Annotated in this window: 50 protein-coding genes and 1 pseudogene; 19 read left to right on the forward strand and 32 right to left on the reverse strand. The window is 66.9% G+C overall.

The window, feature by feature from the left end; genetic code table 11:
- Positions 1-82 precede the first annotated feature (82 nt).
- A complete protein-coding gene (locus G370_RS0111980; protein ID WP_019660812.1) occupies positions 83-919 on the forward strand; it encodes an arylamine N-acetyltransferase family protein in 837 nt (278 codons plus the stop codon).
- A gap of 65 nt (positions 920-984) precedes the next feature.
- Here the strand turns inward: G370_RS0111980 and G370_RS0111985 are convergent, their stop codons facing one another.
- Positions 985-1356 carry a VOC family protein gene (locus G370_RS0111985; RefSeq protein WP_026347107.1) on the reverse strand — a complete coding sequence of 124 codons (372 nt, stop codon included), beginning with the start codon at positions 1354-1356 and terminating at the stop codon, positions 985-987.
- Positions 1357-1438: 82 nt separating this feature from the next.
- Between G370_RS0111985 and G370_RS0111990 the strand changes: the two genes are divergently transcribed.
- Positions 1439-2155: a transporter substrate-binding domain-containing protein gene (locus tag G370_RS0111990; RefSeq protein WP_019660814.1), complete on the forward strand. Its 717-nt coding sequence runs from the start codon at positions 1439-1441 to the stop codon at positions 2153-2155.
- A gap of 34 nt (positions 2156-2189) precedes the next feature.
- Here the strand turns inward: G370_RS0111990 and G370_RS0111995 are convergent, their stop codons facing one another.
- Complete coding sequence (locus G370_RS0111995; protein ID WP_019660815.1) at positions 2190-3089, reverse strand: LysR substrate-binding domain-containing protein; 900 nt, start codon at positions 3087-3089, stop codon at positions 2190-2192.
- A 98-nt stretch (positions 3090-3187) separates the two neighbouring features.
- Here G370_RS0111995 and G370_RS1000000121760 point away from each other — a divergent pair, with 98 nt between their 5' ends.
- The gene (locus tag G370_RS1000000121760; RefSeq protein WP_019660816.1) at positions 3188-3331 is read left to right on the forward strand and encodes a hypothetical protein; all 144 of its coding nucleotides are present in this window, start codon (positions 3188-3190) and stop codon (positions 3329-3331) included.
- A gap of 7 nt (positions 3332-3338) precedes the next feature.
- Here G370_RS1000000121760 and G370_RS0112005 read toward each other — a convergent pair whose 3' ends face one another.
- Positions 3339-3905 (reverse strand): GIY-YIG nuclease family protein, encoded by a 567-nt coding sequence (locus G370_RS0112005; RefSeq protein ID WP_019660817.1) that lies wholly within the window; start codon positions 3903-3905, stop codon positions 3339-3341.
- Positions 3906-4034: 129 nt separating this feature from the next.
- Between G370_RS0112005 and G370_RS0112010 the strand changes: the two genes are divergently transcribed.
- Positions 4035-4817 carry a D-alanyl-D-alanine carboxypeptidase family protein gene (locus tag G370_RS0112010; RefSeq protein ID WP_019660818.1) on the forward strand — a complete coding sequence of 261 codons (783 nt, stop codon included), beginning with the start codon at positions 4035-4037 and terminating at the stop codon, positions 4815-4817.
- A gap of 13 nt (positions 4818-4830) precedes the next feature.
- Here the strand turns inward: G370_RS0112010 and G370_RS0112015 are convergent, their stop codons facing one another.
- Positions 4831-5424, reverse strand: a complete 594-nt coding sequence (locus tag G370_RS0112015; protein WP_019660819.1) for a TetR/AcrR family transcriptional regulator — start codon at positions 5422-5424, stop codon at positions 4831-4833.
- Positions 5425-5440: 16 nt separating this feature from the next.
- A complete protein-coding gene (locus G370_RS0112020) occupies positions 5441-6037 on the reverse strand; it encodes an NAD(P)H-dependent oxidoreductase (protein WP_019660820.1) in 597 nt (198 codons plus the stop codon).
- A 125-nt stretch (positions 6038-6162) separates the two neighbouring features.
- Between G370_RS0112020 and G370_RS01000000120815 the strand changes: the two are divergent.
- Positions 6163-6695 (forward strand): annotated as a pseudogene (locus tag G370_RS01000000120815) (hypothetical protein).
- A gap of 57 nt (positions 6696-6752) precedes the next feature.
- On the opposite strand, the gene G370_RS0112030 reads toward G370_RS01000000120815, so the two are convergent.
- Complete coding sequence (locus G370_RS0112030; RefSeq protein WP_019660821.1) at positions 6753-7580, reverse strand: isocitrate lyase/PEP mutase family protein; 828 nt, start codon at positions 7578-7580, stop codon at positions 6753-6755.
- A gap of 164 nt (positions 7581-7744) precedes the next feature.
- On the opposite strand from G370_RS0112030, the gene G370_RS0112035 reads away from it, so the two are divergent.
- The 4 genes from G370_RS0112035 to accC all read left to right on the forward strand — a co-directional run bounded on the left by G370_RS0112035 (position 7745) and on the right by accC (position 11192).
- The gene (locus G370_RS0112035) at positions 7745-8473 is read left to right on the forward strand and encodes a DOPA 4,5-dioxygenase family protein (protein WP_019660822.1); all 729 of its coding nucleotides are present in this window, start codon (positions 7745-7747) and stop codon (positions 8471-8473) included.
- 359 nt (positions 8474-8832) lie between these two features.
- Positions 8833-9276, forward strand: coding sequence for a type II 3-dehydroquinate dehydratase (aroQ, locus tag G370_RS0112040; protein ID WP_019660823.1), 444 nt, complete (start codon positions 8833-8835; stop codon positions 9274-9276).
- A 58-nt stretch (positions 9277-9334) separates the two neighbouring features.
- A complete protein-coding gene (accB, locus tag G370_RS0112045) occupies positions 9335-9814 on the forward strand; it encodes an acetyl-CoA carboxylase biotin carboxyl carrier protein (RefSeq protein ID WP_019660824.1) in 480 nt (159 codons plus the stop codon).
- Between the two features lie 10 nt (positions 9815-9824).
- Positions 9825-11192 (forward strand): acetyl-CoA carboxylase biotin carboxylase subunit, encoded by a 1368-nt coding sequence (gene accC, locus G370_RS0112050; protein WP_019660825.1) that lies wholly within the window; start codon positions 9825-9827, stop codon positions 11190-11192.
- Positions 11193-11288: 96 nt separating this feature from the next.
- Here the strand turns inward: accC and G370_RS0112055 are convergent, their stop codons facing one another.
- Together G370_RS0112055 and G370_RS0112060 are read right to left on the reverse strand one after the other, a co-directional pair.
- Complete coding sequence (locus G370_RS0112055; protein WP_010481078.1) at positions 11289-11663, reverse strand: hypothetical protein; 375 nt, start codon at positions 11661-11663, stop codon at positions 11289-11291.
- Complete coding sequence (locus tag G370_RS0112060; RefSeq protein WP_026347108.1) at positions 11660-12625, reverse strand: hypothetical protein; 966 nt, start codon at positions 12623-12625, stop codon at positions 11660-11662. Before G370_RS0112060 ends, G370_RS0112055 begins: the two co-directional genes overlap by 4 nt.
- A gap of 163 nt (positions 12626-12788) precedes the next feature.
- On the opposite strand from G370_RS0112060, the gene prmA reads away from it, so the two are divergent.
- From prmA to fis, 3 genes are all read left to right on the forward strand, one after another.
- Positions 12789-13709 carry a 50S ribosomal protein L11 methyltransferase gene (prmA, locus tag G370_RS0112065; RefSeq protein WP_026347109.1) on the forward strand — a complete coding sequence of 307 codons (921 nt, stop codon included), beginning with the start codon at positions 12789-12791 and terminating at the stop codon, positions 13707-13709.
- A gap of 42 nt (positions 13710-13751) precedes the next feature.
- Complete coding sequence (locus tag G370_RS0112070) at positions 13752-14522, forward strand: DUF3426 domain-containing protein (RefSeq protein WP_019660828.1); 771 nt, start codon at positions 13752-13754, stop codon at positions 14520-14522.
- A 114-nt stretch (positions 14523-14636) separates the two neighbouring features.
- Complete coding sequence (gene fis, locus G370_RS0112075; RefSeq protein WP_005419706.1) at positions 14637-14912, forward strand: DNA-binding transcriptional regulator Fis; 276 nt, start codon at positions 14637-14639, stop codon at positions 14910-14912.
- 130 nt (positions 14913-15042) lie between these two features.
- Here fis and G370_RS0112080 read toward each other — a convergent pair whose 3' ends face one another.
- Genes G370_RS0112080 through G370_RS0112105 form a run of 6 tightly spaced genes read right to left on the reverse strand, consistent with a single transcriptional unit; the run spans position 15043 to position 20843 of the window.
- Positions 15043-16038, reverse strand: a complete 996-nt coding sequence (locus tag G370_RS0112080) for a phosphatidate cytidylyltransferase (protein ID WP_019660829.1) — start codon at positions 16036-16038, stop codon at positions 15043-15045.
- Positions 16035-16664 carry a lysophospholipid acyltransferase family protein gene (locus tag G370_RS0112085; protein WP_010481067.1) on the reverse strand — a complete coding sequence of 210 codons (630 nt, stop codon included), beginning with the start codon at positions 16662-16664 and terminating at the stop codon, positions 16035-16037. The genes G370_RS0112080 and G370_RS0112085 overlap by 4 nt, the downstream gene beginning before the upstream one ends.
- 13 nt (positions 16665-16677) lie before the next feature.
- A complete protein-coding gene (locus G370_RS0112090) occupies positions 16678-17115 on the reverse strand; it encodes a hypothetical protein (RefSeq protein WP_010481064.1) in 438 nt (145 codons plus the stop codon).
- Positions 17112-18440 carry a phosphatase PAP2/dual specificity phosphatase family protein gene (locus G370_RS0112095; RefSeq protein WP_019660830.1) on the reverse strand — a complete coding sequence of 443 codons (1329 nt, stop codon included), beginning with the start codon at positions 18438-18440 and terminating at the stop codon, positions 17112-17114. Before G370_RS0112095 ends, G370_RS0112090 begins: the two co-directional genes overlap by 4 nt.
- Entirely contained in the window at positions 18440-20191 is a 1752-nt protein-coding gene (locus G370_RS0112100) for a bifunctional alpha/beta hydrolase/class I SAM-dependent methyltransferase (protein ID WP_019660831.1), read from the reverse strand. The genes G370_RS0112095 and G370_RS0112100 overlap by 1 nt, the downstream gene beginning before the upstream one ends.
- Before the next feature lie 34 nt (positions 20192-20225).
- Positions 20226-20843 carry a CDP-alcohol phosphatidyltransferase family protein gene (locus tag G370_RS0112105; RefSeq protein WP_019660832.1) on the reverse strand — a complete coding sequence of 206 codons (618 nt, stop codon included), beginning with the start codon at positions 20841-20843 and terminating at the stop codon, positions 20226-20228.
- Between the two features lie 223 nt (positions 20844-21066).
- Here G370_RS0112105 and purH point away from each other — a divergent pair, with 223 nt between their 5' ends.
- The 3 genes from purH to purD are packed head-to-tail and all read left to right on the forward strand — an operon-like array spanning position 21067 to position 24887.
- Positions 21067-22650: a bifunctional phosphoribosylaminoimidazolecarboxamide formyltransferase/IMP cyclohydrolase gene (purH, locus tag G370_RS0112110; RefSeq protein ID WP_010481055.1), complete on the forward strand. Its 1584-nt coding sequence runs from the start codon at positions 21067-21069 to the stop codon at positions 22648-22650.
- Between the two features lie 16 nt (positions 22651-22666).
- Complete coding sequence (locus G370_RS0112115) at positions 22667-23545, forward strand: hypothetical protein (protein ID WP_010481053.1); 879 nt, start codon at positions 22667-22669, stop codon at positions 23543-23545.
- Positions 23546-23603: 58 nt separating this feature from the next.
- Positions 23604-24887, forward strand: a complete 1284-nt coding sequence (purD, locus tag G370_RS0112120) for a phosphoribosylamine--glycine ligase (RefSeq protein WP_019660833.1) — start codon at positions 23604-23606, stop codon at positions 24885-24887.
- A gap of 149 nt (positions 24888-25036) precedes the next feature.
- On the opposite strand, the gene G370_RS1000000121060 is transcribed toward purD, so the two are convergent.
- The 8 genes from G370_RS1000000121060 to rhlB all read right to left on the reverse strand — a co-directional run bounded on the left by G370_RS1000000121060 (position 25037) and on the right by rhlB (position 33067).
- On the reverse strand, positions 25037-25468 hold the full coding sequence (locus G370_RS1000000121060; RefSeq protein ID WP_158003716.1) for a DUF2247 family protein: 432 nt from the start codon (positions 25466-25468) through the stop codon (positions 25037-25039).
- A gap of 59 nt (positions 25469-25527) precedes the next feature.
- Positions 25528-26499: an RHS repeat domain-containing protein gene (locus tag G370_RS1000000121915; protein WP_245541214.1), complete on the reverse strand. Its 972-nt coding sequence runs from the start codon at positions 26497-26499 to the stop codon at positions 25528-25530.
- A 348-nt stretch (positions 26500-26847) separates the two neighbouring features.
- Positions 26848-27723: an RNA polymerase sigma factor RpoH gene (gene rpoH / locus G370_RS0112130; RefSeq protein ID WP_019660835.1), complete on the reverse strand. Its 876-nt coding sequence runs from the start codon at positions 27721-27723 to the stop codon at positions 26848-26850.
- A 278-nt stretch (positions 27724-28001) separates the two neighbouring features.
- A complete protein-coding gene (gene ung / locus G370_RS0112135) occupies positions 28002-28715 on the reverse strand; it encodes a uracil-DNA glycosylase (RefSeq protein WP_019660836.1) in 714 nt (237 codons plus the stop codon).
- Positions 28712-29554 carry a response regulator gene (locus G370_RS0112140; protein WP_019660837.1) on the reverse strand — a complete coding sequence of 281 codons (843 nt, stop codon included), beginning with the start codon at positions 29552-29554 and terminating at the stop codon, positions 28712-28714. Before G370_RS0112140 ends, ung begins: the two co-directional genes overlap by 4 nt.
- A 7-nt stretch (positions 29555-29561) precedes the next feature.
- Positions 29562-30509 (reverse strand): permease-like cell division protein FtsX, encoded by a 948-nt coding sequence (ftsX, locus tag G370_RS0112145; protein ID WP_019660838.1) that lies wholly within the window; start codon positions 30507-30509, stop codon positions 29562-29564.
- 2 nt (positions 30510-30511) lie between these two features.
- Positions 30512-31198 carry a cell division ATP-binding protein FtsE gene (gene ftsE, locus G370_RS0112150; protein ID WP_005411273.1) on the reverse strand — a complete coding sequence of 229 codons (687 nt, stop codon included), beginning with the start codon at positions 31196-31198 and terminating at the stop codon, positions 30512-30514.
- Positions 31199-31342: 144 nt separating this feature from the next.
- Entirely contained in the window at positions 31343-33067 is a 1725-nt protein-coding gene (rhlB, locus tag G370_RS0112155) for an ATP-dependent RNA helicase RhlB (protein ID WP_019660839.1), read from the reverse strand.
- A gap of 509 nt (positions 33068-33576) precedes the next feature.
- Here rhlB and trxA point away from each other — a divergent pair.
- From trxA to G370_RS0112170, 3 genes are all read left to right on the forward strand, one after another.
- Positions 33577-33906 (forward strand): thioredoxin, encoded by a 330-nt coding sequence (trxA, locus tag G370_RS0112160; RefSeq protein ID WP_005411275.1) that lies wholly within the window; start codon positions 33577-33579, stop codon positions 33904-33906.
- A gap of 228 nt (positions 33907-34134) precedes the next feature.
- Positions 34135-35886, forward strand: coding sequence for a transcription termination factor Rho (rho, locus tag G370_RS0112165; protein WP_019660840.1), 1752 nt, complete (start codon positions 34135-34137; stop codon positions 35884-35886).
- 207 nt (positions 35887-36093) lie between these two features.
- Positions 36094-37668, forward strand: a complete 1575-nt coding sequence (locus G370_RS0112170; RefSeq protein ID WP_019660841.1) for a sensor domain-containing diguanylate cyclase — start codon at positions 36094-36096, stop codon at positions 37666-37668.
- Between the two features lie 33 nt (positions 37669-37701).
- On the opposite strand, the gene G370_RS0112175 is transcribed toward G370_RS0112170, so the two are convergent.
- The 10 genes from G370_RS0112175 to queF all read right to left on the reverse strand — a co-directional run bounded on the left by G370_RS0112175 (position 37702) and on the right by queF (position 48153).
- Positions 37702-38592 carry an energy transducer TonB gene (locus G370_RS0112175; RefSeq protein ID WP_026347111.1) on the reverse strand — a complete coding sequence of 297 codons (891 nt, stop codon included), beginning with the start codon at positions 38590-38592 and terminating at the stop codon, positions 37702-37704.
- Positions 38593-38653: 61 nt separating this feature from the next.
- The gene (aceK, locus tag G370_RS0112180; protein WP_019660843.1) at positions 38654-40384 is read right to left on the reverse strand and encodes a bifunctional isocitrate dehydrogenase kinase/phosphatase; all 1731 of its coding nucleotides are present in this window, start codon (positions 40382-40384) and stop codon (positions 38654-38656) included.
- 166 nt (positions 40385-40550) lie between these two features.
- Positions 40551-40910, reverse strand: coding sequence for a hypothetical protein (locus G370_RS0112185; RefSeq protein WP_005419760.1), 360 nt, complete (start codon positions 40908-40910; stop codon positions 40551-40553).
- Positions 40911-40963: 53 nt separating this feature from the next.
- On the reverse strand, positions 40964-41380 hold the full coding sequence (locus G370_RS0112190; protein ID WP_019660844.1) for a roadblock/LC7 domain-containing protein: 417 nt from the start codon (positions 41378-41380) through the stop codon (positions 40964-40966).
- Entirely contained in the window at positions 41373-41921 is a 549-nt protein-coding gene (locus G370_RS0112195; protein WP_019660845.1) for a GTP-binding protein, read from the reverse strand. Before G370_RS0112195 ends, G370_RS0112190 begins: the two co-directional genes overlap by 8 nt.
- Positions 41914-42879, reverse strand: a complete 966-nt coding sequence (locus G370_RS0112200; protein ID WP_019660846.1) for a hypothetical protein — start codon at positions 42877-42879, stop codon at positions 41914-41916. Before G370_RS0112200 ends, G370_RS0112195 begins: the two co-directional genes overlap by 8 nt.
- 278 nt (positions 42880-43157) lie before the next feature.
- Complete coding sequence (locus G370_RS0112205) at positions 43158-45380, reverse strand: NADP-dependent isocitrate dehydrogenase (RefSeq protein ID WP_019660847.1); 2223 nt, start codon at positions 45378-45380, stop codon at positions 43158-43160.
- A gap of 910 nt (positions 45381-46290) precedes the next feature.
- The gene (locus G370_RS0112210) at positions 46291-46803 is read right to left on the reverse strand and encodes a hypothetical protein (RefSeq protein WP_019660848.1); all 513 of its coding nucleotides are present in this window, start codon (positions 46801-46803) and stop codon (positions 46291-46293) included.
- 43 nt (positions 46804-46846) lie between these two features.
- The gene (locus G370_RS0112215; protein WP_005419771.1) at positions 46847-47140 is read right to left on the reverse strand and encodes a LysM peptidoglycan-binding domain-containing protein; all 294 of its coding nucleotides are present in this window, start codon (positions 47138-47140) and stop codon (positions 46847-46849) included.
- Between the two features lie 194 nt (positions 47141-47334).
- Positions 47335-48153, reverse strand: a complete 819-nt coding sequence (gene queF, locus G370_RS0112220) for an NADPH-dependent 7-cyano-7-deazaguanine reductase QueF (RefSeq protein ID WP_019660849.1) — start codon at positions 48151-48153, stop codon at positions 47335-47337.
- Positions 48154-48354: 201 nt separating this feature from the next.
- Here queF and G370_RS0112225 point away from each other — a divergent pair.
- The coding region (locus G370_RS0112225) for a transposase (protein WP_026347112.1) at positions 48355-48582 on the forward strand (228 nt) is incomplete at its 3' end.

The raw sequence follows: 48582 nt of genomic DNA on the forward strand, positions 1-48582 counted from the left end.
GGGGGATGACACCCGCGCAATGCTTGACCTCAACCCCGGTTGGGGGAGCACAGTAGATCTCCCTCCCCCGCCCGGCGCGCGCATGACGACGCTCGATGTCCCCCGCTACCTGCAACGCCTGCAGCTGGATGCACCGCCACCGCTGACGCTGGCGGGCCTGACCCTGCTGCAGCAGCACCACAACGCACTGCTGCCGTTCGAAACCCTCAGCTGCCTGCTGCGCGATGCAGTACCGATCGACCTGGACAGCGTGCAGCGCAAGCTGCTCGACGACCGTCGTGGCGGCTACTGCTTCGAACTCAATGGCGGCCTGCTGGCACTGCTGCAGGCGCTGGGCTTCGATGCACAGCCGTTGAGCGCGCGCGTGCTGCTGGCCGCCCAGGACGGCGAACTGACCGCACGCACCCACCTGCTGCGCGTGCAGGTGGACGGTGATGACTGGCTGGTGGATGCCGGTTTCGGCAGCCTGACCCCGACCGTGCCGCTGCGCCTGCATGATCCGCAGCCACAGGCCACGCCGCACGAGCGCTACCTGCTGCGCCGACTGCCTGGCAACGGTGATTTCGTGCTGTCGGCCGAGTCCCACGATGGCTGGCGGGCGATGTATCGGTTCGACCTGCAGGCGCCGGCACCAATCGACAACGTGGTGGGCAACTGGTACGTGTGCACCCATCCCGATTCCAGCTTCCCCGGCCAGCTGCGCGCATCGCTGACCGCGCCGGACTGGCGCCGCACGATCGGCAGCGGCAACTACACCGAGTACCGCCCCGGCCAGGTACCGGACAAGCGTCCGCTGCACGATGTTGCCGACGTGCGCGGGGTACTGCAGCAACGCTTCGGCATGCAGTTGCCCGGAGACCCGCGGCTTGACCCAGCGATCAATGACTGGCTGCAGCGCTCACGCGCCGCAACCTTGTAGCGCCGAGCCCATGCTCGGCTGAGCTTGGGCTGCTGGGTCAACAGCAGCCGAGCATGGGCTCGGCTCTACGCAACCGCGCGCGCCTGCAGCGCGATACGGTTGCCTTCACTGTCGAAGATCTCGGCCACGCGCCAGTCGCCCGCGTCGGCCGGTCCGAAGCGCAGCGCAGCGCCCGCTTGCAGTGCACGCTCCAGGCTCACCTCCAGGTCATCGACGCCGATGTAGATGCGCGCACCGTGGACGGAGGGCAGATAGTCGGCCCCCCGCACCAGCGCCATGCTGGCACCGGCGGCCTCATCGGAAAACGGCAGGTAGGCCATCCGGCAGTCGTGCTGCAGGATCGGTTCGTCCACCGCCACCTGCAGCCAGTGCTGGTAGAACGTGATGGCCCGGGCCAGGTCAGTGACCGGCATCTCGACGTGCAGGATGGGGTTCATGTCCGCAGGATAACCGGATACTGACACTGCCTTGCAGGTCCGTACTGGCATGCTGAACCGCCCTTTCCCCGCGGAGTCCTGCATGTCCCTGGCCGATCATCGTGGTGCGCTGGCACCGCTGGGCTTCCTGCGCGTGGCGATCAACCTGGGCAACCCTGTGCTGGCACAGGGCGATGCGCGCTCACCGCGCGGTCCATCACTGGAACTGGCGACCGCGTTGGCGCAACGGATGGGCGTGCAGGCCCGCTTCACCTGCCACGACGCCGCAGCCTCGGTGGTTGCCGCGGCCGCCGAAGATGCCTGGGATCTGGCCTTCCTAGCGATCGATCCGGCGCGTGCCGACCGCATCGCCTTCAGCGCCCCCTATGTGGAGATCGAAGGCACCTACCTGGTGCGCGAGGACAGCCCTGCGCAACAGGTGGCCGACCTCGACCGCGAGGGGCTGCGCATCGCGGTGGGCCGCGGTGCAGCCTACGACCTGTTTCTCAGCCGTGAACTGCGCCACGCGATGATCGAGCGAGCTGAGACGTCGGCCGCTGCCATCACCCTGTTCGATCTGCAGCGCCTGGATGCCGCTGCCGGCGTGCGCCAGCCGCTGGCCGCCTGGGCGCAGGCGCATCCCGGCCACCGCGTGCTGGCCGACCGTTTCACCGTGATCCAGCAGGCGGTCGCGGCGCCGGCCTCGCGCCCGGCCGATGCATTGCAGGCGCTGTTCGAGGAAGTGGAGGCGATCAAGGCAGGCTCGTTGCTGGGCGAAGCCTTCGCCCGTGCCGGGCAGGCGGTTACGTTGGTACGGTGACTGCGGGACACACGCAGTCGAGCATGGCTCGACGCTATAAATGCGCGTCTGCCATGTGTCGCACATGCTCAGCAGCCTGCGCGTGCAACCAGTCGCGGAAGGCGAGGAAGCCGCGATGGCTGGCCGAGCGCTGCGGGTACACCAACCAATGCGGCCACGCCGTCTTCAGGCGCTGGCTGGACAGTGCGACCAGCTGGCCGGAGTCGAGCAGCAGCCTCGCCCGCGTCACTCGGCCGAGGGCCACGCCCACGCCGTCCAGAGCGGCGCGATGGTGCGCCTCCGAATCATCCAGCACCGCCACGAACCGCGCCGGCGCACTCTGCCCACTCAATGCAAACCACGCGCCCCAGGCGCCGTCCGGATCACCCAGCAGCGGCCACTGGTTCAGCGGCACGCGCTCGATCCCTCCCATGCGTTCGATCAGCGCCGGGCTGGCCATGGGCAGCAGCCACTCGTCGAACAGCGGCTCCACCACCAGGCCCGGCCACTGCCCGCTGCCCAGCCGCAGCGCGGCGTCGAACTGGCGCTGTCGCTCGAAGTCAATCAGGCGTTCACTCGACTGCAGGTTGATCTCGATCTGTGGATGCTCAGCAACGAAGTGCCCCAAGCGCGGCACCAGCCACGCCGACGCCATCGACGGTACCGCGCTGATCGTCAGCACGTGCTCGGCGCGTGCGGCATAGGGCTGGAAGGCCTCGTTGATCGCATCCAGGTGCGGCCCCACCTGGTCGAGCAGGCGCTGTCCCTCCAGGGTGAGCGAGACACCACGCGGCTGGCGGATCAGCAGCGGCTGCCCGAGCCGCTCTTCCAGTTGCCGCATCTGATGGCTGAGCGCGCTGACGGTCAGGTTCATCGACGCTGCCGCACGCGACAGGTTGCCCAGCCGGGCGGCAGCCACGAAGCCCTGCAGGGCATGGAGCGGAGCACGGGGCATCAGGCTTGAAATCCTCTCACGTCACGCTTGCGGAAATGTCGCTTCTTGCCGCTTCATGCTGCCCGTATCGTGCAATCCACTCAAGTGGAGGCGCGCTCATGAACATCTTCGGCGGTTTGTTGTTCCTGCACGGCCACGTGGCCAGCGCCGAGCTGGCACGCCAGCTGGCCGGCCCGTCCACACCGGCTCCGCCGCGCGCGCCGCAACCGGCCACGCCGGTTCAGCGGCCGCGAACCCGTTGAACGCTCTTCAACCTGCATACCAGCGTTGGACGTGTTCAGGCAGCCACGGCATTGGATCGATATCCAATGCCCGACAACCGTCGAGGGTGTCCCGCAGCACACCCTCGCCGGGGCCGCCCGGCATCCGCAGGCCTTCCTCTTCCGGAAGCTGCACCGCCGCCCAGTCGTGCAACCGGTCCATGCGCACGCGCAGCGCAGCCCGCAGCCATGCCTTCAGCGGGAAACAGCGATAGCCCTGTTCGCCCAACGCATCAACCGCGAGCAACAACGCCCGGTTGGCACCACGTACCCACTCGGTGTGGCCTCCGGCCTTGTCCTGGACCGTCATCGGCGCCGGTGCGCGGTGCGCCTTGAACGGCGAACGCAGCTGCAGCTCCAGATCCCGCGCATCGCGCTCGCTTTCCGCTTCCACCAGTGCACCGGCGTCGAGGTCGAAGAACTCGAACCAGCGCCGGTGCAATGCGCTGATGCGTCCGAGCGGATCACGTGAAAAGCCGATCTTCGCGTAGTCTTCCCACGCACAGGGGAAGACATAGGCAAAGACACGACCGTCGATGCGGATATCCGATTGCATGTGCGCAGGCTGCCTCGTCAACAGCCCGGGCGCAACCGGGCGTTACCGTGTGCACTGCGGCGCTTGGGCAGTGCGGCTTCATGCCGCTGCGGACTATCCTTGCTGGCTGTCGCTGTCATCACCGCCGCCATGCCCTCTGCTGCACCTGCCCCCCTACCGGCCTCGTCCATCACTCTGGAAGCGGCCACCTTTGCGGTGATTCACCAGTACAACGCGGACATCGCCAGGCAACCGGCTTCGCTGACCAAGCTGATGACCGCCTATGCGGCTTACGAATGTGTGGAAGAGCGCGGGCGTTCGTGGGACGACGAAGTCCCCATCGCCGCCGACGACGTGCATGCGGTCGCCGACGATGAAACGCGCATGGGCCTGGTGCCCGGCGAGACAATCTCCCTGGCGCGCCTGCTGGAAGGGTTGATGGTGGTTTCCGGCAATGACGCTGCATTGGCGATCGCGCGCCACCTGGACGGATCGCAGGCGGCATTCCTGGAACGCATGAACCGGCACGCACGCCAGCTCGGGCTGGGCAGCACCTGTTTTGCCAGCGTGTCGGGCATCACCACACCGCACCATGCCTCCAGCGCGCGCGACATGGCGGTGCTGGCCGCCCGCCTGTTGAACGATCATCCGCAGATCCTGGCGATCACCGCGCAGCGCGCGTTCGCCCATGGCAGCTTCAACCGCAGCAACCAGAACGCCCTGCTCGGCGAAGACGGCGTGGACGGCTTGAAGACCGGCTACACCCAGGCCGCAGGCTTCTGCCTGGCCGCCACCGCGTGCCGGCCAGTACCCGGACGGGACCAGCCGGTACGGCTGATCACCGTGGTGCTGGGCTCTGCAAGCCGCGACGCGCGCGACGCACTGGTGCGCGACCGGCTGGCCGCGGGATTCGCCGCTCTGGCCGGCGGCTGACCGCTCGTGCGGCTCAGCGCCGCTTGACCGTCGCCACGATCAGCCGCTGCAGCTCGGCCACGGCACCGGCCTTGTCCAACGCGCCGGCAACAACACCCTCTGAAAGGGCTTCAGCCGCACCGAGGATGGCCCAGCGCCCCGCCAGCGACACCGTGCCGCCGGTTGCGAACGGGCCCAGCCAGACCTGGCAGTTGTCGATGAAATCCTGCTGGTAGCGCCGTCGCACCTCATACAGTTCCGGCGCCCCCACCAGCGCGGCGAGGATGCCTTGCACTTCGCTCCCCTGGCTGAGGACGCAGTCGATGTAGCCGGAGGCGATGGCCGCCGCCCGATCGACCAGTTGCGACCGGGCGCGGCCGATGCGCTCGTGGAAGACCACGGTCTGGCGTCCGTCATAGTCATCGTAGAGCGCCGCCAGCAAGCCATTGCGGGTCACGAAGTGATCGTAGGCCACAGGCTTGGTCACGCCCGCCGCCTCGGCCAGCCGCCCCAGCGTCAACGCTCCGGTACCTTCTCCGCGAACCAGTGCCCAGGCCACATCCAGCAACTGGCGGGTGCGTTGCTCCCGGGTCATTCGGCGGCGCGTGGGGGTGGCGTTGGCGGGCATCGGCGGAGCACGGCGATCAGCGCATCGGAACACCGATTTTACGGCCGATCGCCAGCGCGGTCTGCAGATGCGCTTCAGCGGCACCGGTATCGGCGTCCAACAGCAGGTCGGACGACAGCACGCGTGCGCCGCAATAGTCGAAGATGCCCATGTCGATCTGCGTCCTCATTGCCGCGTCGTAGCCACGACGTTCGACCATGGCTGCGTCGGCGCCGCCCAGCGCCACCAGATGCACATTCAGGCGCTGCAGCTTCTTCACCAGCCTGCCCTGCGCGTCCTGCGCGTAGGCCCAGTCGTTGGTGAACACACGGTCGATCCAGCCTTTCAGCAGCGCCGGGAACGACCACCAGTACAACGGGAACACCAGCACCAGCGTATCGGTGGCATCCAGCCTCGCGTGCTCGGCAGCGACATCGGCGGGTACCGCGCCGGTGCTGCGGAACAACGCCTGGTCCTGCGGGTTGAAGCGCGGATCGAAGCCTTCGGCCATCAGGTCGGCATAGGCCACGGTGTTGCCGGTGTCGGCCGCGGCAATGGCATCACCGATGCGACGCGCCATCGCGTGGGTCAGTGAACCGGGCTCAGGGTGGGCGATGACAATGAGGCTGTGCATGGGGATCTCCAGGCGTCAATACCTACCAATGGTAAGTATCGATTCCGGGGAAACCAGCGCCACCGATGGGACGCTGTTTTCGCGTCCAACGTATAGTGCGGCGGTTCCCGCTGAGCTGCCCGACGATGCACCGGTATCTGCTTGCCCTTCTGCTGGCCCTGCCGATGGCAATGGACGTTACGCCCGCGCTGGCCGGTGAACTCAGTCCGGAAGACTCGGCCGCATTGCGCAAGGAGGTGCAGGCGATGATGGGCGCCTTCGCCGTGGCGATACCGAGCTGATCATCGCGCGTACCCATCCCAGCCTGAAGCAGCTGGCCGGTGGCGACGAGGCCTATGCGCGGGCGACCCGCGACACGGTGAAGGCGCTGCGCAAGGCCGGCGTCACCATCATCAGCGACGAGGCAGGCGTGCCGGGCCGCACCTATGCGGCCGGTGACGAGGAAGTCTGCTTCGTACCGCGCCAGTCACTGCTGCGCGTGCGCGAAGCGCCGATGCGCAGCACGTCATTCATGGTTGCTGTGCGACGCGTCGGTACAACGCAATGGCGCTATCTGGACGGCGCGGCGATGCTGGACAACCCGGCACTGCTGCGGCAACTGCTGCCGGCGCTGGAGCCGGGCGTGACGCTGCCCAGGGGTGGGATGGAAGCGCTGTAGTCGCAGGCGCGCGTCCATCCACGCCCGGGCTGGATCCATCGCAGGCCTGGGTGTGTGTCAGCGGAACAGCGCGTTCAACGCCGCGCCCGAAGCCGCCTGCTGCAGGCCATCGAAGCGTCCGTCCTGCACGATCGGCTGGGTCGCCTGCATCAACCCACCCCACGCAGCTCGCGCCAGCGCACCGCCCAGGCTGACCCGTCGCACGCCGAGTGCGGCGATGTCCTGCAGGCTCAGCGGTGTCGGTCCACCCACCAGCAGGTTCACCGGCTTCGCCCCCGCAGCGGCAACCACCGCGCTGATCTGTTCGCGCGTGCTGACGCCCGGTGCATACAGCACATCGGCGCCGGCCTCGGCATAGGCGCGCAGGCGCTGCAGGGTGTCCTCCAGATCCGGCACGCCAACGAAGAAATTCTCGGCCCGCGCGACCAGCAGCACATCGACCCCCGCGCGGTCGATGGCCGCACGTGCTGCACACAGTCGCTCGACCGCCTGCCCGATCGGCCGCAGCGGCGCATCGGCCACGCCGCTGGCGTCCTCGATCGACAGCGCCGCGATACCGGTGTCGATGGCCGCCGCCACCGCCTCGCCCACTGCCTGTGGCGTGGCGCCGAAGCCATCACCGAAGTCGGCATTCAACGGCAATGGGGTCGCTGCCGCCATCAGCCGCAGATGTTCCAGTGTGGCCTGTAGCGAAACCGCCCCATCCGGCCGCCCTTCACTCCAGGCGCAGCCGGCACTGGTCGTGGCCAGTGCCTGGAAGCCCTGCCGCTGCAGGTAGCGGGCGCTGCCCACGTCCCACGGATTGGGCAGCACGAAACAACCGCGCGCATGCAGCTGGCGGAAACGCGCGCGCTTGCGCTGGGTGTCGGCATCAAGCGAGGTCATGGCGGGTTCCCGGGCGGCGGACCTGCACCCTAGCCCGCCCCGCGGCGGCACTCAATCACGGCGTGGGCCAACGTGCATGAGGTGATGCCGGCTGCTTATTGGACACCACCGTGCACGCTGCCCGAGCGTGCTTGCCTGCCACACAGTGCCCCACGGAGCCCCAGATGCGCCCGGACCCGCAGACCCTGATCGATGCCGGCGACGATGACGCCCATTGGGCCGACCTGCTTTCACCCGCGCGCCGTCGCCTGATCGCGTCGGCCGGGCTGGCCGCTGGTGGCCTGGCCAGCGCGTCGGCTGCCACCGCAGCCGCGCGCAGCGACAACGCTGTGAACACCACCGAACCCGGGCGACCCGGCTTCCGCGCCATCGTTCCGCCGGCGCCCGAGGGCCGCAGCCCCTGGGGCCAGGCCACGGCCAGCGAGCCTACCCCGCGCCCGGCCAGCGTGCGTCCCGGCGAGGCCACGCTTCCCACGCGCCCGCGCGCCTACACCGACATCAAGAGCTACAACGCTCACATCTACTTCGATGAGGACAGCTTCGAAAAGGCCGCGCTGCTACGGCGCTGGGCCGCCGAGCGGTTCCCGGTGGAGCTGGGCAACTGGAACCTTGAGCCGCGTGGGCCGCATGTCACGCCCTCGTTCTATTTCGGCTTCACCAACGACCTGCTCCCCGTGCTGGTGCCCTGGCTGCAGCTCAACAGCCTGGGCCTGACCATCCTGATCCATCCCAACACCGGGGACGGCCGCGCCGATCATCTGTATTACGCGTTGTGGGTGAACCGCGCGCAGCCGGTCAATGCCTACAACTGGCCGGCGCCGAAGCCCGGGCAGCCGGAACCGCTGGAAGAGGTGTTCCCGAACGTGGTGCCGACGGTGCCGCTGGAGACCTGACCCGCCTTGCCGGTGGGTGCGTAGCTTGCTGCGCAACCTGGGCCTGCCCTTCGGTGCGTACGTAGCTTGCTGCACATGGAACTTCCTTCATCCACGCATGGCGTGGATCTACTGACCGGCAGCCCGTCGCCCGCGCTTGGCGCGGATCCCCCGGCGTGGCCCTTGCCGCCATCGTCGGCCTACGTGCATCCATCCCCCGCCCGCACGGCATTCAGCGCGCCTTGATCCGCCGCCCCGCATAGGGCCGCAAGCGCTTCCGCAGATTTCAAACGGTCGATTGAAACGCTGCAAACTTCGCCGAACTGGACAGCATCCGCCGGTTCCGCCAGACTGCCGCCCTTTCCCGTCTTCCGGATCCCATGGCGAAGCTGCTGGTCCTGCACGGCCCCAACCTCAACCTGCTCGGCACCCGCGAGCCGGAGGTCTACGGCCACACTACGCTGGCCGACATCGACCAGGCCCTGGTTGCCCAGGCCTCGGCCGCCGGGCACGCCGTAGAGAGCCTGCAGTCCAACGCCGAGCATGTACTGGTGGACCGCGTGCAGGCCGCACGCAACGACGGCACTGCCTTCATCCTGATCAACCCCGCCGCGTTCACCCACACCTCAGTGGCCTTGCGCGATGCGCTGGCGGCGGTGGCGGTGCCGTTCATCGAAATCCACCTGTCCAACCCGCATACCCGCGAACCGTTCCGCCAGCACAGCTACTTCAGCGACAAGGCGATGGGCGTGGTGTGCGGCTTCGGTGCCGACAGCTACCGCTACGCGATGGACGCGGCGCTGCTGCGGGTATCCGCCACCTGATTGTCGACCCGGGCGCCCACGGCGCTCTCCTCACCTAGAAGAAACCAAAGAGGCCCTCATGGATCTGCGCAAAATCAAGAAGCTGATCGACCTGCTGGAAGAGTCGAACCTGGCTGAGATCGAAATCAAGGAAGGCGAAGAGTCGGTGCGCCTGTCGCGCGCGCCGGTGGCCGGCTACGCCGCCCCGGTCGCCGCCCCGGTGTATGCCGCTCCGGCCGCTCCGGCGGCGCAGGCGATGCCGATGCAGTCGCCGACCGAAGCCTCCACCGGCGGCACCGCCAAGCCGGGCCCGGCACTGCCGGAAGGCCACGTGCTGCGCTCGCCGATGGTCGGCACGTTCTACGCCTCGTCCGCCCCGGACAAGCCGGCCTTCGTCACCGTTGGCCAGCAGGTCAAGGAAGGCGAGACCCTGGCCATCATCGAAGCGATGAAGATGTTCAACCCGATCGAAGCCGACACGTCCGGCACCATCGTCGCCATCCTCGGCGAGAACGGCCAGCCGGTCGAATTCGACCAGCCGCTGTTCGTGATCGGCTGAGGGGCACGCCATGCTCGACAAAGTCGTCATCGCCAACCGAGGGGAGATCGCGCTGCGCATCCTGCGCGCGTGCCACACCCTCGGCATTCGCACGGTGGCCGTGCACTCCACGGTCGACCGCAACCTCAAGCACGTGGCCATGGCCGACGAGTCGGTCTGCATCGGTCCGGCGCCGTCGCCGCAGAGCTACCTCAACATCCCGGCCCTGATCGCCGCGGCGGAAGTCACCGACGCCCAGGCCATTCACCCGGGCTACGGCTTCCTGTCGGAGAACGCCGACTTCGCCGAACGCGTGGAGGAGTCCGGCTTCATCTTCATCGGCCCCAAGGCCGACACCATCCGCATGATGGGTGACAAGGTCGAGGCCATCCGCGCGATGAAGGCCGCCGGCGTGCCGTGCGTTCCCGGCTCGGGCGGCCCGCTGGGTGAGGACATCGTCGCCAACACCAAGATCGCCCGCGAGATCGGTTACCCGGTCATCATCAAGGCGGCCGGCGGTGGCGGTGGTCGCGGCATGCGCGTGGTGCACGCCGAAGCCTCGCTGAAGACCTCGATCGAAACCACCAAGAGCGAAGCCAAGGCCGCGTTCGGCAATGGCGAGGTCTACATGGAGAAGTTCCTGGAGAATCCGCGCCACGTGGAAATCCAGGTGCTGGCCGACGGCCAGGGCAACGCCATCCACCTGGGCGAGCGTGACTGCTCGATGCAGCGCCGCCACCAGAAGGTGGTGGAAGAAGCGCCGGCACCGGGCATCACCGCCGAGCAGCGCGAGCAGATCGGCAAGGTGTGCGTGGAAGCCTGCATCCGCATCGGCTACCGCGGCGCCGGCACCTTCGAGTTCCTGTACGAGGACGGCCGCTTCTACTTCATCGAGATGAACACCCGCATCCAGGTGGAGCATCCGGTCACCGAAATGGTCACCGGCATCGACCTGGTGGCCGAGCAGCTGAAGATCGCCGCCGGCCAGAAGCTGTCGATCAAGCAGAGTGACGTGGTGCTGACCGGCCATGCCATCGAATGCCGTATCAACGCCGAGGATGCAGAAACCTTCGTGCCGAGCCCGGGCACCATCACCGGCTTCCATCCGCCGGGCGGTCCCGGCGTGCGCGTGGACACCCACATCTACAGTGGCTACCGCGTGCCGTCGAACTACGACTCGATGATCGGCAAGCTGATCGTGCACGGCCCGGACCGCGAAACCGCCATTGCCCGCATGCGCGTGGCACTGAGCGAAATGGTGGTCGATGGCATCAAGACCAACGTCGCGCTGCAGCAGCGGATCATGCGCGACAAGGGCTTCCAGGCCGGTGGCCAGAACATCCACTACCTGGAAAAGCGTCTTGCCGAGCGCAAGAACAAGCCGATCGCACTGACCTGATCGGCGCCGCGTGCTGGACATGAAAAGGGCGGGGATATCCCCGCCCTTTTCCGTTGCTGCAGCGCCGAGCCCATGCCCGGTGCTACAGCAGGCGCATCAGCGCTTGTCGGCAGCTTCGGCCGGGATCTGCGAGTTCGCCAGCGGACGCACGCCGTTGGGCGAGGTCGGGTCGACGATCACCATGGTCTCGGTCGAACCATCCGGCCACACCACCTGGAAGGTGCTGCCCGCCGGCAGCGACGCAAACGGCATGCCGCTCTGCGCCCGATAGACCGCAGCCACCTGGCTGGCACCGGCACGGCGCACGTCTTCCTGCGCCTTCACAGTAGTCAGTTCCACCTTCGACAGATGCCGGTAGCGATCTTCATAGGTATCGATCATCAACAGGCCAACGGCGCCGGCCGAGTAGGCCACGAACAGGGCCACCCAGAACCAGAACTTGGCCCCGTGCAGGAATCGGCGGTAGTTCATTGCTCGTTCCTCTTTCCAACCAATCGCTTGATCCATTCCTTCATCTTCCCAGCGCCCTGCCGCGATACCGCAGCGTCATACACGAAATCCCGGAAATCCTGCGTACCATCCTGCGAACAGATCCCTCCGTTCGCACAAAAACTGTTGACCAGCACACTGTCTGCCCCACACGGTAGACCGAGTTCGCAGGCCGCGAGCCGCCATGCGAGTTCACTCAGCTGCTCGCCCGCCACCAGCCCGCTGAGCGCGCGGTCACCCGAGGCACGCACGCCCATCCCCGGAGCGATGGCCATGAAGGCCTCCGGGTCGCGCGAGGTGCGCACCCGTTCAACCAGGTCACGGCGGTACTCGGGACTGTCCTGCAGCGGTTGGCCCTCGGCGAACAGCGCAGCCTCGGCAGCCAGGTTGCCCTGTGCAGCCGCCTTGCGCCGTTCGGACAGCACCAGGGCCGTGCCCAGCTTGTCGCCCGGCACGAACCCGCCGCAACGCTGCGCGACGCGTTCGCGCGCCTGCACCATCGCCGGTGCGGCAGTCAGGCCCAATCCGGCCAGCACGTTGTTGTCCAGGCGGTAGCCACCCGGATCGACCGCATACTGCGCGCAATAGTCGTAGACACGGCTGAGCATCCAGCGCGCCTCGTGATTGCCTTCGTCCGCCTGCGCACGCAAACGCTGCGCATAGGCGTAGAGGTCGGTGGCCTCTTCGAGATCAGCGCGGATATCCAGGGGCAGCCCGGACGGCAATGCACCGCCACGCTCGAAGGGTGCCAGCCGGCGCGCGAGCGCCTCCGGCATCACCGGCAGCGGTGCCGCACTGTCAGTGGCCGCCCCCCCAACCGCCAGATCCGCCGAGGCTACCGAAGAAGCCGGAGCATGGCCGCTGGCCCGATAACCGGCCACGCCCAGCACGGCCACGGCCGGCAGCACGAGCAACCAGGTTTTCAGGGTAGGAGCGAAGGCCATCGGCGGCGGCGGGCGATACGGCACACAGGAAAGCACGAAGTTTAGCAAGGCCCGACGGGCCTGTCTGAACGGGCTTCGTTCATCCAGGCACAGCATCTCAGGCAATACGGAGACGCTCCGATGGTCTAGCATGGCCCCCTTTCCCGCGATTGCCCCCACCACCATGCCGTTCCTGGAACTGACCCTGCGCTGCACCGAAGCCACCCAGCCCCGCTATGAAAATGCGCTGGAGGACGTGGGTGCACTGGCCGTGACCCTGCTCGATGCCGAGGCCGATACCAGCAACGAACAGGCCATTCTCGAACCAGGCGTGGGCGAGACCCCGCTGTGGGACACCCTGGTGCTGAGCGCGCTGTTCCCCGCCGACAGCAACGCGCTGTTGCTGCTGGCCGCACTGGAATCCTTCGATCCGGAACTGGACTGGAGCAGCGGCAGCTTCCGCGCGGTCGAGGATGAAGACTGGGAACGCGCCTGGCTGGACCAGTTCCAGCCGATGGATTTCGGCAGCCGTACCTGGATCGTGCCGTGGAATCACGAACTGCCCGACGCCGCACAGGCCGCCGACGCCGCCGTGGTACGGCTGGACCCGGGCCTGGCGTTCGGTTCGGGTACCCACCCGACCACCGCACTGTGCCTGCGCTGGCTGGACCAGTTGGCCGTGGATGGCCTGCTGCAGGGCCAGCGCGTGCTCGACTTCGGTTGCGGCTCGGGCATCCTTGCACTGGCCGCGCTGAAGCTGGGCGCCGCTGAAGCCATCGGCGTGGACAACGATCCGCAGGCGCTGGTCGCCACCGCCGACAATGCCGAGCGCAACGGAGAACAGGCCCGCATGCACGTGTACCTGCCGCAGGACGAACCGGCCGCGACCTATCCGATCGTGGTCGCCAACATCCTCGCCTCGGCGCTGGATGCGCTGGCCGAACTGCTGGCCGCACGCGTCGCCGCCGGCGGCCGCATCGCCCTGTCCGGCATCCTGCATGGCCAGGAAGGCGAACTGCTGCAGCGCTACGCGGCCTGGTTCGATGATCTGCAGGCCACCCAGGACGGCGACTGGATGCGCATCACTGGCGTGCGCCGCGCCTGATCGTGGTTGAATGACCGCTGGATCCGAGCCCGCGCCCTGAGCATGTCCGAGCCGAACCCACCCCGCCGCCCCCTGGCCACCTTCCTGCGCAAGACCCCGGAAGGTGAGGTTGCGCCTGCGTCCGATCCGCGCATGCAGGATCAAACCGGGCAGACAACGCCTGTGGAGCAGGTGCAGGCCGAGCCCAGCAATCTGGCGCAACCGCCGGCCACACAAATGCGACACGACGATGACGCTGTCATCGTTGCTGAAGCTGCAGCCATCGAACCGGCGCTGGCCGCGGTGCAGGCAACGGCGGTCACCAGCGATGCCCCCAGCTTCCTCGGCAGCGCACGCCAGCGCACGCTGCCAGCCCCCCGCTGGCACTGGCTGCTGGTCGCCGGGCTGGCGTTGTTGCTGGTCCTGCAGAGTGTGCTGGCCGACCGTGCGCGGCTGGCTGCCGACGCCGGCAACCGCGTATGGCTGGGGGCACTGTGTGGCGTGCTGCGCTGCAGCCTGCCCGCCTGGCACGAGCCCGCTGCGTTCACCATGACCAGCCGCGAGATCCGCCCCTTGCCAGGCCAGGCCGGCGTGCTGCAGGTGCAGGCCAGCATCCGCAATGATGCGCGCTGGGCACAGGCGTGGCCGGACCTGCGGCTGTCATTGTCCGATGCCGATGGCCGGGTGATCGGCAGCGGCGTGTTCACGCCCGCGCAATACCTGGGTGAGAACCCCGGCGCAGCCCTGCTGGAACCGGGCCAGAGCGCGCGCGTCGCGTTCCGGGTACAGGAGCCCGCTGCGTCCACCGTCGCATTCACCTTCGACTTTCTCTGACCGGGGGCAGGCGACCAGCCGTGGCAGGCCGGGCACGCTCGCGCTAGACTGGCCGCCACCACCTCGTCCGGCCGCGCGCTCCGCGCGCACGGGCCAACCGAATCGGGAACCCCCTTGAACGCTGTCCTTTCTCGTCCTGACAACAGTCGTGGCGCTCCCCGGCCACCGCTGCGTGAACACGTCGCCCAGTCCGTGCGCCGCTACCTGCGTGACCTTGATGGCTGCGATGCGGACGATGTCTACGAGATCGTGCTGCGCGAGATGGAGATCCCGCTGTTCGTGGAAGTGCTCAACCACTGCGAAGGCAACCAGAGCCGCGCCGCGGCGATGCTGGGCATCCACCGTGCCACCCTGCGCAAGAAGCTGAAGGAATACGGCATCAGCGCGTAAGCGCGCGCGTGGGTGGCGCCAGCCGCTGGCGGGCAACCCAATGATGCACGATGGCACGATGTTGCAGTTGCCGGCCAGCGGCCGGCACTACCGGTAGATCCACGCCATGCGTGGATGGAAGCCGGCAGAATCAACCGCCGCCGCCCGCCTTCCAGTAATACCGCACCACGTGGAAGAACACCGGCGCGGCAAAGCACACCGAATCCAGCCGGTCGAGCATGCCACCATGGCCCTCGATCATGTGGCCCCAGTCCTTGATGCCACGGTCGCGCTTGATCGCCGACATCACCAGGCCGCCCCAGAACCCCATCAGGTTGATCAGCAGCGACAGGCCGAACGCCTGCAGCGGCGTGAACGGGGTGATCCACCACAGCGCTGCGCCCAGCGCGCTGGCACTCAACACGCCACCGACGAAGCCCTCCACCGTCTTCGATGGCGACAGCTTCGGCGCAATCAGATGCTTGCCCAGCAGCTTGCCCCAGATGTACTGCAGCACGTCCGAGGACTGCACCACGATCACCAGGAAAGCGAACAGCAATACGTTGCGCGCCGGATCGTAGCCCGGCACGTGCAGGTTCAGCAGCAGCGGCACGTGCGAGATGCAGAACACGCAGATCATCAGGCCCCACTGCACCTTCGCGGTCCGCTCCAGGTAGTGCGTGGTGTCACCGCCGATGGTCGACAGGATCGGCAGGAACAGGAACGCATAGACCGGAATCAGCAGCGTGTACATGCCGTACCAGTCGATCCACACCAGGTAGTACTGCCACGGCAGGACGATGTAGAACGCGGCCAGCAGCGCGTAGTAATCGCCCGAGCGGGTCGGCGCCAGGGTGATGAACTCACGCAGCGCGAACAGCGAGATGATCGCGAACAGCACGATCACCCCGGCACGGCCGAAGAACAGTGCCAGCCCGACCACGATCGCCATCACCCACCACGCGCGGATGCGCGACACCAGGTTGGCGATCACCGCGCTGGGCCGGCCGCGCTGGCGCCAGCGCAGGGTCTCGGCCACCAGCGTGGCCAGCACCAGCACCGCGCCGACACCAGCAAACAGCAGGCCGGTCTGCTGGCCGACACTCTGCGTTGCCAGATCGCCAGATGCATCCAACACGAAACTCATGCACGACCTCCATTCGGCGCCAAGTCCAGCAGCGCCTGCCGGCTGCGGGCCAGGAAGGCGGCCTTGTCCTCGTCGGCCTGCAGTCGCAGCGGCGTGCCGAAGGTAGCCGTGCACAACAAGGGCAGCGGCAGGAAGCGGCCCTTGGGCATCACCCGCTTCAGGTTGTCGATCCACACCGGCACGAACTCCAGTTCCGGCCGCTGCCGCGCCAGATGGTAGATGCCGCTCTTGAACGGCAGCAGCGGCTCGTCGCCGACATTGCGCGTGCCTTCCGGGAACAGGATCAGCGAACAGCCTTCATCGACCGCTTCGCGCAGCACCTGCAACGGGTCCTGCTGGCGATGCCCGGCCTCGCGCTCGACCAGCACGCCGTTGAACACCGCGTCGATCAGGTAGCGGCGCAGGCCGTCGCGCTGCCAGTACTCCGCCGCCGCCACCGGACGCACCTGGCGGCGCAGGGCCAGTGGCATCGACGACCAGATCAGCACGAAGTCACCGTGGCTGGCGTGGTTGCCGTAGTAGACGCGGTGCTCGCTGGACGGCGCGCAGCCGATCCACAGCGCGCGCGCGCCGGTCACCACATGGATCGCGCCACTGCAGGCGCGGGCAATCAGTTCGGCGAACATCCATCCCTCCCGTTCACGTCTGCGGCCACAGCACGGCCAGCAGCACCAGCACCAGCTGCACCGCCGTCAGCAGGTACTGACGCAGCAGCAGGCGGCGCATGCCGGCCCATCGCAGATCCCATCCCCGCGACGGTTCCGCGCCCGGTGTGCGGCGCAGGCCACTGTCATGCAGCAGCCGGTCGATGCGTTGCGCCGCGGCCTCATCATTCAAGCCTTCATCGCGCAGCAGCTGCAGCAGGCTGGCATCGAGTGCCACCCGCCACGCGTGATAGGCCTGGGCGACGCCTGCCACCACGCTGAGCAGCATCAGTCCGGCGGCAAGCATCGCCAGCCCGGGCTCGATGCCGAGCAGCAGCAACGCCACCAGCAGCAGCCCCAGCGACAGGCCTGCCGGCCAACGCCCCTGCCGCAGCAGCAGCTGCATGGTCGAAATATCAGGCGTGGTGCTCATGCAGGGTCTCCGGCGGCAACGGTGATCGCACGCAGGTGCGCCTTGCCCAGCACGATGCCCGGACGCGCGGCACGCACGATCGCCACCGCCGCATCGGCACCCGCCGCACGACCGCTGCGCAGCAGCCAGGTGGCCACGCTGGCCGCACTGCGCGAGTAACCCAGCGCGCAGCACACCAGCACCGGCCCGTGCATGCGAAGGCGCTCGATGGCCTCGGCTGCCTCGCGCAGCTGCTCCGGTTCTGGCACCACCAGGTCCAGCATCGGCACACCGGCGTACGCCGCACCCGGCGCGCAGCAGGACAGCTCGGCACAGGCATCGACCACGCCCACCAAAGGTGTCGGCAATGCCGCGCAGGGAATCCGGCCCAGCCACACGCCGTCCAGCACCGGCAACGGCTGCGGCACGCGTCGCGTCCACAACCGCGAATTGATCCAGGCCGCGCCCAGGTACGGCGCCAGCAGCCAGCGTGCCGCCATGGTCAGGCGACCATCGGCACGCTTCTGGAACACCGCCGTACCCAGCCCGGCATAGGCCAGCGCCACCAGCAGCAGCGACACCACCGGCCACAGCAGCCAAAGCGCCGTGCCCCCCAGCACCACCACCGGCACCAGCAGCACCCCCGCGCCTAGCAGATAGAACGAGGCCAGGCGCCAGCGCTTTGGATCACGCGCCGTGCGCCAGGCCCGCAGCGGCGGCGTGCCCTGCTCCGGCCACAGCCATACGCACAGCCAGCCGGCCAGCAGCCCGGTCGGGATGTCGATGAAATGGTGCTGGAACGTGGTCAGCACCGAGACACCGATCAGCAGTGCCCACACATGCAGCACCCAACGCCACACGCCGTGCAGGTACTGCGCGAACTTCACCCACAGCACGATCAGCAGCACGATGTGCAGCGATGGCGCCTGGTTGAACGGCTTGTCGAAGCCCAGCAGCACATCGAACAGCCAACCGAACACGCCGCCGATCTCCGGCCGCTCGAAACTGAAGCGCAGCGGCCACAGCAGGAAGCAGGTGACCGCGATCAGCTGTGCACTGAACAGCCGCAGCGCATGCCGGTCCAGTTCCAGACGTTGCCGGCACAGGAAGAACGAGACCGCATAGAACAGGTCGATCGACCAGTACGGCACGATCGTCCACGGCACGAAGGGAATGCGCGTCTCCCAGGCGAACGCCATCACCGGCAGCGTAGCGTGGCGGCCGGCCATCCAGTTGGCGAAGCCGTAGCTGGCAAAGAAGAACGGACCCAGCAGCGCCAGCCACAGCAGCGCGCGCCGCCAGGGGCGCCCTTCCGCGGCCAGTGGGGTTGCGGCCAGCGTCGCCATCACGCGGTCCGGCGCGCCAGCGACACGGTGAAGATGCCGAAGTCATCGATGCGCTGCGCCACCTTCTCGAACCCGGCCAGGCGCACCAGCTCATCCATCTCCTGCTGGGTACGGCGGCGCATCACCCACGCGGCGCCGCCTCGATGGCTGGTCAGCGCGCGGGCGATGAATTCCAGCTGCGGGTGCCAGGGCTGGCCGGTGTAGGCCAGGTAGCCGCCCACCGGTACGGTTGCGGCGATGCCCTGCAGCGAGCGCAGCACGGCGTCGTTGTCGGGGAATAGTTCGTACAGGCCCGATATCACCGCCAGCGTAGGCGCCGGGTCCACCGCCGCCAGTTGCGCCGGATCGAACGCATCGCCCTGCTCGAAGTGGGCGATGTCGGCTGCACCGAGGCGCTCGATCAAGGCCTGGCCCTGGGTCACGTTCAGATCGCTGAAATCACGCAGCACGATGCGGTCGGCGCGCTGTTCGCCCTGGCCCAGCGCTTCCAGCACATAGCGGCCATGGCCGGCGGCCACGTCCAGCACGCGCACCGGCGTGCCCTGCCAGCGCAGGCGCTGGGCAGCATCGCGCAGCAGTTCCTGCAGGTGCTGGCCACGGATGCGGATGCCGCGCCAGCCGATTGCGTCCAGGTAATTGCGGTCGACCATGCGGCCCAGCGGGCCCTTGCCGCGCGCTTCGTTGCGATAGATGTAGTCGAGCGTGCTGCCGGAATCGAAACCGGTCTGCAGGCCCAGCGCAATGCCTTCGGACAGCGTGCCACCGAAGCGCAGGCCGCCGCGCACCACGCGCCAGCGCAGGTCGGCCAGGCTGTTGCGTTCGGGTGGCCAGGCCAGGATCTCTGATTCCTCGAAGGTCGGTCCATGACGGTGCGCGTCACGCCGCGGCAGTTCGCGCAGCGGCTCGGCAAAACGCGCCTGGATGAAGCTGCGGATGCGCGCCAGTGCTGGTGCCCGATCGCGCTCGCCCAGCGTGTCGTGGAAGAAGCCCGGCAGATGCACCCGCTCCTTGATCGGGCTGGACAGGCGTTCATAGAAGCGATCCTGCGGGCCACGGTGCACCACGAAGTCCGAACCGGACACCAGCAGCTGCACCGGCACGCTGATGGCCTGCGCATCGGCGACGATGCGGTCAGCCGCTTCGTACAGGCCCAGCAGCACGCGCACCGAGATCGGCCGGGTGATCAGCGGATCGGTACGGTAGCTTTCCACCCGCGCCGGATCATGGGTCAGCCACTGCGGCTTGACATAGCTGTTGACGAAGAAGTTGCCGCGCAGCTTCTGCATCAAGGCCAGGCCCGGGCGCGCGAACGGCACGTACAGCTTCACCTTGAACGCCGGCGAAGCCATCACCAGCGCACGCAGGCGCGGCGCGTAATCGTGCACCCAGGTCGCGGCGACCACCGCGCCCACGCTCTGCGCGATCACCACGATATTTTCCACCGCGATGCCGTGCTCGGCACCGATGTGGGCAATGAAGCTATCGAGGTCGCGCACCAGCGCCGGGAAGCCCGGTGCATCGCCACGCGCGCCCGGCGAACGGCCATTGCCGCGCGCATCCCAGGCGAAGAAGGCGGTGTCGGGCAGGTCCAGCTCATCGACCAGGTGGGTGACCCGGCCGGAGTGCTCGTGGCCGCGGTGCAGCAGCACGATGGCCTTGGTGGCCGGGGTTGCGGTGGTGCCCGCCCAGTACCGGTAGAACAGCGGTACCTGGTCGAAGCTGTGGAATTCCCGTTCCTGCGCCTGACGCATGCAATCTCCTGATTGTCTTTTTGTATCTGCTTGATTAATTCGGCGAAACCGCCGCTTCCCGCAGTCCGCGACGGACGCGGTTGATCATCGTCAGCACGCACAACAATGCCATGGCTGCAGCCACGCCGCTGGCCGTCAGTGCACCGCCCCAGCCGAAGGCCAGCAGCAAGCCCAGCGCACCGATCACGAAGGCGCGGTCGCTCTTGCCCATCGGGCCGTCATAGCGGCGGCTGGCACCGACCATCAGCCCCAGCACGCCGGCGTACTCGCTCAGCGCCGCCGTCCAGGCCAGCAGCCACAGCGCCTCCGGGCGCACGCCGGGTACGCTGAGCAGGCTCAGGTACAGCGCCGCATCGGCGATCACATCGCACAATTCGTTCAGATAGGCGCCCAGCCGCGATTGCTGGCCGAATTCGCGCGCCAGCATGCCGTCCACCGCGTTGAGCGCCATGCGCAGCAGCATCCACAACGGCAGCAGCAGGTACAGCAGAGGCTGGGCAGGCGCGCAGCACCACACGGCCGCGGCCACCAGCAGCGAGACCAAGGCAGCGGCCACGGTCACCGTATTGGCAGTGATCCCCATGCGGAACAGACCGCGTACGGCTGGACGCAACAGGTCCTGGAAACGTCCCTTCAATGCATAGATCGACATGATCCGTACCCGCTGATCCTTGGCAGTGCGGGCACAGCCTACCCCATCGTTGGCAGATTCCGACAACCCGGCTCTGGTCCGCAGCCCAGACTCCGGATCGGGCCGGATCGGTGTGCCCGACCCGGCCTTACGCCGATTGCCACGGCAAATTACCCCTTCCAGCGCCCGCCACGGGCCCCCACCGCCTACAATATCGACCCCGCTCCGCTGCCGATTCTGTCCCATGACTGCTGATCTGTTGCCCGTCCGCCGGGCCCTCCTCTCCGTTTCCGACAAGACCGGTCTGGTCGAGCTGGCCACTGCGCTGGCGGCACGCGGCGTGGAGCTGCTGTCCACCGGCGGCACCGCCAAGGCGATCCGCGATGCGGGCCTGGCCGTGAAGGACGTGGCCGAGGTCACCGGTTTCCCGGAAATGATGGACGGCCGCGTCAAGACCCTGCACCCGATGGTGCACGGTGGCCTGCTGGGCCGTTCGGGCCTGGATGATGCGGTGATGGCCGAGCATGGCATCGGTGCCATCGACCTGCTGGTGCTGAACCTGTACCCGTTCGAGTCGGTCACCGCCAAGGCCGACTGCACCCTGGCCGACGCGGTCGAGAACATCGACATCGGCGGCCCGGCCATGCTGCGCTCGGCGGCCAAGAACTTCGCCCGCGTGGCGGTGGCCACCGATCCGTCGCAGTACGCCGAACTGCTGGCCTCGCTGGCGGCCAACGACGGCCAGCTGTCGGCCGCCACCCGCTTCGCGTTCTCGGTGGCCGCGTTCAACCGCGTCGCCCAGTACGACGCGGCGATCAGCAACTACCTGTCGGCGGTCACCGCCACCGACGCCGCCGTGCCGGCCCGCGCCGAGTACCCGGCGCAGATGAACTCCACCTTCGTCAAGGTGATGGACCTGCGCTACGGCGAGAACCCGCACCAGAGCGGCGCGTTCTACCGCGACCTGTACCCGGTGCCGGGCACCCTGGCCACGTTCCAGCAGCTGCAGGGCAAGGAACTGAGTTACAACAACCTGGCCGATGCCGATGCGGCGTGGGAGTGCGTGCGCCAGTTCGACGCGCCGGCCTGCGTCATCGTCAAGCACGCCAACCCGTGCGGCGTGGCCGTCGGTGCCGGCAACGGCGATGCCTACGAGCTGGCCTACGCCACCGACCCGACCAGCGCCTTCGGCGGCATCATCGCCTTCAACACGCCGCTGGACGCTGCCACCGCCAAGGTCATCCTGGACCGCCAGTTCGTGGAAGTGCTGATCGCCCCGGATTACGAGCCAGCCGCGCTGGAATACGCGCAGAAGAAGGCCAACGTGCGCGTGCTGCGCATCCCGCATGGTGATGGCCTGAACAACTTCGACAGCAAGCGCGTCGGCTCGGGCCTGTTGCTGCAGTCCTCGGACAACCGCGGCATGACCCGCGACGAGCTGAAGGTGGTCAGCAAGCTGGCACCGACCGACAAGCAGTTCGCCGACCTGCTGTTTGCCTGGAAGGTGGCCAAGTTCGTGAAGTCCAACGCGATCGTCTATGCGAAGGACAACCGCACCATCGGTGTCGGCGCCGGCCAGATGAGCCGCGTGTACTCGGCGCGCATCGCCGGCATCAAGGCCGCCGATGCAAACCTGGTGGTCGAGGGTTCGGTGATGGCTTCCGATGCGTTCTTCCCGTTCCGCGACGGCATCGATGCCGCTGCTGCCGCCGGCATCAAGGCGGTCATCCAGCCGGGCGGTTCGATGCGCGATGCCGAAGTGATCGCCGCCGCCGACGAACACGGCCTGGCCATGGTGTTCACCGGCGTGCGCCACTTCCGCCACTGATACTGGAGCGACACGGATGTCCGCAGTCTCACTGAAATCGCTGGCCTTGCTCGCCCTCGCGGGCGCGGCCGCGCTGGCCGGCTGCAAGCCTGCGGCCGCCCCGGTGCCTGCGTCGTCGCCGCAGGCCGCCACGTCGGCCCCTGCCGAGCCGACGGCGCACGTGAGCCGCACCGCGCGACTGCAGGCCTTCCTGGTCCAGCGCTACGGCAAGAACGCCAGGCTCTCCGGTGAATGGCACGGCAGCTGGAACGACGACGGCGAAACCCGCCCGATGGACTGGCACGTCTGCGCCGAGCAACCGGTGGTGAGCGGTGACAGCTGGCAGCAGTTGCTGGCGGTCTGCGGTGCTTTGTCCGAAGGCGCGCACATCGACGCAGGCATGATCGACTTCTTCGTGCTGCATCCGAAGGGCGAGGGCTTCGACGTGACCAGTGAACTGACTGGCGAACGCTTTGGCAGCGGCGGCCAGCCCGGCACCGCCAGCATCATCCGCGCAGGCAGCGACTTCTATGGTTTCCGCGTCGAGGACGGCTGGTTCGGGCAGGGCTTCTCGCTGCTCTCGCAGTCGCTGATCCTGCCAGGCCCGAACGGCCTGGTGTCCAGTGGCAGCGTGCGCAGCCATATCGACAATGACGCCCAGTACGAGTGCGACAACCTGGGCGCCAGCAGCGACCCGGAGACTGTCGAGGACTGCCGTACCCGTCGCTTCAGCATCGATTTCGCCCTGCGTTTCGACGACAGCGATCGCAGCGCGCGCATCTGGCCGCTGCTGATCGAGGAAACCGGCACCACCTGCGGTGGCAAGCAGGTCCGGCAGGAACACCGCTTTACCCTGGACCCGAAGACCTGGGCCTATTCCTTCCCCGAATCACTGCGACGCGAAGGCTGCGAGTGAGCCACGCGCGCCGCCGGGGATATCGATCTTCCCTTCCCACGCAATCTGGAATCTCGTGATGAACGTACTTGTCATCGGCTCTGGCGGCCGCGAACACGCCCTGGCATGGAAGCTGGCCCAGTCCTCCCGTGTCACCGAAGTGATCGTGGCGCCCGGCAACGCCGGCACCGCCAGCGAAGACAAGTGCCGCAACGTGGCGGTGAAAGTGACCGACATCGACGGCCTGCTGGCGCTGGCCCAGGCCGAAGGCGTGGCGCTGACCGTGGTCGGCCCGGAAGTACCGCTGGTGGCCGGCGTGGTCGACCGCTTCCGCGCCGCCGGCCTGCGCATCTTCGGGCCGACTGCCGCCGCCGCGCAGCTGGAAGGCAGCAAGGCCTACGCCAAGGACTTCCTGGCCCGCCACAACATCCCCACCGCGTTCTATGCCGTGCACACCGAGGTGGATGCCGCCCTGGCCTACATCCGCGAGAAGGGCGCGCCGATCGTGGTCAAGGCCGATGGTCTGGCTGCCGGCAAGGGCGTGATCGTGGCGATGACCCTGGCCGAAGCCGAAGATGCCGTGCGTGACATGCTGTCGGGCAACGCGTTCGGCGATGCCGGTGCGCGCGTGGTGATCGAAGAGTTCCTCGATGGTGAGGAAGCCAGCTTCATTTCGATGGTGGACGGCGTGCATGCGCTGCCGATGGCCACCTCGCAGGACCACAAGCGCGTCGGCGACGGCGACACCGGCCCGAACACCGGTGGCATGGGCGCCTATTCGCCCGCGCCGGTAGTGACGCCGGAGGTGCATGCACGCGTGATGCGCGAGGTGGTGAACCCGACCGTGCAGGGCATGATCGCCGACGGTATCCCGTTCACCGGTTTCCTCTACGCAGGCCTGATGATCGATGCCAGCGGCGCGCCGAAGGTGATCGAGTTCAACGTACGTTTCGGCGACCCGGAAACCCAGCCGGTGATGCTGCGCCTGCAGTCGGACCTGGTGGAGCTGGTGGAAGCGGCGATCGATGGTCGCCTGGACCAGGTCGACGCGCAGTGGGATCCGCGCCCGTCACTGGGCGTGGTGCTGGCGGCCAAGCCATATCCGGAAGCGCCCATCACCGGTGACGTGATCTCCGGCCTGGATGAGGTGCCGGCAACGGCCAAGGTGTTCCATGCAGGCACGACGCTGGACGCGCAGGGCCAGGTGCTCAGCGCCGGCGGCCGCGTGCTGTGCGTGGCTGCACTGGGTGGCAGCGTGCGCGACGCTCAGGCGAACGCCTATGCAGGCGTGGCGAAGGTGAGCTGGGCCAATGAGTTCCATCGCACCGACATCGGCTGGCGCGCGATCGCACGCGAGGGGTGAGACCTGGTAGATCCACTACACAGCTTCCTGCATGGAACCAGATCACGGATTCTGGGAGTCTTCACCGTCCTCGGCATGGAAGCCGGGACGGTGCGCTTCGGGAAGAAGCGACGCACGTCAAGCGAAGGAAATTACGCTGAGTGAATCTGCTACTTCGCCGAGTCAAGATAACGCTTCCAGTTCTCGAAGAGCCGCGCAACATTCTGCTCATGTGAGTGCGCAGCCGGATCATACCCATCAGAAGCTGGCATGTACCTGACAAAGCTCTCCAGAGACTCCGGGTAATCAAAATCAGCGTAGATCCTCTCAACCTCTCCGAGCGGATCAGCAATCTCATCGCGCTTAGCGTAAGCGTCCGCGAGAAATGCAACCAGCCATCTTCTGAAAATCTCATCCTCGTTTGAGTTCTTGTCGAATGCCGCCAACTGCGCAGCTACGCTATTACGCTCATCGGGAAAAGCCCCTTCAAGTCTTTCAATCAAGGAGTTCAGATTGAACTTCTCTTCCAGTCCCTTCTGCTCCGACGCGCAGTGCTTCGCAACCTCAAAGTCAATCAGATGGCGCCCCAGTGCCCACGCCACCTCGGTCTGACTCCAGGGCCCATAGGGTTGAATACAGTCATACGTTCTCATGTAGACACTCACTTCTTGTTTGGTATTCCGTTCATGCTGCCACCTTCCACAAATCTTTGATGGGTCAAGTCGCCAGCCTTGTCGACTATGTATTCAAACCGACCAGCCTTTCCATTGAGTTCACCGGGTAGCTGAGTCAGAGTGCGAACCACGCCGTCGCCTCCTGTCAATGGAGTATGAACACCTGCTTCTGCAGCGGTCTCTCGCATAAAGGTCGCTGAATTGTGCCCAGCGTCCGCTTTGAGTGCACTTCCAACAGGCCGGGAATTCAAAAGTGCCCGACCTTCTGCACTCAGAGCTTTGGATGCCGCAACACCTGCTCCACCGGCACCTGTAACTCCTGCGATATCAGCAGCGATACTGGTAGCTGCCGATACGACACTTGGATTGGCCATCGCAACCATGCCAGCTTCGATCAGCACTGGGGCAGCCATTGCCGCTGTAACGGCGATTGCGGCCGGTCTCATCGGCTCGTATACGGCGCCATTTCCGGCAGCAATATCTCTCCGATGCTGCTCAACGAATCGCTCTGCGGCCTGCCTTCCATCCGCATCGACCAACCTGTACGGATTCCCGTTCGCGTACCGATACCGATTGAACTGCTCAACTGGCATTTGGTGAGCGGTGACTGGGTCTACCGACAGAAACACGCCCAATTGTGGATCCATGTAGCGCTGTTGCATGTAGCTCAGCCCTGTAGCCGAGTCGCTCACATGTCCGGCGTACCCAGGTCCATCCGTGACCTGACCGCCTACCACGGCCCCGTAGGGCTCGTAGTCATATCGCTTGATGACGTTGCCGTTGGCATCGCTTTCCGCCACAACCGAGCCGAGGGCATCAGTGTGAATGTATGTGATCGTTGTCTGGGCGATTGCGGATGGTGACAGGCCAAGGCCCATTAGCAGCACGCAGCACAGCCAGACGCCTATGGCACCCAGCTTGCGAGTTCGATCTTCAAATCCCCCGAGGCGGGTCGACACACCGCCTGCAGTTCCCCCGAACCTGCGCATCATTCCAATCCATGAAAGAGCCTTGAAGCAAGGCTTGGCATTCATAGCACAGGAAGGCAGTCATCGGAGTCCAACTCCAGGACTGAGGCCAGAGGGACCATTCTGAATTGGACCAGGCCCTTGGCTATAAACCTCTCGAGGGATTGAACGGCTACCGGAAGCGCATGACTGCCCGCCATGGGCTGGTACTACTGAAGCAGCCGATCAGCGGCCCGCATTACCAACAGCCATGCCGGTCAAACGAAAAGCCCCGACCAACGCCGGGGCTTTTCATCAGAACGGGGGCCGGAAACAGGAACCGAACCAAAGATCTATGCCTTACGCGGTGAACAGCGCCTTCATCTTCTTCAGGGCATTCGCCTCGACCTGGCGGATGCGTTCGGCCGACACGCCGTACTCGTCTGCCAGTTCCTGCAGCGTCACCTTGCTGTCGGCATCCAGCCAACGGCGGCGGATGATGTCACGCGAACGCGCATCCAATTCGGCCAGGCCTTCGCGCAGCAGCTGCATCTGGTTGTCTTCGCTGTCCTCGCGCTCGTAGGCCATCGACGGGTCTTCATCATCGGCAACCAGGAACGCAGCCGGCGACGGCGGTGCATGTTCGTTGTCCTCGTCGGACGGCGCATCGAAACCGATATCGCGGCCGGACAGGCGCGACTCCATTTCCATGACCTCGCGCTCGGACACGTTCAGGTCCTTGGCCACCGCGCTGACTTCCGCCGCGTTCATCCAGCCCAGGCGCGTCTTCGACTTGCGCAGGTTGAAGAACAGCTTGCGCTGCGCCTTGGTGGTGGCGACCTTCACGATGCGCCAGTTCTTCAGGATGAACTCGTGCATTTCGGCACGGATCCAGTGCACGGCGAAGGAGACCAGGCGCACGCCCATGTCCGGGTCGAAGCGCTTGACCGCCTTCATCAGGCCGATGTTGCCTTCCTGGATCAGGTCGCCCAGGGCGAGGCCGTAGCCGTTGTAGCCGCGGGCCACGTGCACCACGAAGCGCAGGTGCGAATGCACCAGCTCGCGGGCGGCGTCCAGATCGTTGCCGTCGCGGAAGCGACGGGCCAGGTCCTGTTCGTCATCGACCGACAGCACCGGAATCTGGTGCACGGCACCGATGTAGGCGTCCAGCGAACCGAGCGCACTGGGAATCGGGAGATTGTTTGCCACAAGGGCAGTAGAGGTGTTCTGGCTCATAGGCACCCATCTTAGCAGTCCGGGATTTGGACTGCTAAAGGAGGAAAAAGTTCCAGCATCCCATTGATGCAACACTGGTCCCAAACAGAACCCTACCGTAGCGCGATTTGATGACAGTGGCGAGCACGCTTTTCGGGATTCACAATCCCTTGGAATTCAAGCAATTACCCACTGAAAACCTGCCGATTCCGGTCAAGCGGAGCTGAACGCGCCGTTCCGGAGGCCCATTCAGGACGGGGAACGTTGTCCGGCGTTCAGGCCCGGCCACTCGCCGGCGCTCAGAGCGCCGAGCGCGGCGGCAGCGACCAGTCGATCGGGGCCTGGCCGCGGCGCTGCAGGTACTCGTTGGCCATGGAGAAATGGCGGCAGCCGAGGAAGCCACGATGGGCCGACAGCGGCGACGGATGCGGGGCCTTCAGCACGCGATGGCGGCGGGTGTCGATGACCTTGCCCTTCTGCTGCGCGTAGGCGCCCCAGAGCATGAACACCAGGCCTTCGCGCTCGCGGTTGAGCACGTCCACCACATGATCGGTGAAGCCTTCCCAGCCACGGCCCTGGTGCGCGCCGGCCTTGCCCTCCTCCACCGTCAGCACGGCATTGAGCAGCAGCACGCCACGTTGCGCCCAGGGGATCAGGCAGCCGTGGTCCGGGCGCGGGATACCGAGATCGGTCTCGATCTCCTTATAGATGTTCAGCAGCGACGGCGGCACCGGCACGCCGGGCGGTACCGAGAAACTCAGGCCATGGGCCTGGCCGCGCCCGTGGTACGGGTCCTGGCCGAGGATCACCACCTTCACCTGCTCGAACGGCGTGGCGTCAAACGCTGCGAAGATCTGCGGCCCGGGCGGGAACACCGCCGCACCGCTGGCCTTGCGCTGGCGCAGGAAGGCCGACAGCTCGCGCATCTGCGGCTGCAACAGGTACTCACCGACGTGCTGCTTCCAGCTCGGTTCCAGCTGGATCGTCGGGGTGTCGGTTACTTCATCGGTCATCGCAACAAAGGTCCATCATTCAATCGAGCCAGGCGCAGCTGGAACAGCACCTTGGTGACCAGCAGCCGCTCTTCGATCGGCTTGAGCACCAGGTCGTTGGCACCGGACTGCAGCAGCCCGGTCTGGTTGTGGGGGTTGCCGTCGCCGGTCATCACCAGCACGGGCAGGCGGCGCTTGCCGTAGCCGAAGTCCACGCGCACGCGCTGCACCACGTCGCGGCCGCTCAGCTCGCCCTTCAGGGTGACGTCGGTCAGCACCAGGTCGATGCGGTGGCGGCTGCGGCCCAGCGACTCGGCGGTGAGCAGGGTGAAGGCCTCTTCGGCGCTGACCACGTGCAGCACGTTCAACTGCTGCCGCTCGAGCATGCGCTTGGTGGCCTCGGCCACTACGCGGCTGTCCTCGATATAGAGGATGGTGGCGCCGGGGATGGTCTGCGGCTGCACATAGCCACGGATGAAGGTCGCCAGCGCTTCATGGCCCAGGGATTTGTCGAAATAGTCGGTGACGTACTCGGTGAAGCGGCGCTGCTCCAGGTGCTGCTGGGCGTCGCCGGAAACCACGATCACCGGCACATAGGCCTGTCCGGCCGCTTCGCGGACCATGCGCGCCAGCGCCAGGCCGTCGCCATCACGCAAGGTCAGCGAGGTCGTCACCAGGTCCACCGGGCCCTGCGCCAGCGCCTGCTGCGCGTCTTCGATGCTGTCGCAGCCAATCACCTCCACGCCCGGCAGGTCGCGCTGCAGGACGTCGGCGATCAGCTTGCGGACCAGCTTCGAGCCATCGACCACCATCACCCGCGTCGCGGGCCCTTCAAGGTGCTTCAGCGCTTGCGGTTGCATGCCGGTCTCAGGTATCGGTCGGGCGGGTCTGGCGGAGGAAGTGGCCGGTCACCAGCCAGGCACCCAGCCAGCCCAGCAGCAGCGTGCCGAGCAGGACCAGGCCACCATGCAGCAGGTCCAGGCCATGCAGCACGAACGGGCTGCCATAGCTGCGCGAGAGTTCGGCCAGCGGCACGCGCAGCGCGGCACCGGCGGCGCCGATCAGGGCCAGTGCAACCGCGCCTGCGCCCAGGCCATACCACGCACCCAGATACAGGAAGGGGCGGCGGATGAAGCCATCGCTGGCGCCAAGCAGCTGCAGCACGCCGATCTCTTCGCGGCGCGCCTGGATGTCCAGGCGCACCGTGTTGCCGACCACCAGCGCGGCACCCGCGCCGAGCAGCACCGACAGCACCTGCACCAGCCGCGCGCCGAACGCCAGCCAGGCATCCAGGCGCTGGCGCCACAGCGCATCGTGCTGCACCAGGTCGGCCTCGGGCAGGCTTTCCAGCGCGCGCGCCAGGCGTGCGTCGTCCTTGCCCTGGCCGGGGGTGATCACCAGCAGCGAGGGCAGCGGATTGTCGTTGAGCGCATCGATCGCCTCACCGAGGCCGGCATCGCGCAGTTCCTGCAGGCCCTGCTCGGGCGTGCGCACGTTCACTTCGGCCACGTCGTCGCGGTCGCGCAGCTGGCCGGCCAGGCGCAGCGCGCCGGGGCCATCGACGTTGCCCTTGAGGAACACGTTGATGTCGCGCGATTGCTGCACGCTGCCGGCGAACTGCTTGAGGTTGTCCAGCGCGATCGACAGGCCCAGTGGCAGTGCCAGCGCCAGCGCCATGACCATCACCGTCAGCAGGGTCGCCCACGGCTTGCGGCAGGCGCGGCCGAGGCTGAACACCACGCTGTGCACGTGGTGCTGGAACCAGACGCCCACGCGCGAGGGGGCGGCGGCTTCGCTGTTTTCGTTCTTCGCCATGGTTACTCCGCCAGGTCCTGCGGCGAGATGTCATCCACCAGCCGGCCGTGGTCAAGGATCAGCACGCGCTTGCGCATGCGGCGCAGCAGCGGCAGGTCGTGACTGACCACCAGCACGCTGGTGCCGCGCGCGGGCAGCTCGGCGAACAGAGCCATGATCTCCGCTGCCAGGGTGGGGTCGAGATTGCCGGTCGGCTCATCGGCCACCAGCAGCTTGGGCTCGCCGACGATCGCGCGGGCGATGCCGACGCGCTGCTGCTCGCCGGCCGACAGCTGCGAGGGCAGCGCCTTCTCGCGATGGCCCAGGCCCATCCGCTCCAGCACCGAGCGCACGCGCTTGCTGATGTCGCCACGGCGGGTGCCGCGCAGGATCAGCGGCAGCGCCACGTTCTCGGCGATCGAGCGGTCCATCAGCAGCCGGTGGTCCTGGTAGACCGCCCCCACCGCGCGTCGGTGGCGCGGCACGTCGCCGCCGCGCACCTTCAGCAGGTTGCGCTCGTCGAACACCACCGCGCCGCGGCTGGGCCGCTCGTCGAGGTGGATCAACTTGAGCAGCGTACTTTTACCCGCACCGGAATGGCCGGTGACGAACAGCATCTCGCCCGGCGCAACCTCGAAGCTGACATCGGTCAGCGCCTCGTGGCCACCGGCGTACTGTTTGCTGACATTGTCGAAGCGCAGGACACTCATGCCCCGATTATGCAGGACCGGCGCGACGTCGTGGAGACGGTGGGTGCCACCGGCCCCGCCTGGTGGGTGCCGACCGTTGGTCGGCACACCTTTCAAAGCCACCCGACCAACGGTCGGGTGCTACCCGCTGATCGGCAGCGCCGATCAGCTGCCCGACAGCATCCGGCGGATCTTGCGGCCGATGCGGGTCAGGAACGAGTCACCGGTATCGGCGGCGGTACGCACCGGCTTGGCCACCACCTGCACCGGGGTCACCGGGCTGGCGCCGTTGCCGGCGTTGGCCTGTACACCCTCGGTACCTTCGACCGGACGGCCGTGGCGACGACGACGGCGCTTGCGCGGCTTGTGCTCACCGTCCACCGTGGCTGCCGGTGCGCCTTCGGCACGCGGCGGGCGCGGCGGACGCGGGGCCTGGGCGGCGGCGCCTTCGGCACCGGCAACCGCGGCGGCAGCGCCCTGCTCGCCTTCCACGCGCGGCTTGCGCGGGCCACGCGCACGGCGTTCGCCGCTGCGTTCACCGTCGCGACTACCGCGGCCACCACCACTGCCTGAGCGGCCGCCGCTGCGGCCACCGCCCCGACGCTCTTCCTCGGCGGCGCGGGCTTCGCGCGCTTCGCGGAAGATCTGGCCGACGCTTTCGTTGTCCTCGCCTTCCTCGCCTGCCGCCGGAGCCGGGCGTTCCGGGCGCGGCAGCGGGGTCAGCAGTTCCTTGGTGACCGGCTCGGACGGAATCTTCTGCTCGATATAGGCCTCGATGTCCGGCAGGCCCATGGCGTAGCGCTCGCAGGCGAAGCTGATCGCGTCGCCCTCCTCACCCAGGCGCGCGGTGCGGCCGATGCGATGCACGTAGTCTTCGGCGTCGAACGGCAGGTCGTAGTTGTAGACGTACTTGATGCCGTCGATGTGCAGGCCGCGCGCAGCCACGTCGGTGGCCACCAGGATTTCCAGCTGGCCCTTCTGGAAGCGGTTGAGCAGGCTCTCGCGCTTCTTCTGCGGCACATCACCGGACAGCACGCCGACACGGTAGCCGGCCTTTTCCAGCGAACGCGCCACGCGCTCGACGAACACCTTGGTGTTGACGAAGACCATGGTGCGCGCGCCTTCGCTGCGCGACAGCAGGCCCAGCAGCAGCGGAATCTTTTCGTCGTCGGCCGGGAAGTAGATGCGCTGGCGCACGCGCGCGGCGGTGATGGTCTCGGCTTCGACCACCAGCTTCTGCGGTTCGTTCATGTGCTCGTAGGCCAGCTCCAGCACGCGATGGCTGAGGGTGGCACTGAACAGCAGGGTCTGGCGGGTGGTGCGCTCGGGCATGCGGCGGAGCAGGAAGCGGATGTCCTTGATGAAGCCCAGGTCGAACATGCGGTCGGCTTCGTCCAGCACGCAGATCTCGCAGGCGTGCAGCGACACCACCTTGTGCTGCTTCACATAGTCGATCAACCGGCCCGGGGTGGCGATGATCACGTCCACGCCCTGCTGCAGCAGTTCGCGCTGCTTGTCGTAATCCACGCCGCCGTAGACCAGGGCGAAGCGCAGGCCCAGGTCGGAACCGAACTTCACCGCATCCTTGTGGATCTGGATGGCCAGTTCGCGGGTCGGGGCGAGGATCAGCGCGCGCGGATCTTCCGGCTTGCGGTCGGCCAGGGCCGGACGCGTCAGCAGGCGGTTCACGACAGCGACCAGGAAGGCCAGGGTCTTGCCGGTGCCGGTCTGGGCCTGGCCGGCAACGTCACCACCGGGCAGCGCGACCGGCAGGGTCAGCGCCTGGATCGGGGTGCAACGGGTGAATCCGGCTCCTTCAAGGCCGGCCTGCAGGGCCGGATGCAGCTCGAAGGAGGAGAAGGTCAAATCGGTCAGCGGTTTGTCGCTCATGAGTCCGTCTTGGTATGGCCGCCGGCCCGTGGGGCGGCTGGCACTTCAGCGTCTGGGGGCACCGTCGCAAACTGCGGCCCCTGCGGCGGGTTGGCAGGCTGGGACCACCTGGTCCGCGCGCCGCACAATGCCCCAGTTTACCGCACTCGGGCAGGCAAACCGGAATGCGGCGTCTCATGGCATCCAGAGACGCTACCTTCACCCAGCCACACCGGACTTGAACGGCCTGCCCGGGTTCGCTGGTGTCGCCCACTGCCAGCCCCATGTACAGGAAGACAGTGAAATCCGACACATACCGGCCATCGAAGCGATCACGATACGCTGGGTTCCAACCGGCGCCTGTCCCTGCCCTGCGATAGGGGTACACTGCCGGCCGTGAGCGTCCAGGCATCCCGCCGAACGCACCGCGGCAGTGCGCCGCGAGGCAACGACGAGGGTCGCGCCACCGGGCATGGCCCAGTTCACCCACCTCCGGCATGGCCGGGTGCAATCCAAGACGAGAAACCAAGATGAGCGACAAGGTTGTACATGTCGGCGATGCCGACTTTGATAGCGCAGTGCTGAATTCCAAGGAACCGGTGCTGGTCGATTTCTGGGCCGAGTGGTGTGGCCCGTGCAAGATGATCGCCCCGGCGCTGGACGAACTGGCCGATGCCTACCAGGGCCGCGCCAAGATCGCCAAGGTCAACGTTGACCACAACCGTGCGCTGGCCGCCAAATACCACGTGCGTTCGATTCCGTACCTGGTCGTGTTCAAGGACGGCGAGAAGGTCGGCGAGCAGATCGGTGCGGTGGGCAAGGCCCAGCTGGCCGGCCTGCTGGACAAGGCCCTGGCCTGATCCTGCGGTTCTCCGGCAGCCGCCGAACGCGGCTGCCGGCGGCGCCCCTGCGCCCATGATGAATGCTGTTCCCGGCGACCCTTGCATGGCGCCGCAGGCCGATGATAGTGTCGGCATATCCGGCCGCGTTCGCGTGCCGCACCCTCTGGACGCAGTTTCTTCCAGACCCATTCCCAACGTTCGCCGCCCCAGCCGGGCGCTCGCACCTTCAAGCGAGGAATAACGCTCTTGTCCGATAACACTTCCGAAACCGGCAGCGCCGATGCGCCCGCCGAAAAGCGTGTGCGCAAGCCCCGCGTGAGCAAGGCCGCCGCCCCGGCAGCCGCCGAAACCAGCGCCGCTCCGGCGCAGCCGACGCTGCCGTTGGCCTCCGCGCCCGAAGCTCCCGCGCCGGCGCCTGCCGCAGCACCTGCACCGAGCGCGCCCGCCGCCGAGGCCCCTGCCAGCAGTGGCGGTGGCGAAGGCAGCGAAGGCCGCGAATCCGGCCAGCCGCGCCAGCAGCACAACCATCAGGGGGGCGGCCAGAACCAGGGCCAGAACCCATACAACCAGAATGGCCAGCAGGGCCAGGGGCAGGGCAACCGCCGCGACCGCTTCCGCAACCGCCGCGACCGTGACCGCAACAACCGCTTCCGCGACGAGGGCATGCCCAACGACGGCGGCGAGCAGCAGCCGTTCGTGCCGCGCCCGCACGCCAACGTGCCCGAGGGCTTCCCGGTCTATTCACTGAGCGACCTCAAGCGCATGCCGGCACAGAAGCTGCTGGAAATCGCCGAGCAGCTGCAGATCTCCGAAGGCGTGGCCCGCGCCCGCAAGCAGGATGTGATCTTCGCCCTGCTGAAGGTGCTGACCCGCCACGGCGATGGCGTTGCCGCCGACGGTGTGCTGGAAATCCTGCCGGATGGCTTTGGCTTCCTGCGCGCGGCTGAAGCCAGCTACCTGGCCGGCCCGGACGACACCTACATCTCGCCCAGCCAGATCCGCCGCTTCAACCTGCGCACCGGCGACCACATCTCCGGCCGCATCCGCTTCCCGAAGGACGGCGAGCGCTACTTCGCGCTGAACATCGTCGACACCATCAACGGTGAGCCGATCGAAGCGTCGAAGAACAAGGTGCTGTTCGAGAACCTGACCGCCCTGTTCCCGCGCCGCCGCTTCACCCTGGAGCGTGGCAACGGTTCGTCGGAAGACATCACCGGCCGCATCCTCGACCTGATGGCCCCGCAGGGCAAGGGCCAGCGCTCGCTCATCGTGTCGCAGCCGAAGGCCGGCAAGACCATGATGATGCAGCAGGTCGCTACTGCCATCACCACCAACCACCCGGACGTGCACCTGATCGTGCTGCTGATCGACGAGCGCCCGGAAGAAGTGACCGAAATGCAGCGCACCGTGCGCGGCGAGGTCATCAGCTCGACCTTCGACGAGCCGGCCGCGCGCCACGTGCAGGTGGCCGAAATGGTCATCGAGCGCGCCAAGCGCCTGGTCGAGCACAAGAAGGACGTAGTGATCCTGCTCGACTCGATCACCCGCCTGGCCCGTGCCTACAACAACGTGGTGCCGAGCTCGGGCAAGGTGCTGACCGGTGGCGTGGACGCCAACGCCCTGCACCGCCCGAAGCGCTTCTTCGGTGCCGCGCGCAACGTGGAAGAAGGCGGCAGCCTGACCATCATCGCCACCGCGCTGGTCGACACCGGCTCGAAGATGGACGAGGTGATCTACGAAGAGTTCAAGGGCACCGGCAACAGCGAAGTGCACCTGAGCCGTCGTATTGCTGAAAAGCGCGTGTTCCCGGCCATCGACATCAACCGTTCCGGCACCCGCCGCGAAGACCTGCTGATCGAGCCGGAACTGCTGCAGAAGATCTGGATCCTGCGCAAGCTGCTGCATCCGATGGACGAAATGGCCGCGATGGAATTCCTGCTGGACAAGATGAAGAACACCAAGTCCAACGACGAGTTCTTCGGTTCGATGAAGCGCTGATCCGGCGTTGCATCGGAAGAAGCCTGCCGCTCGCTGCGGCAGGTTTTTTTTTGCCTGCAGGGCGACCTGTTTCACTTTGCCGCCTCCGACTTTTGGCGATAATTCGCCCTATACCCTGCCCGGCCCCAAGGGCGTGGCCACCGATTCCCGCTGTCGCCCCTTCCGGAGAACCGGTCGGGTCCAGCCTCCTGCCGGATCCGTCGACGCATGCGAACGCTGTCTCCCCGCCTCAACCTGGGCAAGCTGATCCTCGCCCTGGCCCTGCTCAGCGCCATCATCGCCCTGGCCAATACCCTGCTGGCCAGCTACCGGGTGCAGCGCGACCAGCTGGTCGGCAATACCCTGGAAGCCAACCGCGTCTATGCCACCAAGCTGGCCGAGACCACCCAGAACTTCCTGCTGGCCGCGCAGCAGGAGTTGGCGTATGCGGCCACCCGCCTGGGCCAGAGCAATCTCGATCCGGCACAGGCGCAGGACGAAGCCAGCCGCCTGCAGTTGCAGACCAACAGCTTCAATTCCTCGCTGGTGGTCGATGCCGATGGCCTGGTGATCGCCACCTCGCCACAGACCCTGCAGTTGCAGGGCGAGATCCTGCACAGCGTCGGCAACAACGCGGCACTGGCCGCGCGCCAGCCGATGATCAGTGACCCGTACCAGTCGGCCACCGGCAAGCTGCTGGTCTCGCTGTCGCACCCGATCTTCGACCGCCAGGGCCGCTATCGCGGCTACGTCAGCGGCACCCTCTACCTGCGCCAGCGCAGTGCGCTGCACACGCTGCTGGGCAAGCACTACTACCGCGACGGCTCGTACCTGTACGTGGTGGACCGCAATGGCCGCCTGCTGTACCACGCCGATGGCAAGCGGGTCGGCGACTACGTGGTCGGCAACCCGGCGGTGAAGGCAGTCGTGCGCGGTGAACGCGGTGCGCAGCAGGTCCGCAACAACCTGGGCGTGTCGATGCTGGCCGGCTATGCGCCGGTACCGGCCACCGGCTGGGGCATCGTCGCCCAGCGGCCGACCGAGGCCACGCTGCAGCCATTGTCGCGGTTGATGACCGCGGTGATCTGGAACGCGATCCCGCTCGGCCTGCTGTCACTGCTGGTCACCTGGTGGTTCGCCCGCCGCATCTCGCTGCCACTGTGGCAGCTCGCACGCAACGTGCAGGGCGGCGAAGACACCGGCAATGCGATCAGCCACGTCAGCGGCATCCGCGCGTGGTACTTCGAGGTCGCCCAACTCAAGCAGGCAGTGCTGCACAGCTTCAATGCCCTGCAGGACCGTATCGGTACGCTCAACCGTGCCAGCCGTACCGACCCGCTGACCGGCCTGCTCAACCGCCGCGGCCTGCAGCAGGCGCTGGACGCGCTGCAGGTGCAGGGCATCCCGTTCGCGATCCTGGCGCTGGACATCGACCGCTTCAAGTCGATCAACGACAGCCATGGCCACGACGTCGGCGACGCCGCCATCGTCCACATCGCCGACCAGATGCGCCGCTATTCGCGCGACAGCGACATCCTCTGCCGCGCCGGCGGCGAGGAATTCCTGCTGCTGCTGCCGGGCATCAGTACCGACTCGGCCCGCCAGGCCGGTGAACGCCTGCGCCAGCACATCGCCGATCACCCATTCGAACCGGTCGGCACCATCACAGTGTCCTTGGGCGTGGCTCACTTCCCCAGCTTCCATGTCGACGCCGAGCAGGCATTGCGGCTGGCCGACAAGGCGCTGTACATGGCCAAGGAACAAGGCCGCAACCGGGTGGTGATTTACCCTTACGCCGACTGACGCGGAGCCGGACTGGCCAGCTCCCCAAGGTCCTCAGCTCTGTTGCAGCGGGGTCAGCAGGCGCAGGCCGCGCTTGGCGCCGTCCACCATGTAGACGCCGCCTTCCGGCAGCAGATCGCTGCCGGCCTGCTCGACCGGGTCGGCCTCGTGCCACGGCACGCTCTGCCGCGGCCCCGGAATGAAAGCGCGCCAGCGGCCATAGCGTTCCGCCTCTGCATTGGGATCATGGTTCAGGGCGAAGTTCACCGGGATGCGAACCGTCCAGCTGTCCCGGGTGCTGTCCTCGCCGGTGGTCGGTGGCTTGAAGGTCCAGGTGCGGGCGGTGCTGACGCTGGCTCTGGCCAGGATGTCGCGCATCTTGGCCAGGGTCCGCTCGGACGCGACCACAGCCATGTTCACCTGCTCGGCGGCCACATCGGCCACTGTTCCGTCACGCGCCACCTTGACCAGCAGCAGCACCTCACCCTGGCCACCGTTACGGTAGGCCGCCTCCGGGTAGCGCGGCGGTGTCATGTGCAGCGGGGTCACCGAACCAGTGGCCTTCGGATCGTACTCGCTGAAGTCGACACTGGTCATGCTGATTTCATAACCGCCATCGGCCGCAGCCTTGCCGCGCAGGCGAACGCGCAAAGGGGCCCGCGTGGCCACCGCCTGGCCAGCGCGCAGCGTGGGCTCGAAGCGCCAGCCCCCGATGGTGCCTTCGACGAAGGAGGCGATGCTCGGGGCGACCATGGCTTTCTGGTCCAGCACCAGCGAACTGACCGCGCCCTCCGGCGTGACCTCGATATGACCGGACAGCACCATGCTCATTTCCGCAGTCGCACGTACGGCGCGTGCGGTCTGCGCAGTGGCATCACCTGCAAGCAGGGGGGCGCCGGCACCGACGGCCAGCGCGAGGGCGAGAAACAGTGGAGAACGCATCATTGCCGGATCCTTGGTGATGATCGGCGAGAGTACCTCAGCCCAAGCGCCCAGGACAGCCGGCTCAGGCCAGCCGGTGTGCACCCGCATAGGGCGGCGTGTCCGGATAGTCACCTCGGCCGAAGCGTTCCTGCAGGCCCTGCCACCAGCCCGGGTCGAACAGGTGCCGGTAGTGCTCGCGCACCGCTGCCAGCTCTGCAGCGGGCAGGCCCATGAACGGGCCGAAGCGCTCGGGAAACACGTCGCGCGGACCAACATGGAACCAGGGCTCGTCGGCCATGGCTTCCTCCGGCGTACGCGGCTGCGGCCACGCACGGAACACGCAGTCGCTGACCAGGCACAGCTCGTCGTAGTCGTAGAATACGGCCCGCCCATGCCGTGATACGCCGAAATTCTTCGGTAGCATGTCACCGGGGAAGATGTTGTTGCGCGCCATGTCGGTGATCGCCTGCGCGTAGTCGAGTACCGCCGCGCGCACCGCCTCACCGCCCTGCTCGCGCAGGTACAGGTTCAATGGACGGAAACGGCGCTGCACGTAGCACAGTGCGATCTCCACCTCATCGCCATCAACGCGTACGCTCTGCGCGCACTGCTGCAGCAGTTCGTCCAGCAGGGCCGGCGCGAAACGCGCGCGCGGAAAGCGCAGATGACGATAGGGCTGTGCATCGAGCAGGCGGCCGACACGATCGAGGTTGAACACCAGCGCGTACTTCTCTTCCACCTGCTGTCGCGACATCGCCTTGGGCCACGCGAAGCGGTCGCGGATCAGCTTGAACACCAGCGGGTAACTGGGCAGGGTAAACACCGCCATGACCATGCCCGGCGTGCCTTCGGCGGGGACCAGCCGCTCCTGCGGGTGCTCGTTGAAGTGGCGGAAGAACGTGCGGTAGCGCTCGGTCTTGCCCTGCTTGGCACGTCCCAGCACCGTGTAGATCTCATCGATGGGCTTGCCCGGCAGCAGGCTGCGCAGGAACACCACGGCATCGCCCACCGTACCCAGATCGGCCTGGAAGTAGCTGCGCGACACGCCAAACAGATGGGCAACATCACGGCGCCGGGTCAGCACCGCATCGGCACGCAGGCCGCGCTCATCGTTGACCAGGGCAATCACGCAGGGTGAGAAGCGGTGCTCGCCGAATACACGTCCAACCAGATAGGCGCGGCGCTCGCGGTAGAACACGGTGTCGAGCAGTTCGATGCTGCGTACCGGCGTGTCCCCCCAATGGGCGAGGTCGTCCTGCAGGCGAACGGCGATGGCCGCCGCGCAGCGCAGCTGGTGCGCGTACGGAATGTCGAAACGATAGTCGGCCAACACGCGTTGCAGGGCCTCCACCGGCCGCGTCGGCGAGACGGCATAGGTATGCCGCGCGACGGGATGGGTGATCGCATCGGACGGCTCGACGTCGAAAGCAATGAATTCCAGCGCCGGGTCCACGCCGCGGGTAGCGAACAGGCGCCGCGACAGCGTGTTGTAGAAGGTCTTGTACAGCTCGGCGTCGATCAGGCCCTGCAGTAACGCGCTGTAGCCGGCGTGCACCTGCAGCCACAGCGCGCGCTCGCCGATCGCGTCACCGGCGAGGCGGCGCAACGCATCCATCTGCTCGGCGATGCACAGATCGTAGAGGGCGATGCGCTCGACTGCATCCTGTCGCGCACCGGCCCAGTCGCGCTGCTCGAAGCGCTGCCGCGCCCGCGCGGTGATCGCCGCGAAGCGGGCATGGTACTGCTCGAAACCATCGCGGATGGCACCGGCGATACGCGGCGCCAGCTCGGTAGCGATGTCAGGCTTGGACATGCGTAGCTAACCCGGGGAGGACCGGCTTCACCATACGCTGGCGTGGGGTTGCTTGTGTAGAGCCGAGCCCATGCTCGGCTGATCCAGGCAGAAGCAGCCGAGCATGGCTCGGCTCTACAGTTGCAAAGAGCAGTCGGGCGGGCTCGACTCTACCGAAGCCAATGGCTCAGATCGCCAGTTCGGCCTCCACGTCCTGCACCTTGCGTCGGGCCAGTGCAAGGTTGGACTTGGTCCGGTCCAGCACGATGTAGAAGAACAGTCCCTTCTTCTTCGCGACCGGTCGCATGATGTGGTACGCCTTGCCCAGCGAGATCAGGATATCCTCGATGCTGTCATTGAGGTTCAACGAGGCGGCGGTCTTCATCTTGGCCCGGATCACTTCGGTGTTGCCGGCAGCGGCCACCTCCATGTCCATGCCGGCACCGGCTTCGCCCAGCAGCATGCCGCTTTCGTAGTCGACCAGCGCCACTGCCTGCGCGCCGTCGATGCCCATCAGTGCGTTCAACGATTCATTCAATCCAGCCACGTCGCACCCCTTGTCGATGTTGGTTCGAGCCCCTCGTTCCCCTGCGGCCGGGCTCACGATCCGCCGAGTTCGGCCAGGATCGCCTGGCCACATTCCCTGCTCTGCCACAGCACCTGGCCGATCACGCTGCGCTGGTCGCAGGCCGCCATCAGCAGCAGCGGTGCACGTCCCTCGGCCTGGATCGCCAGCATCAGCACCTTCCCGCCCATCGCTTCCAGCATCAGCGTCTGCAGATCCCCCAGCAGCAGTTCGCGCCCGACCGCCGCGGCCAGCGCCAGCATCGCGCTGGTCATTGCCGCCAGCCGTTCGCCGCGCCCTTCGGCACCAGCGCTGACCAGGGCAAAGCCATCGACACTGGCCAGCACTACCGTGCGCACGCCTTCCACCCGCTGCTGCAGGTCCTGCAGCAGCGGCTGCAGGCGCGCACGCTGGCCGGCATCGGGCAGCACCGCCATCTGCCCGTCAGCCATGCGCGGCCACCAGTGCGTGCACTTCCATTTCGCTCATCAGTACATCCATCAGCAGCAATCCCTGTTCGCGGTCGCGGGCATCCACCGCCAGCAAAGGCAGCGGTTGATCATCCAGGCTGGCGCGTGCAGCCCAGTCGTCCAGCGCAGCGTGCGGCGCCTGGTCGAGATGGGTGACCGCCACCACCAGCGCCAATGACGCTGCGAACGGCTGCAGCACCTGCAGGTAGTCCTCCAGCTCGCCGGCCAACCCGGCACGGCGCGCGTCCAGCAGCAGCACCGCACCACGTGCCCCCTGCAGCAGGATCGGCCACAGGAAATCAAAGCGCTGCTGGCCGGGTGTCCCGTAAAGCCGCAGGCGTTCGCCGTTGGGCAGGTCGATGTCTGCGTAGTCCAGCGCGACGGTGGTGGAGGCCTTGTCGGCACCGAGGCGATCACTGTTGGCCACATCGGTGTCGATCACCGCGCCGGCCGCGATGCTGCGCACGAGTGTGGACTTGCCGCTGCCCATGCCACCGAGCACGACCACCTTGTGCTCACGCATTGCGCTCGCTCCCACGCAGGTGGCGCCACAGGCGGGCAAGCAGGCCGTTGTCGGTGCCATTGCCGCGTAGGGCCGTCATCGGTGCCGCCGGGGCGCTCTGCAACTGCGCGTAACCGCAGAGATAGGCGGCATGGATGAAATCACGCACCGCCGCAGCCGGCAACTCGAGCAGCATCGCGCATTCTTCAACCGTGCACGCGCGCTTGAGCAGCAGCGAACACAGGCGGAAGCCATCGTGGTCGTGACCCAGCACGCGGAAATCCGGCCAGCGCAGCACCTTCACCGAGGCGCCACGCAGGCGTTCGTCCAGTGCCTGCCAATGTCGGCTGCGCTGTGCCCACTGCCACAGCAGGGGCCGCAGTGGCTGGCGCGGCCGCTCACCGGCCAGGGCCTGCAGGCGAGCCGGCGTGAGCGCGTCCAGCTGCAGGCGTTCGAAGGCATCGGCCAGGCGCTCTACCAGCGCGCTCGCGGGCTCCTGCAACAGCACAGCCTGGTCATGCTCGAGGTCCATCAGCAGGACGGGGTCACCCGCGTCACTCAGCAGTGCCTGCCCCTGGCGCAGGGGCAGCCGCTCGCGCAGCAGGCGGGTGATGGCGTGTGCACCATCGGCAAGACGGATCGGTGCGGGTGCGTGCATGGTCAGGGGCTCCACTGCCAACTGCATCCCGCGCAGGGCGCGGCCGATGGCACCGTCATCAAGTATGTCCTGAGGGCCATCGCCGTCGCGCAGCTGGCCCCCCAGATCCTCGATCCAGCACTGCAGTCGCGGGCGTTGCTGGCGCATGCGCAGGGCCGCGTTGCGCAGCGCCGGCGTATCGCGGATGACCAGCAGGTCGCAATCGTCCAGATCCTGGCTGCGGCGGATCTGGCCGTCCGGCAGCGCCGATGCTACGCGTAGCCGCTGCAGCAGGGCCTGCTCGCCCTGGATGTCGGTTCCCACTACCAGCACGCGTGCCATCCGTGTTCCCCGTGCGGCCACCTCCCCGGTGGCCTCGCGTCGCCAAGGCTAGGACATCGCCAGCGGCAGCCGTCGTGATCGACTGCTCAGATCGGGAGCGGTTGCAGACGGTGTCCGATCGGTTCTGCGACGGCCATCGCGGGCAAGTTTCATGCCGCTTTGACGGCATTCCGACGGCCAACGGATGTCACGGTTCTGGACGCGGGTCGAATGGGGCCGCCCAAAAAGAAACCCGCGCCGAAGCGCGGGTTCCGGGGTCACGACCGAACGGCGACGGATCAGCCGCGCAGCTGCTCCAGCGCGGCATTGAAGGTCGCGCTCGGGCGCATCGCCTTGCTGGCCTTGGCCACGTCCGGACGGTAGTAGCCGCCGATGTCCACGGCCTTGCCCTGCACCGCGACCAGCTCTTCGACGATCTTCTGCTCGTTGTCGGTCAGCGCCTTGGCCAGCGGGGCGAAGCGCGCCTTCAGGGCGGCGTCTTCGTCCTGCGCGGCCAGGGCCTGGGCCCAGTACAGCGCGATGTAGAAGTGGCTGCCACGGTTGTCGATGCCACCCAGCTTGCGCGACGGCGACTTGTCGTTGTCCAGGAACTGGCCGTTGGCTTCGTCCAGCGCCTTGGCCAGCACACGGGCAGCGGCGTTGTCGTAGCGGTTGCCCAGGTGTTCCAGCGACGCGGCCAGGGCCAGGAATTCACCCAGCGAATCCCAGCGCAGGTAGTCTTCCTCGACGAACTGCTGCACGTGCTTCGGAGCCGAACCACCGGCACCGGTCTCGAACAGGCCGCCACCGGCCATCAGCGGCACGATCGACAGCATCTTGGCGCTGGTGCCCAGCTCCATGATCGGGAACAGGTCGGTCAGGTAGTCACGCAGCACGTTGCCGGTCACCGAGATGGTGTCCTCGCCCTTGCGGATGCGGTCCAGCGAGAACGCGGTGGCTTCCACCGGCGGCAGGATGCGGATGTCCAGACCGGCAGTATCGTGGTCCTTGAGGTACTGCTCGACCTTGGCGATGACCTGCGCGTCGTGGGCACGGGCGGCATCCAGCCAGAACACGGCCGGGGTGCTGCTCAGGCGGGCGCGCTCGACGGCCAGCTTCACCCAGTCCTGGATCGGCGCGTCCTTGGTCTGGCACATGCGCCAGATGTCACCGGCTTCGACGGCATGCTCGAACACCACGGTGCCAGCATCGTCGGTGACCTTGACCACGCCATCGGCGGCGATCTGGAAGGTCTTGTCGTGCGAGCCGTACTCCTCGGCCTTCTGCGCCATCAGGCCGACGTTCGGCACCGAACCCATGGTGGCCGGATCGAAGGCACCGTGCGCCTTGCAGTCGTCGATGACGGCCTGGTACACGCCGGCGTAGCAGCGGTCCGGAATGACGGCCTTGGTGTCCTGCAGCTTGCCTTCGGCATTCCACATCTTGCCGGAGTCGCGGATCATCGCCGGCATCGAGGCGTCGACGATCACGTCGCTCGGCACGTGCAGGTTGGTGATGCCCTTGTCCGAGTTGACCATGGCCACGCCCGGGCGCTGTGCGTACTCGGCAGCCAGGTCGGCTTCGATCGCAGCACGGGTGGCTTCCGGCAGCGACGGCAGGCGCGCAGCCAGGTCACCGATGCCGTTGTTGGCATCGAAACCGGCCTGCTTCAGCACGTCGGCGTGCTTGGCCAGCACGTCCTTGTAGAACTCGTTCACCGCCACGCCGAACATGATCGGGTCGGAGACCTTCATCATGGTCGCCTTCAGGTGCAGCGAGAACAGCACGCCCTGGGCCTTGGCATCGGCAATCTGCTCGCCGATGAACGCGGCCAGTGCCTTGCGGCTCATCACGGCGGCATCGACGATCTCGCCGGCCTTGACCGCGGTCTTTTCCTTCAGCACAGCGGTGCTGCCGTCATTGCCGTGGAAGGTGATCTTCAGCGAACCGGCATTGGCCAGGGTGGCCGACTTCTCGCTGCCGTAGAAATCACCGGCGGCCATGTGCGCGACATGCGACTTCGAATCCGGCGCCCAGGCGCCCATGCGGTGTGGGTGCTTGCGCGCGTAGTTCTTCACCGACAGCGGTGCACGGCGGTCGGAGTTGCCTTCGCGCAGCACCGGGTTCACCGCGCTGCCCTTGACCTTGTCGTAGCGCGCCTTGTAGTCGCGCTGCTGGTCGTCGGCCGGGGTTTCCGGGTAATCCGGCAGCGGATAGCCCTGGTCCTGCAGTTCCTTGATGGCCGCCTTCAGCTGCGGCACCGAGGCGGAAATGTTCGGCAGCTTGATGATGTTGGCGTCCGGGGTGGTCGCCAGCTGGCCCAGCTCGGCCAGGTCGTCGCTGACCTTCTGCGCGTCACTGAGCAGTTCCGGGAACTGCGACAGGATGCGGCCGGACAGCGAGATGTCACGGGTTTCCACCACGATGCCGGCCGTACCGGTGTAGGCGTCAACGATCGGCAGCAGCGACTGGGTGGCCAGGAACGGGGCTTCGTCGGTCAGCGTGTAGAGAATCTTGGACATGGGGGACTTGGACTCTGTAGCAGTGCTCAGGGGAAGGCCGGCGCCAGCGCCGGGCCACGTGCAACCGTGTCGCGCGCGGGGCGGAGCCCCACGCTTTCCCCGTCGCCGTCAGGGTGGGCGCGCGGCGGGGAAACCCCTGCATTGTCGCGTTTTCAGCCGCGCGGGGCAAAGCCGCGCCATACGCGGCGGTACTGGACCGCTGTGTTTCGTCGTTGGCTCGCTTCCGGTCAGGAAGCTGAGGCTTGATGGCTAGTTCGACTTCCCGCTCGTTGAGGCACGCATGACCCACTCCGACAATCGCTGCCCCCACTCGGCACGCCTTGGACAGGTCAACGTCTGTGCGCGCTTGCTTTGCTGGAGGTTGCAGACACGGAATCCCCCGACGACGGCGGCCAGGCTGGCGAGTTCATCCGCCGTCGCTGCAGAACCTCGGATGTGCAGCGAACCGGCGCCAGACGATCCGGGCCGAACGTAGACGTCGTACCGGGTGGAAGGTCCTTCCGACCTTACGTATCCCGACACGGCATATCCGCCGTCCGTGAAACGCAGATCCGGCGTGCTTCCTGCAGGCTTTTCGGGGGCGTCGCCCTCGTAGATCAGGGCGACTTCCTTACTATCGTGCCTGATAAGGTGCAGACCAGAGTCAACAGGTGCCTCGTAGGTCACAGACATTCCTGTCGGCACCCGCACACAGGCGCCGTATAGGAAGTGGTCGCAACTGTAGCTCCAGAGATTCGCAGGTCCCATTGCGAGTGTGAGCGCAATCCAGCTGAGCATCCTGTCCCCCGATCTGTCCGTGGTCCGTTCAGCGTATCCCGCTAGGCCCCAAAGCGGACATCGCTCAATAAAAAAGGACGCAGCCTCGCGGCTGCGTCCATCGTGAGCCCTGCCGGGAGAGAGTCGGCAGGACTTACTTGACCTCGAACTCCTGCGGCGTTCCGGCCGCCTTGCCATCGACGGTGACCTCGGCGCGGTACTTGCCGGCCGGCCAGCCCTTTGCATTCTTGAACGTGACGTTGGTGGTTTCCGCACCACTGGTGTTCAGGGTGGCGGTCTGTTCGCCGGCCACCTGGCCGTCCTGATAGGTCAGCTTCGCGCCAACGTTGACATTGTTTGCCGCACCGTCGGTCTTGACCGAGACGATGATGTCGTCCTTCGGTGCGAACAGAGCCGTCGTCGCAACCGACTTGTCGGCGGCGGCGGTCTTTCCGACCGTGACCGACGAGACGCTGACAGCAGCGGCTTCGGCCATCGGCGGCGGCGCGCCGGTCATCGGGGCCGGTGCTGCCGGTTCGGCCGGAGCGGTCGCTGCCGGAGCGGCATTGTTGTCGGTCGACTCTTCTTTCTTCTTGCAACCGACCAGGGCGACGCTGCCCAGCAGGGCGGCGATCAGGGCGGTCTGGAGCGGGGTGGTCTTGATCATTCGGGGTTCCTCCCAGGGATTGTCGGACGGCGTTCTGGCCGGCTTACTTCGGCGGCAGTTTCAGGGTCTGGCCCGGGAAGATCTTGTCCGGGTCATCAAGCACATCGCGGTTGGCTTCGAAGATCTTCTTCCAGGCATTGGCGTCGCCCAGATGCTGCTTGGCGATCTTCGACAGCGAGTCACCCTTCTGCACGGTATAGGTGCCGCCGCTGACAACGTCTGCGGTGCTGTCCACCGAAGCGCTGACGCCGGAGAAGTCCGCCTTCGGCACCTGCTCGGCGGTACTGTCGACACTGCCACTGACGCCGGAGAAATCGGCTTTCTTCTCGGTACTCATCCACAACTCCCGTCTGCATGACTACGTGATTGGCACGGTGCCATGGCGGTTGTTAAATGGGGATGGTGCAGATGTGAAGCCGCCCCCGGGGGCGGCTGAACAATCGGGGGAATGGACACCCGGTAGTGCCACGGGATCCGGCCTTGGCCGATTGCCGGCCAGCGGCCGGCACTACCGGTAACCGCCTGCGGCGGTTACTGCCGCAGCTCGCGGTAGGTCGCGGCCGGGGCGACGATGCCCGGGCTGGCACGCCAGGGATTGATGTCCAGGCCACCGCGGCGGGTATAGCGGGCCTCCACTTCCAGCCAGTGCGGCTGGCAGCGCGCTGACACCTCGCTGAAGATCCGCTCAACACACTGCTCGTGGAACTCGGCATGCTCGCGGTAGCTGACCAAGTAGCGCAGCAGGCCGGCGCGGTCGATCTTCGGCCCACGGTAACGCAGGCTGACCGTGGCCCAGTCCGGCTGGCCGGTGACCGGGCAGTTGGACTTCAGCAGCGCCGAGACCAGAGTCTCCTCCACCACCTCGCCCGCATCGGCGGCGAGGAAGTCCGCCTGCGGCGGGCCGTAGCAGTCGATCTCCACGTCCAGCCCGTCGATGGATTCGCCAAGCGGCGTCTCTTGCAGCTCCGGCAGGCCGAACTCCACCTGGACCGGCGCACCGGCGCAGGCCGACAGATCCGCCACGATGCGCGCGCGCAGCGCCTCGGCGCTGTCGATGCGGGTGCTGTTGAGGGAGTTCAGGTACAGCTTGAACGACTTCGATTCGATCAACCGCGGCGAGGTGCACGGCACCTGGACGGTGGCGACGGCGACCTGCGGCTTGCCACGCGGGTCGAGCCAGCTCAGCTCGAAGGCGTGCCAGCGGTCGTGGCCGACGAACGGCAGCGCGCCGTCATCGAGACCGATCTCGGCGCGGGCGCCGCTGCGCGGGATCGGAAACAGCAGGCCGGGATCGTACTGCGACGGGTAACTGACCTCGCGACCGAGGCTGGAATCCTGTGGGGTGTTCATGGGGGGCATTGTATCGCGCGGAGGGCGGGCCTTCGGCCTGGCCGGCCAACGGCGGAGCCCCTCCGTGGTGGTTGTATTGGGATGATCGCGAAAGGCGGTCTATCGGCTTGGCCGGGTGGGCAGGCGGGTCGGGGGACGCCGTAAACCCGTCCTTGAAGTGACCCCCGGGAGTTGGACGCCAGATCCAACCCCGAGGGATACATGAACAGATACGACGCTCGTTTCAAACTGCAGGTCGCCAAAGAGGCCTGCAAGACCTCCACATCAGTCAAAGCCGTTGCTCGTCGCCACAGCCTGGAGGCCTCCACGGTCAGGCGCTGGGTGGCGACCTATCGGCTGTATGGTTGGCGCGGATTTCATCGCCAGGCCCGGTTCTATGACCTCCCGTTCAAGTTGGCTGTCCTGGAAAAAATGAGCCAGGACGGTATG

The organism is Stenotrophomonas hibiscicola ATCC 19867, assembly GCF_000382065.1.
GTDB classification, from domain to species: domain Bacteria; phylum Pseudomonadota; class Gammaproteobacteria; order Xanthomonadales; family Xanthomonadaceae; genus Stenotrophomonas; species Stenotrophomonas hibiscicola.

Coding starts and splice junctions, on each gene's coding strand:
- G370_RS0111980 (WP_019660812.1), top strand. CDS start 83: ATGACGACGCTCGATGTCCCCCGCTACCTGCAACGCCTGCAGCTGGAT.
- G370_RS0111985 (WP_026347107.1), bottom strand. CDS start 1,356: ATGAACCCCATCCTGCACGTCGAGATGCCGGTCACTGACCTGGCCCGG.
- G370_RS0111990 (WP_019660814.1), top strand. CDS start 1,439: ATGTCCCTGGCCGATCATCGTGGTGCGCTGGCACCGCTGGGCTTCCTG.
- G370_RS0111995 (WP_019660815.1), bottom strand. CDS start 3,089: ATGCCCCGTGCTCCGCTCCATGCCCTGCAGGGCTTCGTGGCTGCCGCC.
- G370_RS1000000121760 (WP_019660816.1), top strand. CDS start 3,188: ATGAACATCTTCGGCGGTTTGTTGTTCCTGCACGGCCACGTGGCCAGC.
- G370_RS0112005 (WP_019660817.1), bottom strand. CDS start 3,905: ATGCAATCGGATATCCGCATCGACGGTCGTGTCTTTGCCTATGTCTTC.
- G370_RS0112010 (WP_019660818.1), top strand. CDS start 4,035: ATGCCCTCTGCTGCACCTGCCCCCCTACCGGCCTCGTCCATCACTCTG.
- G370_RS0112015 (WP_019660819.1), bottom strand. CDS start 5,424: ATGCCCGCCAACGCCACCCCCACGCGCCGCCGAATGACCCGGGAGCAA.
- G370_RS0112020 (WP_019660820.1), bottom strand. CDS start 6,037: ATGCACAGCCTCATTGTCATCGCCCACCCTGAGCCCGGTTCACTGACC.
- G370_RS0112030 (WP_019660821.1), bottom strand. CDS start 7,580: ATGACCTCGCTTGATGCCGACACCCAGCGCAAGCGCGCGCGTTTCCGC.
- G370_RS0112035 (WP_019660822.1), top strand. CDS start 7,745: ATGCGCCCGGACCCGCAGACCCTGATCGATGCCGGCGACGATGACGCC.
- aroQ (WP_019660823.1), top strand. CDS start 8,833: ATGGCGAAGCTGCTGGTCCTGCACGGCCCCAACCTCAACCTGCTCGGC.
- accB (WP_019660824.1), top strand. CDS start 9,335: ATGGATCTGCGCAAAATCAAGAAGCTGATCGACCTGCTGGAAGAGTCG.
- accC (WP_019660825.1), top strand. CDS start 9,825: ATGCTCGACAAAGTCGTCATCGCCAACCGAGGGGAGATCGCGCTGCGC.
- G370_RS0112055 (WP_010481078.1), bottom strand. CDS start 11,663: ATGAACTACCGCCGATTCCTGCACGGGGCCAAGTTCTGGTTCTGGGTG.
- G370_RS0112060 (WP_026347108.1), bottom strand. CDS start 12,625: ATGGCCTTCGCTCCTACCCTGAAAACCTGGTTGCTCGTGCTGCCGGCC.
- prmA (WP_026347109.1), top strand. CDS start 12,789: ATGCCGTTCCTGGAACTGACCCTGCGCTGCACCGAAGCCACCCAGCCC.
- G370_RS0112070 (WP_019660828.1), top strand. CDS start 13,752: ATGTCCGAGCCGAACCCACCCCGCCGCCCCCTGGCCACCTTCCTGCGC.
- G370_RS0112080 (WP_019660829.1), bottom strand. CDS start 16,038: ATGAGTTTCGTGTTGGATGCATCTGGCGATCTGGCAACGCAGAGTGTC.
- G370_RS0112085 (WP_010481067.1), bottom strand. CDS start 16,664: ATGTTCGCCGAACTGATTGCCCGCGCCTGCAGTGGCGCGATCCATGTG.
- G370_RS0112090 (WP_010481064.1), bottom strand. CDS start 17,115: ATGAGCACCACGCCTGATATTTCGACCATGCAGCTGCTGCTGCGGCAG.
- G370_RS0112095 (WP_019660830.1), bottom strand. CDS start 18,440: ATGGCGACGCTGGCCGCAACCCCACTGGCCGCGGAAGGGCGCCCCTGG.
- G370_RS0112100 (WP_019660831.1), bottom strand. CDS start 20,191: ATGCGTCAGGCGCAGGAACGGGAATTCCACAGCTTCGACCAGGTACCG.
- G370_RS0112105 (WP_019660832.1), bottom strand. CDS start 20,843: ATGTCGATCTATGCATTGAAGGGACGTTTCCAGGACCTGTTGCGTCCA.
- purH (WP_010481055.1), top strand. CDS start 21,067: ATGACTGCTGATCTGTTGCCCGTCCGCCGGGCCCTCCTCTCCGTTTCC.
- G370_RS0112115 (WP_010481053.1), top strand. CDS start 22,667: ATGTCCGCAGTCTCACTGAAATCGCTGGCCTTGCTCGCCCTCGCGGGC.
- purD (WP_019660833.1), top strand. CDS start 23,604: ATGAACGTACTTGTCATCGGCTCTGGCGGCCGCGAACACGCCCTGGCA.
- rpoH (WP_019660835.1), bottom strand. CDS start 27,723: ATGAGCCAGAACACCTCTACTGCCCTTGTGGCAAACAATCTCCCGATT.
- ung (WP_019660836.1), bottom strand. CDS start 28,715: ATGACCGATGAAGTAACCGACACCCCGACGATCCAGCTGGAACCGAGC.
- G370_RS0112140 (WP_019660837.1), bottom strand. CDS start 29,554: ATGCAACCGCAAGCGCTGAAGCACCTTGAAGGGCCCGCGACGCGGGTG.
- ftsX (WP_019660838.1), bottom strand. CDS start 30,509: ATGGCGAAGAACGAAAACAGCGAAGCCGCCGCCCCCTCGCGCGTGGGC.
- ftsE (WP_005411273.1), bottom strand. CDS start 31,198: ATGAGTGTCCTGCGCTTCGACAATGTCAGCAAACAGTACGCCGGTGGC.
- rhlB (WP_019660839.1), bottom strand. CDS start 33,067: ATGAGCGACAAACCGCTGACCGATTTGACCTTCTCCTCCTTCGAGCTG.
- trxA (WP_005411275.1), top strand. CDS start 33,577: ATGAGCGACAAGGTTGTACATGTCGGCGATGCCGACTTTGATAGCGCA.
- G370_RS0112170 (WP_019660841.1), top strand. CDS start 36,094: ATGCGAACGCTGTCTCCCCGCCTCAACCTGGGCAAGCTGATCCTCGCC.
- G370_RS0112175 (WP_026347111.1), bottom strand. CDS start 38,592: ATGATGCGTTCTCCACTGTTTCTCGCCCTCGCGCTGGCCGTCGGTGCC.
- aceK (WP_019660843.1), bottom strand. CDS start 40,384: ATGTCCAAGCCTGACATCGCTACCGAGCTGGCGCCGCGTATCGCCGGT.
- G370_RS0112190 (WP_019660844.1), bottom strand. CDS start 41,380: ATGGCTGACGGGCAGATGGCGGTGCTGCCCGATGCCGGCCAGCGTGCG.
- G370_RS0112195 (WP_019660845.1), bottom strand. CDS start 41,921: ATGCGTGAGCACAAGGTGGTCGTGCTCGGTGGCATGGGCAGCGGCAAG.
- G370_RS0112200 (WP_019660846.1), bottom strand. CDS start 42,879: ATGGCACGCGTGCTGGTAGTGGGAACCGACATCCAGGGCGAGCAGGCC.
- G370_RS0112205 (WP_019660847.1), bottom strand. CDS start 45,380: ATGTCCAAGATTCTCTACACGCTGACCGACGAAGCCCCGTTCCTGGCC.
- G370_RS0112210 (WP_019660848.1), bottom strand. CDS start 46,803: ATGATCAAGACCACCCCGCTCCAGACCGCCCTGATCGCCGCCCTGCTG.
- G370_RS0112215 (WP_005419771.1), bottom strand. CDS start 47,140: ATGAGTACCGAGAAGAAAGCCGATTTCTCCGGCGTCAGTGGCAGTGTC.
- queF (WP_019660849.1), bottom strand. CDS start 48,153: ATGAACACCCCACAGGATTCCAGCCTCGGTCGCGAGGTCAGTTACCCG.